Raw genomic sequence first — 55,900 nt, 5'->3', positions numbered from 1 at the left:
CACTGACATCGCCAATGAGCTCGTGCCACCAGACATCGCGCCCCTCTGTCCAGTCCACATTACCCTCTGTCACACGGCACACAATGCTGTGCTCTAATGAAGGACAGGCACCGTCAGACAAGGCTTTGTCGACATTCGCTTTAAGTCCAATGGTGCTGCCGCCGCGACGGCCTTCATCAGCGGTAATAATGGCTTTTGCCTGACAATCGTTGATACGGTCGGCAATGGCGTTTGGCGAGAAGCCACCAAAAATAACCGAATGAACCGCACCAATACGCGCACAAGCTAACATAGCGTATGCCGCTTCCGGCACCATCGGCATATAAATAGCAACCCGGTCACCTTTACCAATACCTAATTTTTTCAGGCCATTAGCAAAACGAGATACCTCTTTATGTAACTCGCGGTAGGTGATGTGTTTGTCTACACTAGGGTCGTCGCCTTCCCAGATAATCGCTGTTTTATCCGCTTTATCGGCAAGGTGGCGGTCGACACAGTTATAACAAGCGTTTAAAGTGCCGTCCTCGTACCATTTGATGCTGACTTTACCCGGCTCAAACGTTGTATTTTTGACTTTGTTATAGGGTGTGAACCAAGTAATGCGCTTTCCGTGTTCACTCCAAAAGCCTTCGGGATCATCAATGGACTGCTGGTACAGTTTTTTATAACCGTCATTGTCGATTTTAGCTTTTGATTTTATGTGGTCTGGAACTGGATACAGTTGCGACATTACCTCTTCCTCCTTATTCGCAAGATGGTAACTGTTGTACGTTTTACGCGCGTTAAACACTATTAGACCATAGTCTAGATTGATAAAAATTGACCAATTAACGACACTTAACGGCAATATTTCTTAGTTATTATCAAATAATAACGACGTAAGGCTTCTCTATAATTAATAACAAACTTGGCTGACATGGGAGAACACACGATGGCCTCAAGTAAAACAAACAAGTTTAAGTATACAGCGGCAGCAGCGGCTGTACTTGGTGTGGCAAGCTTTGGTGCGCAGGCTCAAGAAACGGATTTTGATTTTGGCGGTTACGTTAAACTGGACATGTTAGTGTCTGATTATGCCGATGGCCAAGCACCATCAAGTGCCAATATTGGTCGCCAGCAATACATTCCAAGTATTACTCCCGTTGGTGGAGAGGGTGATGACTTAACGACCGACTTTCATGCTCGTCAATCACGCTTCTTCTTTACAACCAATACAGAGTTAGATAACGGTGAAACACTGACTGGTCATATTGAAATGGACTTTCAGTTAACACCAGACGGTGACGAACGTATTTCTAACTCTTACAACCCACGCTTGCGTCAGGCATTTTTGAAGTACGGTAACTGGACTTTCGGGCAAACCTGGTCAAACTTCCAGGACTTAAACATTCTGGCAGAATCGGTCGACTTTATCGGTATTACTGACGGCATTATCTTTAACCGTCAGGCACAAATTCGTTATACCTCTGGTGGCTTTAGCGCTTCCATTGAAAACCCTGAAACCACAGTGACTCCCGCTGGCGGCGGTCGCATCGTTTCCAGTGATGGATTTATGCCAGACGTCACCTTCAAATACACGGGTAAGTCTGACAACTTAACCTGGCAGGCTTCTGCATTGTTGCGCCAGCTGACTTATGACGTGACGCAAACCGGTGATGACGAAACGACTTTTGGTTACGGTGTGAGCTTTGGTGCTAAATACACCTTTGGTATGGACGACATTCGTGCATCCATTACAACCGGCTCGGGTTTAGGTCGCTACTTAGGTCTTAACACCTGGAACGGCGCCTATATCGATGCTAACGGCGAATTAGAAGCCATTGACTCAACCGGTATCTCATTTGCGTACCGTCATTTCTGGACTGAGAAACTGCGTTCAAACGTTGTTTATTCACGAGGCTGGGCTGACAACGATGAAGCATTACTGGCTCTTGCTGGTGACATGACTGAATACACTCAGCGTCTGGCGTTTAACCTTATGTATTCACCGGCTTCCAACCTAACCTTTGGTGCCGAAATTTCACAAGCCAATCGTGAAACCGAAGCCAATGTTGACGGCGACTTGAACCGTCTACAACTGATGGCGATGTACAAGTTTTAAACGATATTCCCAACCAAAAACGCCGGTAGCCACAATGGGTACCGGCGTTTTTTCTGTTTGGACACGCTCTAATCAGAGTCGCGCTTACTTCACAATCTCAATAAGCCGCTTACCAATATCCGTATTGTTCATATACCCACGGAAATCTTCAGAGTAAGGTCCTTTAGCAAAAACCGGGACGTCTACTGCGGTGTGGCCACTGCCCGTCCAGCCCGTACCGGTAATATCACCAGTAATATACACCAAAGCATCGTGCAGTGCGTCTTCACGCTCTTCACCTTCCTGCTCAGATGCAAGCGCCAGCTCGTCGATATAGTCCTGAGTCAGCTCGAAGTTCACTTTGTCAGCCACATACTCGGGCCATTTCTCCGCGTCCATGTTCAACAGTTCACTACGCATTGTCGCAATGGAGCTTTCAATGGCCATGACTCTATCTGAATACCATGCGTACTCGCCGTCACGTCCAAGGGTTAACCCTCCAGTCGAGTGGTCAGCGGTCATCACCAGCAACGTATTGGGGTTGTCTTGCATAAAATCAGCGACAACCGTTAGTGCTTTATTGAGCGAGTCCATCTCATGCACAGCACAGGCAATATCGTTAGCATGACCACACCAGTCAATTTGGCTGCCTTCAATCATCAGCGCGAACGGCTTGTCGTCACCTGACAATAAACGCAACGCATTGCTGGTCATTTGAGCCAACGAGCCTTTGCCTTCATCAATTGCATGCGGCAGACCTTTTGGTGCGAACAAGCCCATGACCGGCGCCTGCTCCACTTGATCTAACATTTGCATGTCCTGAACCACCTTCAGGCCATGTTGCTCGAGCAGTTCGACCCAGTTCTTGTCGTCGCGAATAAAATACTGCTGACCGCCGCCGAGCACGACGTCATAAGACGCTTCGTCTTCTATGTACTGTTGCGCCATTAAGTCAGCAATTTGATTGTATTCATAGCGCGAGGGATGATGAGAGAAAAATGACGCCGGTGTCGCATGGTTAATTTGTGAGGTCGACACAGAGCCTGTCATATAACCACTATTTTTAGCGTATTCCATGACCGTTTTTAAGGACGTTTTATCGTTATCCACGCCGATAGCACCATTATACGACTTTTCGCCTGTCGCTAATGCCGTAGCGCCCGCAGCCGAATCGGTTACCCAGGTATCGTCTTCAGGATAGGTCGTTGCGGCTCCGGTGAGATAGTGATCAAACTGCGTTTCTGCAATCTCTTTGGTGTCTAAGTCTGACATGGCATAGCGGTAAGCACTGATAAACTCGAAGCCCATGCCGTCGCCAATCACATAAATAATATTGGGCTTCTGCTCTTCGGCTACTGCGCCTGATGCACTCATTGCAAGCCCGATAGCTGCGGCCGTTAGTGTTTTTTTCATACAACAACTCCGTCTGGTTCTGTAACGTTCTTTGTATGGCCTGATTATATCAAGCACTCAATGTCAGTGATATGACAACGAACCGCAATTTAACTGCGCCTCGCCGTAAATGAACTGTCGGCCAGGCGCACATCCACTTGTTCGCCGCTGGCAACGTCATCGGCCCGGCGCACCACCGTGCCATTGTCTTTACGAACAATGGCATACCCCCGTTCCAGCGTATTCAGTGGACTCACCAAATTCAGTGCCTGCATCAACTGCCCCTGCCGAGCCGTTTTGTCTTTCAGTAAACGCGTCATGGCTTGCGGCAAACGCTGTTGAAGCGTTGTCAATTGCTGTTGGTGCTGTGCCAACCGTTTTTCCGGGTGTACGGCTTTTAAACGCCCGCTTAGGTGCGTGTGCTGCTGACGCTGACGCATCAGCTGCTGAGTCAATGCCCGACTCGCACGTGCCTGCAATTCGTCTGCCAGTTGAGACTGTTGTTGCAACAATCGTTGGGGATGTTGCTGTTGCAATCGGGTTTGCAGAAATTGCCACTGCTGCTTAAGCCGCTGGACATGCCTGAGCTGAGCCTGTTGCAACCGCTGCATCAGGGTTTGCGCCCGCTGCAACTGTTGTTGCTGATCTTGTGTGACCAACTCTGCTGCGGCAGATGGTGTTGGCGCACGGACATCGGCCACAAAGTCCGCTATGGTAAAGTCAATTTCGTGACCCACCGCACTGATAATGGGCATTGGTGCAGTTGCAAGCAGTCGCGCAAAGCCTTCATCATTAAAACACCAAAGATCTTCAAGAGAGCCACCACCTCGCGATACCAACAGCACATCGACTTCATTCCGTTCAAAAGCTGTTTGAGCCATAGACTGCAGCTGACCAACGGCTGCTTCTCCCTGAACTGACGTGGGGTAAATAATCACTTCGACGCTCGGGTCTCGCCGCTTCATCACCGCTAATATGTCTTTTATTGCCGCTCCGGTTGGGGAGGTCAGCACCCCAACTTTGCGAATGTGTTCAGGTAACGGTCGTTTGCGGTCTGACGCAAACAGTCCTTCAGCACCGAGTTTTGCTTTCAACTGCTCGTAGCGCTGTTGTAATAAGCCCTGTCCGGCGTCTTCCAGATACTCGACAATAAGCTGATAGTCACCCCGAGGCTCATACAGGGTCACTTTTGCTTTCACTAAAACTTGAGAGCCATTTTGTGGGCGCATAGTCGCCCGCTGATTAGCCCCGCGAAACATGGCACAACGCACTTGTGAGCGCTCATCTTTCAGCGTGAAATACCAGTGCCCTGAACCCGGCGCCGCAAAATTTGAAATTTCGCCTACCAGGCTTATTTGGCGAAAACCCTGCTCAAGTAATTGTCGAATCTCACCATTTAACTGACTGACCGAGTAAACCATCGACATATTTGACCTCCATTCAATGCGCTGATACTAGCACAGAATGCAAAATAATAATTTTGCATTTAGACGTCTAAATGTCTTGACGGCTTTATATCTGTTTATTATTGTCGCTGTATTGTTGTTTTAAATTAACGGAGGCCGCTATGGTTCTTCCTATTGCTCGTTCATTTCATGCTCAAACGCCTTATGGTCGTTTAAAAGGCTACCGTTATGGCTTTCCAGACACTCCGGCAATTGTTGTGCAAGGTGGAATCAGCGCGACCGGTAAGCTTTGGACGCCTTCCGGCGACGGCTGGTGGCAACCCCTGCATCGGTTGTTCGCAGACACCGACGATTACCAATTTATTAGCTTTGACTACTTTGGTGGATTAGGCGGGTCGGATTGCCCGGATACTCCGTTGTCTGTAAAAGAGCACAGCAACGCCATTCATCATGCGATGCAATCCGTATTACCCGATGACTCACTGCATGGCTGGATTGGCGGCTCATTTGGCGGTGTTTTAGGCCTCCAGTACGCACTGGATAACCCAGAGTCGCTTGAGCGGCTAAGCGTTATTGGCGCGGCTCATAAACCGTCGGTGCACTCATCGTTATTGCGTTATTTCCAACAAGCGCTCATACAACGCTGCAATGACGCTCAGTTGGGTGTGGTTCTAGCCAGAGCGCTTGCCATGCTTAGCTATCGCAGCGCTGAAGAGTTTGAATCGCGCTTTAGTAGCAATGATGACGCTTTCGAATACTTGCTTTACAAGGGCGAGCAACTGCTCAAAGAAAACGGTAACAGCTCGCGTAGTTTGTTCACTCATCTCACACCCGTGTTGAACGAATACAGCATTAACCCGGAGCCTATCGACACGCCGGTGCATTTAGTTGACTTCACCAGTGACGCCATTGCGCCACCAAGCTTAGTGGCTGAACTGGAAGCCTTGCTACCTAGCTGTACGTCACGTGTGTCGGTTGAAAGTGAATACGGTCACGACGGATTTATTAAAAACGTGCCTGAGTACGGCACCTCGTTAAAACACTTTTTATTTGAAACGCATTTGGAGACCACATGAAAGACGAGACGTTATCCATCCATCATGGCTACGACACCGACCCCACCACCAAGTCGGTCGCCACACCCATTTATCAAACGGCATCTTACGAGTTCGATAGCGCGCAGCACGGGGCTGATCTCTTCGACTTGGCGGTAGAAGGCAATATCTATTCACGCATTATGAACCCGACTAATGATGTGCTCGAAAAGCGGGTTGCCGCGCTTGAAGGTGGTGTTGCCGGGTTGGCGGTCGCGTCAGGCATGGCGGCCATTGAGTACACCCTAATTACTTTGGCAAGTCAGGGCGACAACATTGTTACTACCCCGCAGCTTTATGGAGGCACCTATACATTGTTTCGCCATATGTTGCCGTCGCTGGGTATCGAAGTACGCTTTGCCGCATCAGACAATGCGAAGGACATTGACGCACTCATTGATGAGCGAACCAAAGCGGTGTATTGCGAAAGTATTGGTAACCCCGCGGGTAACATTGCCGACTTAGAAGCCTTTGCACGGATAGCGCATGGTCATGGCGTCCCCCTGGTTGTCGATAACACTGTCGCCACGCCGATTCTATGCAAGCCCATTGAACACGGCGCTGACATTGTCACCCACTCTCTGACGAAATACATTGGTGGGCATGGTAATTCCATCGGTGGGCTTATTGTTGACTCCGGGCGCTTTGACTGGCTGGCTCACAAAGAACGGTTTCCTCAATTCAGTCACCCCGAGCCGGCTTATCACGGTGTGATTTATACTGACGCCTTTGGGCCGGCTGCGTTTATCGCGCGAGTCAGAACCGTCGCTTTGCGCAACACCGGTGCCTGTTTGTCGCCCTTTAATGCCTTTTTATTGTTACAGGGGTTGGAAACTCTGGCTTTGCGTATTGAGCGACACTGCGAAAACGCAAAGGCAGTGGCCGACTACCTGCTGCAACATCCGAATGTCGACTGGGTTAACTATGCGGGTCTGGCTCAGCACCCACATTATGAACTTGCCAATAAATACATCTCCGGAGGGCTGCCAGCTTCATTGTTGACCTTTGGTATAAAAGGGGGCTACGAGGCCGGAGTTCAGTTTTACGACAAGCTTGGCTTGTTTAAACGGTTAGTGAATATTGGTGACGCTAAGTCTCTGGCCTGTCATCCGGCATCGACTACTCACCGACAGCTATCGGAACAAGAGCAAGCGGCGGTTGGTGTAAAACCCGAAGCCATTCGCTTTTGTATCGGCATTGAACACATTAGCGATATTATTGTTGACATAGAACAAGCGTTAACGATTTAGCCTACAGAAACAAGAAAAGCCACCGGACGGTGGCTTTTTAAAGCGAATAAAACAACGCGTGCTCTTATGCGTCGTCTTTTTTCAAATGCACATCCATTTGTGGGAATGGAATACCAATGCCTTCCTCGTCTAAGCGATCTTTAATGCGCTCCAGTAAGTCCCAGCGGGTTGGCCAGTAGTCTTCGTTTTTGACCCACGGACGCACGTTAAAGTCGACGGAAGAGTTACCCAGATTTGTCACCGTCACCACTGGCTCTGGGTCTTTCAGCACTCGCTCGTCATTGGTAATAACGTCCATTAATACTTGCTTGGTTTTCTGCAAGTTGGCGCTATAGCTCACTCCAATAACCAAATCGATACGGCGCAACTCTTCACGGTTATAGTTAGTAATGGGGCCGCCAATAATCTCCGAATTCGGTACGAAGACAATTTTACGATCCGGTGTTTTTAAAATGGTTTGGAAAATATTAATTTGCTCGACCGTACCGGATACGCCACCGGCATCAACATACTCGCCAGCACGGAAGGGACGAAACATAATGAGCAATACACCCGACGCAATATTTGATAGCGAGCCCTGCAGCGCAAGACCGATAGCCAAACCTGCCGCACCTAGAATCGCAATAAAGGACGTGGTTTCAACACCGACGTGTGACAGTGCCATCATAATAGCGGCAATGAAAATAACCGCTTTTACAATTGCACTCACAAAGCTGATAACCGCGCCATCTACTTCACGCTTTTTCATGCCACGCGACATCACTCGTGTCACGCCATTCGCGACTAATTTACCAATAATTAAAATGGCAATCGCGATAATGAACTTAATCGAAAACTCGATAAGCATATCCTGATTGTCATTTATCCACTGAACAATACTGTCCATAACACGTCCTTATTTAACAAAAGCTGAATGAGTATTTTTTAAAAGTAACGTTTATTGCGGCGCCTCGCAAATAACTTCACAGGCGGAACGAATAACGTCCCTGCGCATCTGGCTGCCCCATATATTGAATAAGCTTTGCCAGACCTTCCGGCGTTCGCGGTGTTGGCTTTACTGTACCTGACGCTTGAATGTCCTGGCTGTTAATGGCGGCATCCACTTCCAGGCTCAAGTCGTTGTCACCTCTCATGATTAACGCAACAGAGTTATTATTATGGCACCCCAACTCTACCGGAAAGCTACCCAGCGACTGCCACTGTCCGTTGACCAGCACCTGTATATTGTCCCCGCGGGCATTGCCCACAAGATTGTCGCACCAACGAACAGGGCCCGGCGCGGTCACTACATACTCGTTCACATCAAGTTCCCAGCGACCTTTTGTTTGCAGTGGTAGCTTTGTTTGGGCCATTTCAAGTAGCGCGGCTAAACTGCCACTCGCCTTGACATTCTGCGCCCCAACACGGGTCGAGCTAGCTAATAAACGTCCCTGCAGCGAAAATGGATTATTCTGTTTTGGTACATCCACATCAACAACCAGCTCCCCCAGGAAAATGGATGACACCTGCCAGTCCCAACGCAAATCATTAATGACATTACCGTCTACAACCACTTGCCCGGCCTGTCCCTGCCATAAGCTTCCGGACACTTGTGACAACTGGATGTTATTAGGCAGTGGTAGCCAATAAACAACGCGCGCGGGCAATAGCACCAGCATAGTGACTAAATACACCAAAATTAACCAAGGCAACCAGCGCTTTAATTTCATGAGAAGTCTTTCACCAATAGTTTTCTTAAACGGACGTTACCGGGCTGCTCCAAACGCGCAATATCAGCGCCAGTTAGCTGCAAACCAAAGTCACTTTCCAGTGCATTCATAAACTGAAGTAACTGGTTAAATTGTACGGTATCAACAGTCACCAAATACTCTTCCCCCTGAGGCTGAATGCGCGCCAGCTCAATATCATATTGCGCCGCTGCCTGATTAATACGTTGGCTTAACGACCCCTTCACTGTCGAGTTGGTTGACGCTTTACCCTCCAGGCTTTTATAACGAGCGATAGCCTGCTGTACCCATTGATACTGATTCTGCTGCGCAGCCAACTGACTCTCGGCCTGAGCAACCGCTTGCGCACTCGGTAACCAAATAACGAAATACAAAAACGCCGCACCCACAACAATCCCCAAAGCGCTGAGCAGACGCTGTTCACGGCTGTTAAATTGCTGCCAGCGGTTATAAGCAAGCTGTCGGTAAGGTTCAAAAGTTGCTTTAAATTTGTCCATAACGTTACCCCTGAAGCTCAATGGTCAATGCGCCCGACACCTGGTCTCCGCGATTATTCATAGAGCCAGCTTCTATTGCCACGCCGCTATTTTGAGCCGCTCGCTGAAAGGCTTCTAACTGTGAAAAGCTGTCCGCCGTTGCTTGTAGCCTTAACTCATTATTCTGAAAACGCAGCAACTCAAGCTTAACCGACGGCTCGGCCTGAAATGCAGGCTGCAAGCTGTCGAGAGCGGCTAAAACGGAACGGCCTGAGTCTCCAGCGCCGCCAGCTCTATCAATTTTTTGCTGCAACTGTGCTCTTAAATTGACAATACGGGTCTCGTTTGGAAAAGCATCACGGTACAGCTGCTCAGACTTTGCCTGTAACGAAGCGCGCTGCTGCTCCAGTTGCCAGTATTTGATGCCGTTTAGCGCAACAGCCAATACAAATAATACGCTGGCAGCTACTGCTAGCGGCTTCCAGGGCAGGCTCGACGACTGCCGTTGCCTCTTAGCCCGAAAAGCGCCTTGCCGAAGGTTGATCTCGGCGTTGCTTTGCAGCGCTGCCACCGCAATTGTCATGGGAACTTCGATATCGGCCGACTCTAATACGGTCGGAGGCTGGGGCCAATCGAGCGGCCCATAGTGAACAATTTTTTCCGGCGAGTCATACTCACTGCTTAGAATAGGCGCAAGTTCAGAAAACGCCGCTTGTTCCACGGCGAAACCTTGCCAGGTCGACGTTCTGACCAACACGCTGTGACCAAGCTCAATAGCGTGCCATTCGTTATCGTGGGTCGGCAGTAGAAAAATATCAGGCAACCAACGGTTAGACTCAATCCCTGACTCTGTCAGTACCCCCAACCACTGCTGCATATGCGCTTTCTCTACAACGGCTACCGGTAAGGTCGAGGCTTTTGTCTCAGGCCAGGCAAAATGCAACGTGTCTATGTCTGCCGCGAGCTCCTCTTCTAAAGCATAAGGGATGACTTTATCCAAATGCTTTTTACTGCCCGCTGGTAGGGTCACCTGGGTTAAGAAAACGTCTTGACCCGGAATAGCAATGATCACCTCACTGCGGGCCGCTTTATCGGCTAACTGTGACAGCTCAGCGGTTGATTCCAGCTCGCCGCTTGCAATAAGTTCCTGCTGTTGTGAATGCCACAACAACCAGGGAATGCTTTCCGATGTTCCAAAAGCAGGCAGTCGTATTATTAGCGTTTCCTGCATTTTCTATTCTCCCATTGCACGATATAACGTCGTCACTTCGCCGTTACTCACGTGCAGTACTGAACGGGCTTTCATTTCAACGTCGCCCCATTGTATGTATGCGGTTAACTGAAAGTATTCACTTTCAACGTCAAGTTCTGACAGTTCAGCGTTAAGCTCGGCTTTAACCGTACTTATCGCTTCAAGCTCATTCACCTCGTCGTTAGACTCATAACCCGCTTCCGGCCGATTTGCTAAGAACGACTGTGCGTCCTGAAACGACATTTTTCCTTCGGTAAGAGCCGTCAATAAAACCGCCTGTTCTTCCTTAAGTGTATTCACATTAATCGCTAAAGCGGTTTCATGCGGAATAGCGCAGACATAAGGCCTCAACTTCCTGACAATTTCCTGACTGTACCCTCTTACCATGCGCAGTTCACTAATATCCAACAGTAAGCTGTTTGCCGCTAAATACGGCTTTGGCAACCCTTGATAGTCAGGATCTTCCGCTCCGTTAGAGCCTGACAGTTGAGTATCTTCGTCAAGCCAGTCAACCAAGCTGTCGGTTAAACTTTCTGCCTGGTATTCGTCAAGCTCTACGCTTTGTAATAACGCTTTGTACTGACGTTTGCGTCGCTCCAGCGTGCCTGGGTCTTCGTCGTCTGTCACCAAACTGTTGACATTAAAACAACTGGATAAGTCTCTCACACGAGCGGCAATCTGCCCACCTTCCACGGGAAACGGGCCCGTCCGACTGGCCCAGCCTTGCTGGTTATTCGCCACGCCGTCGTTCTCATTGAGCTCGCGTTTTAGTGCCTCTTTTAGAACGTCTTCGGCACTTAACCACATCCAATAGCTTTGTTCCGCCTGCTGCAAATTACCCATTCGGGTTATTTGCATTTGCAGTTTGCTACCGAGGTTCACCGCAATGACCGACACCAGAGCAATCACCAACATGACCGTTATAAGCGCAGCACCGTTATTACGAGACACTTTAGTCCGCATTCGACTCTCCCGCACTTTGTCGTCCAGCCGAACCCTCACCAGCAACCAGGAATACCCGTTTAATTTCGCCGTACTTCTCAGTTTGCAGCGTCACTTCAATGGCTTTGGGTAAGTCCCCTTCGGTACGCCACTCCGCATTCCAACCTTGCTCGAAGCCTCTATTACCGTCACTCTGGCCTGCGCCCCTGTAAAAGCGGAACGACAAATCAGTCACGTCGTCCAATAACGTCTGTATTGTCGGCTCGTTACTCCTGTCATTCACAAACGAATAACTGACTCGCTGTAACTGACCGTTCATAACTCGATAAATAACCGGCTGCAATTCAGCACGCGGCAGGACGTCCCCCGGGTTATCAAAACCACTGCGCACAAAAGCAAGCACACCAGGTTCTGAATCGAAATAACCCACATCATTGCTTACATACTGATGCGTCACTTCGGTATCGTTAGGTCGAGTCGGTTTCGCTACTATTTGCCGAATGTCCTGCTGCATTAGCAATTGGCTGAATTGCAGTTGCTCCAGCGCTTCACGGCGCTCGCTCGACTGCTGTTCGGTACTCACCATTTGGCTAAGCACTTGATAGCTGGCTATACCTATCACCGCGAAAATGGCCATGGTGACTAACACTTCAACCAAAGTGAAGCCGGATTGCTGCTTAGGGTTAACGCCCATTTCCACCACCTTTGCCAGCGGAATCAGGTTTTCGCAAATAGCGCGTTAGTCGGTAATGTTCTCGCCCATTTTCAGATTTTGACACCGTCACTGTTACAGCGACCACGTTAGGTGTCACCGTTTCGACCACCTGTTGCTGCCAATGCCATGTCGTTCCGGCTTGCTTTGCGGTGCCTTTTTTATTGTCCTTTACCGGCCACGCCTGGGTCAGAGACAGTTCTGCGATTCGGTTTGACGCCACATACTGGGCAAAGGTTTTGCTCTGTAAGTCACTTAAGATGGTTAAATGACTGCTCGCCGCCTGTAGCGCTGCCAAAGCAGCCAACCCGAAAATTGACAGTGCAACCATGACTTCAATAAGGGTAAAACCTTTTTCCCTCATTGCTCAGGCGCCTCTTTTAACACCGTCAGTTGCCAGCTATTCTCGGTTTTTACCCAACGTTCTGCACTCATATCATTCGCATTTTCAATTTTTAAACTGAAAGCCGTCATTTCACCACTCGGTAAAATAAGCACGTCAGGTTGTGTTTCTTCAGAGTCATCGTCTTGCTCGGCTTCATCGCCGCTACCAAAGACACCTTCATTAAGTTCTTCGTTTTGTGCCAGCTCGGCCATGTCCTGGCTAAGCAACTGCCAACTTATCGGCCATTCAGTCTGCTGAGGTTTCAGTCCTCGCGCACTAAACGTCTGCCAACTTTCATCCTGCCATACCAGGAACTCGTAGCCATTGTCATTAAAGGCGATAGCAAGAGGCTGCTGTCGCACCATGGCATACTCACGAGCGTATTGAAGTTGTTGCTGCAGCGTAATTGCTGAATCTTGAGCAGAGTTTTGCTGACGATTACTGCCCGGTAACGTCAACATTACTGAGCTGGCAATAAGACCAAGAATGGCCATGACCAGCATCAGTTCAATCAGTGTGAATCCTTGTTGCTGCGGCCTATTGGTCACGATCGTTGTTGCCAATCATCCAACTACCGAAGTCGTCTTCAGTACCCGGTTGACCATCTGGACCCGCTGAGAAAATGTCAATATCGTCGTACTGCCCGGGATTCAACAGTAAATAGTCGTTACCATAAGGGTCTTGGGGCAAACGACGAATGTACCCACCCGTGCGGTAGCTGCGCGGCTGTGGATCCAGGTTTGGTTCATTAACAAGCGCCTCTAACCCCTGCTCAGTGGTCGGGAACATACCGTTATCCAGATGATACTGAGCCAGGGCATTTTCCAACGCCACAATATCAGCAATGACTTTTTGCTGGTTCGCTTTTTCCTGATTACCCAGCACGTTAGGTAAAACCATGGTCGCCAAAATACCAATAATGGCGATAACCACCATAACTTCAACGAGTGAAAAGCCGGATTGATTACGTCTCATAACTAAAGTCCTACACTATTATTTAACTGCAATATGGGCTGAATTATCGACAATACAATAAAGAAGACGATGCCCGCCATGGTGACAATCAGCACAGGCTCAAACACCTTTAAGCTGACGGTTACTAAGTTTTCAAATTCTTTGTCCTGGTTGTCGGCACAACGCTTTAGCATCTGCTCAAGCTCACCTGACTTTTCACCCGCCGCTATCATGTGCAGCATCATGGGTGGGAACAAGCCTGTTTCCTGAAGCGCCGCTCTCAATGACGAGCCTTCTCTGACTCGGTCAGCGGCTTCGTCGACAGCTTCTCTTATGGCTAAATTACCAATAACCGAAGAGGTAATGCGTAAGCCATCCAGTAATGGCACCGCCGATGAGGTTAAAATGCTTAGCGTTCTGGCAAAGCGTGCCGTACTGACTCCTCGTATGACTTTCCCCAACATGGGAAGTTTCAGCAAACGATAGTGATATTTTAAACGATTCGTGTCTTTTCTTAGCCACTGACCGAACAGTAATAATACAACCACCAACCCCACTACGAGCCAAAGTCCCCAGTTTTGCAAAAACTCACTAATAGCTATCATCGCCAGCGTTGTCGGAGGCAGCTCTTGTCCCATCGTCGCAAAGTTTTCGACAATTTGAGGTACTATTGATACCAACAGGAAAACAACGATACCGATAGCCACCAGAGTCAGCATCAGCGGATAAATAAGCGCCTGCGTCAACTGACTTTTCATGTGTTGCCGTTGTTCTGTGTAATCGGCTAGCTCTTCAAGTACTTGGTCTAAGTGGCCTGACTTTTCGCCGGCAGCAACCATTGCCGTGTACAGTGAGTCAAACACACCGGGAAATTCCGCCATTGCTTCAGCAAGACCATAACCTTCAACCACTTTACTTCGCACAGACATCACCAGCTTTTTCATGCGTGGCTTCTCGGTTTGATCAGCAACAGCCAGTAAAGCCTGTTCAATGGGGAGTGCTGAACCAACTAAGGTCGACAGTTGACGTGTAATAAGGGCAAGATCCTGCGCCTTCACCTTGCGCAGTGTAAAGCCCCAGCGGTTTTGTGCACTTTGTTTCTTTTCTTTTTCGGCAGCCGCTGCAATCGCAACAGGCATCAACCCTTGTTCACGGAGCATTTGCCGAACCTGACGCTCGGTATCGGCTTCAAGCACGCCCTTTTTCTTACGCCCATTATTGGCTATTGCCTGATACTCAAATGCTGCCACGTATTACTCCTCGCGAGTGACTCGCAAGACTTCCTCTAATGTCGTCTTGCCTTCCAGCACTTTTTGCAAACCATCCTGCCGTATACTGGGGGTGGACTGACGAATGTATTTTTCAATTGCCTGTTCACCATGCCCGTTATGCACCAATTCGCGCACATGGTCATCTATCTGAAGCAGCTCGTGAATACCGGTACGCCCTCTATAGCCGGTATGGTTACATTCATCGCAACTGCCCGCCCGGTAAACAATCTCATCCGAGTCGTCACTCAGCCCTAATATCTGACGCTCTTCAGCATCCGGCGTATGCGGCTGACGGCAGCTACTGCACAAGGTGCGAACTAAGCGCTGAGACAGTACCGCCAATAAACTTGAAGATAGCAGGAATGGTTCAACCCCCATATCTTCCAGGCGAGTAATAGCCCCAGCCGCTGTGTTGGTATGAAGCGTGGATAATACTAAATGCCCGGTAAGCGACGCCTGTACCGCTATTTGGGCGGTCTCTACGTCTCGAATCTCACCCACCATCACCACGTCAGGATCCTGACGGAGAATGGCTCGTAAACCACGCGCAAACGTCATATCAACTCGTGGATTTACCTGCGTTTGGCCAATGCCGTCAATGGCGTATTCAATGGGGTCTTCCACCGTCAGAATATTGCGATCTTTCGAGTTAATCTCGCTCAGTCCGGCATACAAGGTCGTACTTTTACCCGAGCCGGTGGGCCCCGTCACAAGAATAATGCCATGCGGCTTATGAATCAGCTGCTGGAATATATTGCGGTTGGTCTGTGTCATTCCCAGCTGCATTAAGTTCAGTCGGGCATTATTTTTATCAAGCAAGCGCAGAACGACTCGCTCACCGTGGTTCGACGGCATGGTCGATACCCGCACGTCGACCGCCCGACCGGCTATCAGCAAAGAGATACGGCCATCCTGAGGCACCCGTTTCTCTGCAATATCCAGTTGCGCCATGACCTTAATGCGCGAGACCAGCAGCGACGAGAGCTTTCGATTCGGCCGTAATACTTCACGCAAGACGCCATCAATACGGAAGCGAATCAGCAACGACTTTTCGAACGTCTCTATATGAATATCCGATGCGCCTTCTTTTATCGCCTCACTTAACATGGCGTTAATGAGTTTGATAATAGGTGCATCGTCTTCACTTTCTAATAGATCTTCGGTTTGCGGTAATTCGTCCGCGAGTGAGAACAAGTCAGACTCATTCCCAATGTCTTCCATTAGCTGTTTCGCTTCCGACGAATCACGCTGATACGCTTGCGTCAACAGCGCTTCAAAGTCGTTGGCAGGGTGTTCTTGCAAGGTAAATGGTTGACCCAGTTTGCGTCGCACTTCCCTAAGCGCTTGTGCAGAGACGCCAGCTCGGCAATGCACAACCATAGGTTCGCCCGACTCCACCACAACGCCGAAGCGTTTGGCAAAACCAAAAGGCAGCCGTGTTGTCGCAATAGCACTCGCGTCAGTCATTCTCTGTCTCTGGCTGTTTGGTATCCATGTACTCCTCAAAGCCCGGCGGCAGCGTCAGTTCGCTGTCCCACTCATTCATTACCGGAGACTCTTCCATTGGCATTAAGGAAATACCGCGCGAACGTTCATCCAACTGCAGTGCCCGCATGTAATTATACTTGGTCGAGCTGATTTCGCGCATGCGCTTGCCGTCGCGAACTATCGTGGGGCGAATAAATACCATTAAGTTGCGCTTTTGCTTAGACGTTGAGGTCGAGCTAAACAGTCGCCCTAACACAGGAATGTCGCCCAGCAGCGGTATCTTGGACACCGACTCTTGGACGTCTTCATCAATCAGCCCACCCAACACAATGGTTTCACCATCGTCTGCCATGACAGTGGTTTTCATTTCGCGCTTATTAATAATAACGTCCACAGAGGTTGCGCCACTTAAGCTGGATACTTCCTGCTCAATGGTCATTTGCACGGCGTCGCCTTCGTTAATTTGCGGTGTGACTTTTAACTTTATACCCACTTCCGTTCTATCGACCGTCTGGAATGGATTGTCATTGTTATCACCCGTGGTTGAACCGGTAATGGTGGGAACTTCCTGCCCCACTAAGAAGCTGGCTTCTTCGTTATCAACCGTCACAATACTTGGCGTTGCCAAAATATTGGAATTGGTGTCTTGAGTTACGGCTTGCACGACGGCAGCCCAGTCATTTTGAATGGTGCCAAACATCATACCGTTGACCGAGCCTAGCAAGTTGGCTAGTAAAGAGATGTCGCCGGGTTCGTCGGGTTCAGTGGTTGTCACCTCGACACCGCCATCAGTAATTCGAGTCGTTGTCGTACCCGGTCTTTCTCGCGCCTGATAAGCACCTGCAGCCAGACTACCAATAGGCACCTGATTGCCGGTATTGTACTGAACCATGCCGCCATCTTCACTTATCCACTGCACGCCAAAGTCGACGTTATCGCCTTCCATAATTTCGACAATAATCGCTTCAACTTGCACCTGCGCACGGCGAATATCCAGATCATGAATAACCTTCTCTAACGAGGCCATCATGTCTTGCTGCGCGGTTATCACAACCGAGTTCGTCGGCTCATGCGGACTAATGCTGACAGAGTCGTTATTATTGCGTCGGCGAGTTGTGTTGGTATTTGACGTTTGTTGTTCGCTTTCTGCCTGTATTGAGCGACTCACGTCGTTTAAAACCTCGACCACTTCCGGCGCTTTTGCGTATTTCAGATAGAAAACCCGGGTATTCCCTTCCGACTTTAAGTCCTGGTCAAGCTGTTTAATCAGCTTAACGACACGCGCTCTGGCCCGCGGCTCACCGCTGACAATCACCGAATTACTGCGCTCATCAGCAACAATTTTCGGAATGAGTAACGGTGGCGTACCGTCATTGTTACTCTTTTCATAAAGCGACTGAGCAATACGTACTATTTCACTGGCCGATGCGTACTCAAGGTGAATCATGTCAACGTCCTGGTCACCTGCACGGTCCACTCGCTCAATAATCTCAACCAAGCGCTGCACCGTCTCGGAACGGCCCGTCATCATAATGACATTAGAGGGGTCATAACTGACCACCATGCCACCACCACTTTGATCATTCAGCTGACGCAGTAGCGGCGCTAGCTCACGCACAGACACATTTTCAACCGGCACAACGCGTGTAACCATGGCATCGCCAGAGCCTCGACTGTCGGCATCCATGACCGGTAACGACGATGTTTTCGCATCGCGGTCGCGAATGACTTTAAGTACCCCTGACTCCATTTCAACCACGGCAAAGCCATAGACTTCCAATACATTCAGGAAAAACTGATAGTACTGCTCTTCGTTCATGACATCGTAACTGCGCACATCAATTTTTCCGCGCACATTCGGGTCAATAATGATGGTTTTGCCAAGGTTACGACCAACCACCTGAATAAACTCGTTGATGTCGGTATTTTTAAAGCTGGCTGCGTACTCTTCCGCCGTTAATGGCGTACTCATGACCGTTACTGCCAACCCCAGGGCTCCGAGCCAATTTCTTAAGCCTCTTTTTGCCACTGACATATTAATTTTCCTGTTGTTCCGGTAGCTCAAACGACAGCTCCATCCGTTCACCATCGCGCTCTATTTCAATTGATACTTGTGTTTGATTGGCCAACTCTTCGCTGGCTAACATGGCTTGTTCCATATCGGTTAAATCGTAGCCATTGATAGCGACCGCCAGGTCGCCATTTTGAAACCCTGCCTGCTTAAAAAGTTCAGGATTTTTAGCCGACTTCAAGCGATAACCGATTAGCGAACCACCTTCCATTGCCGGCGAGATACTGACGTACTCCATAATGGACGACGGATCACTCGCTATCGTGCTAAGCTGAGTTTCAACAAATTCGGTGCGGCTACTCTCGGCAGGCTCATCTGTGTTTTTTTGTTCTGCCGCAGCCCCATCCACCGTGAGCGATAATGCGGGACGATCCTCACCAACATCTTCCATTACTAGCGTTTCAAGTCGTCCGTTGTTATCCAGAATGACTCTGTCTGCGTAAATTTCTTCGACCGTTACACGAGAGCTGCCGATACTTTCGCCGATAATATAAGTTCGCTGCTGGCTGCCTTGCTGAATAATGGCCGCAGAGCGCTCAGGGTTAGAGCTTGCCGATACCCCGATAAGACGCACATTCAGTGTCGTTTTCGGCGCATTGCGCGAGTTTCTCGGACCTTGTACTTCTGACTGACCAAAAAGATTCAGTGCCTGAATACGGTTAATATCGATGGTATTGCCGGACTGTGACGTCGAGTTAAACTTCGGTACCGTCGGCTGCAGGTTCCGAGGTTCACTGGGTGACAGCAACGACCAGGTGAACTCGGCAAGCAGCACCGCAACGCAGAACCACAGAAAAGCGGTTAACGCGAGCATGAGTCTGCGCCAATGGGCTGAATTCGTAAAATACTGTTTAAGTCTGGCAGTCACTTTATTCTTATTCTTGTTACACTGACAAAAGAGATTCATGCATTCTAGCGCAGCGAACATGAGTCAACAATCGCTTAACACAAACTTTATAACGAAATGATTGCGGTTTTATGACAAAGAAGCAAAAGAGTACATCGCCTGACACGGGTGTTCGTCTGGATAAATGGCTTTGGGCGGCGCGCTTTTACAAAACCCGCGCTTTAGCCAGAGAGATGGTTCAATCGGGTAAAGTCCACTATGACGGACAACGCAGCAAGCCATCTAAAGTGGTTCAGGTGGGTGCTATTATTACATTGCGTCAAGGCTTCGATAGCAAAGAGGTTGAGGTGCTTGAGTTAAGTGAGCAACGCCGCGGCGCTCCGGAAGCTCAGCTTCTGTATCGTGAAACAGAAAAAAGCATCGCAAAACGCGAAGAAAACGCAGAAGCAAGAAAGCTTAATGCATTGTATAATCCACACCCTGACGGACGTCCTGACAAAAAGCAGCGGCGTCAGCTAATTCGTTTTAAAAAGGAGTGACCATGGAGTACCCAACGGACCAATTATCGCGTTATACCTTTAACGAGCATGATGTTCGCGGCGAGCTGGTTCAGCTGACCAGCAGCTACCAAACCTTAATCCGTGGTCATAACTACCCGGCGGCCGTACAGGAAGTGTTAGGCCACATGATGGCTGCGGTTTCTCTACTGACCGCAACATTGAAATTTGAGGGGCATATTGCGGTTCAGTTGCAAGGCGACGGTCCCCTCAACTTCGTTGCCGTTAACGGTAACCATAAACAAGAGCTTCGCGGTATTGCCCGTTTAAGAGCAGAGCTGGAAGGCACGGACTTACGTTCAATGATTGGCAAAGGTCAATTAATTATCACATTGACGCCGGACACAGGCGAGCGTTATCAGGGTGTCGTTAGTGGCGACGCCGACTCTATTGCTGAAATGTTGGAAAATTACTTTGAGCAGTCCGAGCAATTACATACCAAGGTATGGCTTCATGCTGACGGCGAGCACGCAGCGGGCATGTTATTGCAGCGATTGCCGTCGTCAGGTCAGGATTTAACAGGGTTTGAACACTTAGCAACCCTGACTGACACCATCACCGCTCAAGAGCTTTACACCGTGCCGGCTGAAGAGCTGCTGCACCGTTTGTACCATGAAGAAACCGTGCACTTGTACCCGGCTCAGCCCGTCAGCTTTGTGTGTGGCTGTTCTCGCGACAAGACTCTGGATGCATTAGCGTCGGTTAAGCCTGAAGAGCTAAAAGAGATATTGGACAGAGACGGCGAAATTGTCATGACTTGTGACTATTGCCTAACCGAATATGTTTTTAAGCCGTCTGATTTTAACTGAGTGACGCTTAGCAACAAAAAAGCCCGATATTTGTTGATATCGGGCTTTTTTCATTACTTCTTCTTTTTCAAAAACTTCATTAACCGCTTTCGCTTGCGTTGCTGCGACAAGGTCAGCTGGTTTTTCTTGCCGGCAAACGGGTTTTTCGGTTCTTTAAATTCAATCTTTATCGGCGTTCCCATAATGCCTAATGCTTTTCTAAAGTAGTTCATTAGGTAACGCTTATATGAGCCAGGTAAGTCAGTCACCTGGTTACCATGAATAACAATTCTCGGCGGATTATAGCCGCCTGCATGCGCATACTTCAGTTTAACCCGGCGCCCACTAACCAACGGCGGTTGATGCTCATCTTGCGCCATTTCCATTATTTTGGTCAGTTTAGACGTGCCGATACGCTGTGTTGCACTAGCATAAGCTTCTTCAACCGACTCAAATAAATGACCAACACCGGTTCCATGCAAAGCAGAAATGAAATGCAAGCGGGCAAAGTCAACAAAACCTAAGCGACGATCGAGCTCACGCTTAATTTCTTCTTTATGGTCACTTTCCAGGCCGTCCCACTTATTCACGGCAATCACAATGGAACGCCCTGCATTCAGCGCGAAACCGATAAGGTTCAAATCCTGATCGGTAATGGTTTCTCGTGCGTCAATAACGACAAGAACAACATTGGCATCTTCAATGGCTTGTAAAGTCTTCACCACTGAAAACTTCTCAATGGCTTCGCCAATACGACCTCGACGACGAACCCCGGCAGTATCAATTAAGATGTACTCGCGCTCGTCACGCTGCATAGGGATGTAAACAGAATCCCTCGTGGTGCCCGGCATGTCATACACAACGACACGTTCTTCGCCGAGAATGCGGTTAGTGAGTGTTGATTTACCCACATTAGGTCGGCCGACAATGGCCAGCTTCAACGGCAAATCTTCATAATCTATCTCGTCATGTTCGAGATCTTCAGAGTCCTCTTTGGTCGACGCAATAACATCGGGGTAGTCATCAGCCAGCGGCTTAAAGCAGGTTGTCAGCAATTGCTCAACGCCTCGCCCATGAGCAGCAGCAATACCGTATAGCTCACCTAGGGAAAGAGAGTAGAAGTCTGCCATTGCGGAAGTGGCATCAATGCCATCAATTTTATTACAGACTAAATAAACTTTTTTGTCTTGTTTGCGCAGATGGGTCGCTATGGCTTGATCACCAACTGTGACACCGTCACGCGCATCCACCATAAACAAAACGACATCAGCCTCTTCGACAGCCAGCAGTGACTGCTTAGCCATCTCTTCATCGATACCCTCTTCATCGCCATGGATACCGCCGGTATCGACAACTATGAATTGATAGCCGTCGTAGTTTGCTTGTCCGTATTTTCTGTCTCGGGTTAACCCGGGAAAGTCCGCTACCAACGCATCGCGAGTGCGTGTTAACCGATTAAACAAGGTGGATTTCCCAACATTTGGGCGCCCCACGAGCGCAACAACTGGTAGCATTATTTATTCATTTCCTGAGTTTATATCAATAGCGATAATGTCGCCGTCACGAGTTTGCACGTAAGCAACGTTGTCACTAATAGCGGGAGCAACGTAAACGCCATCGCCGCCAACATGATAACGTCCTTTAATTTCGCCTGAGTCATCGTCGAGCCAATGCAAATAACCTTCAAAGTCACCGACAAGTATGTGACCGCGATGTCTCGCCGGCGCGGATAGTTCACGGCCAAACAAGCGAGTATTGCTCCAACGTTCAATACCACCGTTTTGGTCTAACGCATAAACATGGCTATTTACATCGGTTAAGAAAATTCGACTTGCCGTTACCAGCATATTTTCGAAGGATTTATAGTCACGTTTCCAGCGAACTTCACCGCTCATCAATTCAAGTGCGACCAATTCACCGTTATAAGCAACCATATACAAAGTGGTTCCTTGTGACGCCGGTGCCGCATCAACGTCGGCTAAGCGCTCAAGCTCAGTACCACCGCTGGCTTCGCCAATCGTCTGCGTCCACGCTTGTTGGCCGCTGTCAGAAATCAGTACCATGCCGTTGCCGTTGCTGTCACCGACAATGACACCGCCGCTGATAATAGCGGGCGCTGAAGCACCACGAACCGACAGCATAGGTGTTTGATATTCATATTCCCACTGCTGCTCACCGGTCGATGCATCAAGGCTAATCACCTTGCCACCGCCCGTATGAACGACGACTCGGCCTTCGCCGACAGCCGGATCCGACATGACCTCGTTACCCACCTCGGTGTGCCAAATCAAGTCACCGGTCTGCGCATCTAGCGCAATAACATCGCCATTCTCGGTGCCAAGAAACACACTGTCATACTGGGCAACTAAGCCGCCAGAAATTCGTGCCGGGAACGGGCTGGCAAAAAGACCATCGAACCAACCTTCATCACGTGCCTCGTCAAAAGTAATAAGGTTACGTAAATCAGTCTGCCAAACCTTTTTACCGTTGGTTTTGTCCATAGCTCGCACTATGCCAACTCGGTCAGCCGCATAGACATTGCCATACTCAACCACCGGGCTTAAACGAGAAAAGTACTCGCCGATGCCATCACCGATAGACTCACTCCAAAGTACTCGCGGCGACACCTCTTCGTTAATTGGTTGAAGGGTTGCGAATTTAGGCTCTTCGTCGTCTGAGCTTGAACAGCCCACGGCGATTAACGCTGCCGACACTAGCGCGACACTTTTTACCAGAGATTTAATAGACTGCATTATGATTTAGCCAGACTGTTGAGTTTCATTTGCAGCGCAGGAGTCAAAGACTCATCCGCTTCCAACGCGCGTTGATACGCTGCCCGTGCGTCTTCGTTTTGGCCTTTATCAGCCAAAATATCACCTTCAATTTCAGCGGCAAAACCTTGATAGGCATCCGGGTAGGTACCACGGACTAATTCAAGCGCTGCATCCGTTTGCTCCTGAGCAACAAGTACACGAGCAAGGCGAATACTCGCCAGCGCTTTAAGGTTATTGTCCTCTGCGTTATCGACCACTAACTGCAGCGACGTTACCGCTGTTGCCAGGTCGTTTTCATCGACCGCTTCTTTGGCTAATTGCAACGCGACCAAGTGCGCATATGTGTTTTCGGTATTCTCTGAAACAAAGTTTTGTGCTTCTACAAGCGCATTATCACTGCCTTCCGACAGTGCTGCAGTTAACTGCTCGTACTTTGATGAAGCCAACTGTTGCTGTTCCATTGTGTGTTGGTCGTAAAAGCGCCAGCCATAAAACAGACCGAAACCGATAACCGCACCGGCGACGATACCCTTACCGTGCTCTTTCCAAAACTCTTTAATTCGTTCGACTTGTTGTTCTTCTGTATTGTCCACCAGACTACCCTCTTGTCAGTGGCTGCAAACGTTCTATCAGCGCTTGCCAGCTCAAAGTTTCTTGCTGCTCGTCAGTACGTAATGGCTTAACCGTTACTTGCTGTTGAGCGATTTCATCTGCGCCGATAATCAGAGCAACTTCAGCCCCGGATTTATCCGCTTTTTTCATTTGTTTCTTCATCGCACCGCCACCACAGTGCGAAACCAATCTTAAATCCGGTAATTCATTTCTCAGCTGTTCGGCAATGCGTGGCGCATTAAGTTCCGCATCTTCACCCAGAGGCATTAAGTAAGCATCTACCGTGCGTCGTGGTGTCAGCTTATCTTGTTCTTGAAGCAACAACACCAACCGTTCCATGCCCATAGCAAATCCAACGGCCGGTGTCGCTTTGCCACCAAGCTGCTCTACCAAGCCATCATAACGGCCACCTGCACATACGGTGCCCTGCGCACCCAGCGCTGTTGTGACCCATTCAAATACAGTTCGGTTGTAGTAATCAAGTCCACGAACTAAACGTTCATTTAATGTGTACTTCACACCAGCGTTCTCTAATCGAGATGTCAGCTGCCGGAAATGCTCACGAGACTCGTCGTCCCAATAATCCGATAACTTTGGTGCGTTCTCGAGAAGTTTTTGCGTGTTCGCGTCTTTACTATCAAGTATGCGTAGCGGGTTTGTCTCCAAACGTCGCTGGCTGTCTTCGTCCAGTTCGCTGACGTATTCGCTCAAATAGCTCTTTAATGCGTCTCGGTAATTTGCACGCGCTTCATTGGAGCCAAGAGAGTTCAGCTGCAACTCAACCTGATCCGCGATACCAAAGGCTTGCCATAAACGCGCAGATAATAAAATCACTTCTGCGTCAGCGTCGGCGCTATCAATACCAAAGGTTTCGATACCAAATTGATGAAACTGACGATAGCGCCCTTTCTGGGGACGCTCGTAACGAAACATCGGTCCCATGTACCACAGCCGCTGAATTTGGTTATACAACAAACCATGCTGGTTACCGGCACGAACGCAACTTGCTGTACCTTCAGGACGCAGAGTGACGCTTTCTCCGTTTCTGTCGTCAAACGTATACATTTCTTTTTCAACGATATCAGTCACTTCACCGATAGAGCGTTTGAATAGCTGAGTGCTTTCCAGCACCGGCATACGAATTTCACTGTAGCCATAACTGGCTGCGACTTTACGGATAATGGACTCAACTTGCTGCCAGGCTGGACTTTGATCAGGCAACAAGTCGTTCATGCCACGAATTGCTTGTATTGTATTCGCCACGGAACCTTCTCGTTTGGTAATCGCTACAAAAATAAGCGGCTATTATAAGGATTTTCGGGGTGCGGGTAAAATTAACCGTTAATTTCTTTTACGTCGATTTTATTAGCTTCTGCCGCCTTCACTTGCGCTCTAATTTGCGCTTCAAGCTCATCCACCAAATTTGAGTTATCTAAACGCTGTTTTTGACGTTGTCCATCGATGTACAAGCCACTTTTATTTTTAGCGCCAGCCAAACCGACCTTTGACACTAATGCTTCACCCGGACCATTTACGACACAACCAATAACGGACACATCCAACGGCGTGGTAATGTCTTCCAGGCGTTGCTCGAGCTGGTTGACCGTATCAATCACATCGAATTCCTGACGTGAACAACTCGGACAGGCAATAAAGTTGATTCCCCGCGAGCGAATCCGCAGAGATTTGAGAATATCGAATCCGACTTTAATTTCTTCGACCGGGTCTGCTGCTAACGACACCCGTAGAGTGTCACCAATACCTTCGGCAAGTAGCATCCCTAAGCCAACAGCCGACTTCACCGAGCCACTTCGCTTACCACCCGCTTCAGTAATTCCCAGATGCAGAGGCTGATCAATTTTCTTGGCCAACAGTCGGTAGGAGTCGACCGCTAAGAAAACGTCAGACGCTTTGACGCTGACTTTAAAATCGTGAAAATCGAGTCGGTCAAGAATATCGACGTGTCGCATTGCTGATTCAACCAGTGCTTCGGCCGTCGGCTCGCCATACTTTTCTTGTATGTCCTTTTCCAGAGAGCCGCCATTCACACCAATTCGAATAGGGATATTTTTATCACGGGCCGCATCAACTACGGCGCGAATCCGGTCTTCCTTGCCGATATTCCCCGGGTTAATTCGTAAGCAGTCAGCGCCGTATTCAGCAACCTTAAGTGCGATACGGTAGTCAAAATGAATATCGGTAACGAGCGGAACAGAACTACGTTGCTTTATCTCTTTAAAGGCTTCCGCAGCGTCCATCGTAGGCACAGATACCCGAACGATATCAGCGCCTGCCTTGGCCAGCGCATCGATTTGAGCAACCGTCGCATTAACATCTGTTGTTTCCGTATTGGTCATAGATTGCACGGCAATCGGCGCACCATCACCAATAGGTACATTACCTACATATATACGGCGTGACGGACGGCGCTTAATTGGACTTTCGTGCATCATATTACTTACTTAACCTCTACGACTATTTAGGTTTTAATGTACTTGTCTTTACTCAGACATTGGCACCGTAAAGCGTGCCACTCGTTCACGGCGGAACTGACTCATATCAACGTCTTCACCATCGAAGGTAATGGTTGCTGCTTCCGGCTTACACATGGTTATTGAAAACGGAGGTTCGCCCGGCACCGCCATAGTATACCCCGCGGCCTTCACACCGACAGCTTGTGTTTCGCCTTCTGCATCGTCCACTTTAACCCAGCACTCTTGGTTAAACTCGAAGATTAAGCGGCTCGCAACGGCTTCTTCTACCACTGGTTCCTCTTGAGCTGTCGACGCTTCTTCCTCGTCGGCCACAGCCGATTCCGTTTGCGGGTCAACATTCGTACCTTCTTCAGCAGGCTGTTCTGTCCGAGTGTCCGCAGCGTCTGTGTTTGTTTCAGTTTGAGCTTCAACTTCTGGCTCTGAAGACTCCGGCGCTGCCTCTGTATTATTCTCAGAGCCCAGCTCATTGGTTGATATATTAGTGTCAGACGATGACACCTCTGATTCCAGTACCGCTTCTTCAGTATTCGGTTCGATATCCGGTTGTCGCGGTTCGGAACTGATTTCTATAGCACCAACATCACCCGTCTCTTCAACTTGACTATCAACGGTGGATGACTGAGCTGGTTCTTCAGAGCTCATTCCTGAGTCCTGCCACCACCAAATCACCAGACCCACTACGATAATAATAACCGCGTACGTAATGAGCATTAGACGATTGTCACTTTCCTGGTGCTTTTTACGTCGCGAGAAGCTTTGCATTTGCGTACTTTGAACTTCTTGGTAGCCTTTTGCTTTATAGGCTTCAAAAAGCATTTTCTCGTCAACATCTAATAGCTTTGCATAAGCACGCAAATAACCTTTAATAAAGGTCGGAGTCGAAAACGTTTCGTAGTCGTCCGCTTCGAGTAATTCTATGATTTGTTTTCGCAAACGCAGCTCATCAGCAACTTCTCGCTGACTTAACCCTTTAGCTTCACGCGCTTGTCGCAGAATATCACCGGGTCCCTGAACTGGCTGTTGTTGTGATTCTTGCGCCGCGTCAGAGTCCGCTGGATTGTTCTCTTTATTTGGTTCGTTTTCAGCAGTCATGATTGTTAGGGTGTTCCCTGTTAAGGCTGACTTGCGTAGTGGCCTTTGTTCTTTTCACACTGAGCCCTGTTCTGTTGGCTCTTTGTATGAAAGGGATACTGAGTATCAAGTCTTACTTTATCGAAATACCCGAGCGCTTTTTCCCATTCTCCAGCCATACACAATGCAACCGCATAGTTGTTATACAATGCACCGCTCATAGGTTGCCATGATAATGCCTGTTGGTAAAGTGACAAAGCAGAATCTGTCTCATTTGCTGCCAAATGCCATTGCGCCATGGCAATGACAGCATTTAAAGAGTGAGGACTATCTTCCAGCGCTGCTTGCAAATGCGGTTTAGCCAACGCTAACTTACCTTGAGTTAGGTAAGCAACGCCAAGCTGTAACCGAACGTCTTTACTTACAGGCAATGGGTCATTGGAACTGGCGGTACAACCCATCAACGCCAGTGCTATCAATAGCAAAGCGGCTCGCATTATCACACTCCTTGTGGTTGCGATTCATTGGTTTTACGAAGTCTTTACAGCAATCCCTTCACCGCCACGCTGCATTTGTTGGCGCTTAAGAATACGCTTGGTTCGGTCAATAACATCCCCAACCAGCTGGCCGCAGGCTGCGTCGATATCATCCCCGCGGGTTTTACGAACCATCACCGTAAAACCGTATTCCATCAGCACTTTAGCAAAGCGATCAATACGCGAGTTACTTGAACGCCCATAGTCTGACCCAGGGAACGGATTAAATGGAATTAAGTTTATTTTACTCGGGGTATCTTTTAGTGTTTTTGCCAGCTCATGCGCTTGGTCAGTCGAGTCATTCACATGATCTAACATGACGTACTCAACCGTAACTTTATGCTGAGCTTTGGACTGTTCAACATAACGCCGGCTAGACGCCAGAAATTCTTCAATATCGTATTTTTTATTGATGGGTACTATTTCATTACGCAACTCGTCATTTGGCGCGTGCAGAGAAATAGCCAACATCACATCAATGCGTTCGCGCAGTTTCTCAAGCGCAGGAACCACACCCGATGTACTTAACGTTACGCGACGCTTTGACAGGCCAAAACCAAAGTCATCCAGCATTAACTCCATTGCCGGAACCACATTGTTTAAGTTCAGCAGAGGCTCGCCCATGCCCATCATGACTACGTTAGTCACCGGTTTAATACCCGTTTTACCGTAAGCACCTAATAGCTGGTTTACTCGCCATACCTGGCCAATAATTTCCGCCACTGTCAGGTTACGGTTAAAGCCTTGCGCGCCTGTTGAGCAGAAAGTGCACTCAAGTGCACAGCCGACCTGAGAGGACACACATAGGGTTGCGCGATCGCGCTCCGGAATCCAGACCGTTTCCACGTCCTGGCCGTCAAACAACGTCATTGCAAACTTGATAGTGCCGTCTGATGACTGCTGTTGTTCACGAATTTCCGGTGCGCGTATTTCCGCAACTTGCTTGAGCTTTTCACGCAATTTCTTGTTGAGGTTCGACATATCGTCGAAGTCGTCAACACAAAAATGATACAACCATTTCATAACCTGATCGGCACGAAATGGCTTCTCTCCCATCTCGCGGAAGAACTCTCTCATTCCTTCGCGATTCAGGTCGAGTAAATTCACTTTTTTATCAATTGCGTTGGTCATAAAGCTCCGTTCTTAGCGTGTACGTGGGCAGATTTCTTCGTCGCTGAAGAAGTAAGCGATTTCGCGCGCAGCTGTTTCAGTTGCGTCTGAACCGTGTACCGCATTTTCGTCGATAGTTTCAGCATAGTCGGCACGCAGAGTTCCTGCCAGTGCTTCTGCTGGGTTCGTTGCACCCATGATTTCACGGTTTTTCAGTACCGCATTTTCGCCTTCAAGTACTTGAACAACGATAGGACCTGAAGTCATGAACTCAACCAATGCACCAAAGAAAGGACGCTCTTTGTGTTCAGCGTAGAAGCCTTCTGCTTGTTCTTTGCTTAAGTGCATCATTTTTGATGCAACGATACGCAGACCAGCAGACTCAAAACGGTTGTAGATAGCGCCGATAAGGTTTTTAGCAACCGCATCAGGCTTGATGATTGATAAAGTGCGCTCTAAAGCCATGTGTATTCACTCCAATAAAGATAGGAAAAATGAGTCGCGCGGATTATACGTGAGAATACGCTCGAGATCGAATCCAGAATGATTGTTTTTTCGTTCATTCTGATTTAGCATGGCAAAACAAATTAGCCATATAGACGTCTATTTAAACTTAAGTAGACACATGAGGAGTAAATCATGGCAACGAACAAAACAGAGCAAGCAACACTCGGCGGCGGGTGCTTTTGGTGTGTGGAGTCGGCATTCTTACAAGTCAAAGGCATCGAATCGGTCAAGTCGGGGTACACGGGCGGTCACGTCGAAAACCCAACCTATGAGCAAGTTTGTACGGGTGACACCGGTCATGCTGAAGTCGCACAACTCACCTATGATCCTGAACAGATCTCTTACCGCCAAATCTTAGAAATCTTTTTTACGCTGCATGATCCGACGCAGGTGAATCGTCAAGGTAACGACGTTGGCACTCAATACCGTACCTCTATTTTTTACCATAACGATGCGCAAAAGCATGAAGCCGAAAGCATTATTAAAGAATTAGAAAACGACGGCGCCTTTGCCGACCCAATCGTCACCGAAGTGACTGAGCTGGAAACCTTTTACCCGGCTGAGGACTACCACGAGAACTATTATGCCAGAAACCCGGAAAACCCCTATTGTCAGGCGGTGATTTCACCGAAACTCGCAAAATTCCGTAAAACGTTTTCAGGGTTATTAAAAGACTAAGTGCTTGGCGCAGCGCTATTACTAGCGTTGCGCCAACGTTTTATAGGTCTTCAAAATATGCTCAACCGCATGTTCGATATCGGCTGCGGTTGTGCCTCGACCAAAACTAAACCTCAGTGAAGCATGCGCCAATTCATCACTGACACCAATGGCTCTTAGCACATAAGAGGGCTCTACACTGGCAGAGGTGCACGCCGAGCCAGAGGACACCGCCAAGTCTTTTAGCGACATGAGCAACAGCTCACCTTCAACATGAGCAAATTGCACATTCACAATATGAGGCACGCGCTGAGTGTCGCTGCCGTTAAGCTGAATGCCCTCTTCCGCCAGTAACGGCGACAGAAACTGCTGACGCATACTGTCAAAGCGCTCAATGTCGGCACTGAGTTTTTCTGCAGCTAACTCTGCCGCCACACCCATACCAACAATTTGGTGTGTTGCCAGTGTTCCTGAGCGCATTCCACGCTCATGACCGCCACCATGCATTTGAGCCGCAATGCGAACTCGCGGTTGACGACGCACGTACAATGCGCCGATGCCTTTCGGACCATACATTTTGTGGGCAGAAATTGACATTAAATCGATAGGTACGCTTGCCACGTCTATCGTTAATTTACCGGCGGCCTGTGCCGCATCAACATGAAACAAGGTGCCATTCTCACGGCAGATAGTGCCAATAGTTTTGATATCCTGAATAACACCAATTTCGTTATTGACCCACATAACACTGGCCAAAATGGTGTCTTCTCGCAGAGCTGAGCGAAGCTCATCCATGTCAATAAGGCCGTCTTCGCCTACGTCTAAGTAAGTGACTTCAAAGCCTTCCTTTTCAAGCTGTGCACAGGGGTCAAGCACGGCTTTGTGTTCGGTTTTGACGGTAATAATGTGCTTGCCTTTATCGGCGTGGTAGTGCGCAACACCTTTTAACGCGAGATTGTCTGACTCGGTCGCCCCCGAGGTGAAAACAATTTCGCGGGCATCGGCATTAATTAAGTCGGCAACTTGGTGCCTTGCAATATCAACTAACTCTTCAGCTTGCCAACCGTATTTATGAGAACGTGACGCCGGGTTTCCAAATACCCCGTCCATGGTTAAGCAGGTTGCCATTTTTTCTGCCGCTTCAGGCGCTACTGGTGTGGTTGCAGCATAATCCATGTAGATGGGTTGTTTAGGCACGAAAGTCCTCCTGAAAAGTGCCGTTACAGTTGGCAGTTAACTTTTATATCTTCGTCCGATGCATGGCGTAAGTGCTGACGTTGCATAACATCACCCACATCAGAGTTCTTCATCAACTCGGCTAGCGTAATGCCATCCAAAAAGTCAGAAATTCGATCGCTCAAACCTTCCCACAATGAGTGCGTCAAACAGCGCTCACCACCTTGGCAGTTAGCTTTACCCTGGCACCGCGTTGCATCAATTGACTCATCGACGGCATGAATCACTGAGCCTACCGAAATATCAGCGGGCTCACGTCCTAGTCGGTAACCACCACCAGGTCCCCGCACACTGTCGACTAATCCATGCTTGCGCAAACGAGCAAACAACTGCTCTAAATAGGACAAGGAAATGCCCTGACGCTCTGAGATGTCAGCCAATGGGATGGGACCTTTTGCTGAAAACAAAGCCACATCAAGCATTGCGGTTACCGCGTATCGGCCTTTTGATGTCAGACGCATAGCAATTTCCTCGGGAAGTGTTATTCGTAAGTTGAAATTCTACATTCCCGACTATTTTAGTCAAGTATTGTCGACCGATTTATCCACAGACGCGAGCATTCCTCGCAAAATATTGATCTCGCTCTCTTCCGGACGCGCCCGATTATAAAGACGTCGCAATTTCGTCATCACCTGCCCCGGATGCTTAGGATTAATAAAGCCCGTATTTGTCAGTGTGGCTTCTAAATGGTCATAAAAACGCTCTAAATCATCCACTCGCGGGTACTCAGGAATGTCGGCTTCGACTTTCTCCTCCGCCTCAAGCCATTGCATGCGCACTTCGTAACAGACTGACTGAACGGCCATTGCTAAGTTCAGTGAACCATATTCCGGGTTGGTCGGAATATGCAAGTGAAAGTGACTTTGCTGAAGCTCTTCGTTCGTTAATCCACTACTCTCACGACCAAACACCAACGCAACCTTATGCTGAGTAGACTCTTGCAATACTTTTGCGGCTGACTCTCGAGGGCCAAGTAAAGGCCAGTCCAGAGTGCGGTTTCGCGCACTTGTCGCGACCACCAGTCCACAATCTGAAATCGCATCGTGCAAGTTATCAACAATGGTCGCGTTCGCCAGAATATCCGTTGCCCCCGCAGCGAGTGCCGATGCATGACTGTCTGGTTCCTGTACCGGGTCAACCAAGGCTAAGTCAGAGAGCCCCATCGTTTTCATAGCGCGGGCGACTGAGCCAATATTTCCAGTATGAGAAGTGTTCACCAACACAATGCGTATATTGTCGAGCATGAGTATTTCCTTTGCTTTGCGCGTTAACGTCTCGGCCTATTCTGCGAGGTTATCGAAAAGTTTGGCATGATACCCCAACACTGGTATGATCCGCGACCGAAAATTGTTCTTTTACAGCACAGGTAATTGGTATGCATCCGATGTTAAATATTGCGGTGCGCGCAGCGCGTGCGGCCGGCAAAATTTTAGTTAAAAATTTCGATCAGGGTAACCCTGTAGAAGCCGAATCTAAAGGCTTAAACGACTGGGTCACCGACATGGATAAAGCCGCTGAACAGGCTATTATCAACACAATTAAGAAGTCTTACCCCGATCACGGTATTATTGCAGAGGAAAGCGGTACCCAGGCTGGAACAGAAAATGATTTCCAATGGGTTATCGATCCACTAGACGGCACCACCAATTACATGCGCGGTATCCCCCATTTCTGTATTTCTATTGCATTGCTTCACAAAGGTTCTGTGCAGCAAGCTGTCGTGTATGATCCCATTCGAGAAGAGCTCTTCACTGCCTCACGCGGTGCAGGCGCACAGTTGAATGGTCGCCGTTTGCGTATTTCTCCGAAAGTTGAGTTGAAAGGCGCCATTTTATCAACGGGCTTCCCGTTCAAAATGAAAAGTCGGTTACCTGAATACCTGGAAATGTTTAATAAGTTATTTGAGCATTGTGCCGATGTGCGCAGAGCTGGTGCAGCAGCACTGGACTTAGCCTACGTTGCAGCCGGACGCCACGACGCATTCTGGGAAATGGGCTTAAAGCCCTGGGACATACTCGCCGGCGAATTATTGGTTCGCGAAGCCGGAGGTATTGTTAGTGACTTCCAGGGCGGCCATAACTATGTACAGTCAGGCAACATTGCCGCGGGTGCCCCTAAAGCCCTCAAGCAAATGCTCGCAAAAATTCGCTAAAGCAAAAACGCCGCTTGAAATGAATCAAGCGGCGTTTCTTTTTAGAGTTCGATTTCTTCTAAGTCGAGGTCTAGCGAGTAGTCCATTTCGGAGAGTTCTTCCCGCAGCCGATACTTTTCTTTCAGCTGCTCTATTTCACGCCATTTACGTTTTGCGGCGCGACCTTTGCCAGATTTGTCATTTACCTTTTGCAGTTCTTCTGAATGATCCATGGTAAGACCTCCTGCTTTTTATACGACTTTATTCTTATGGTTTTTGCGATGGTGTTAGCGCACTTGTTAACAAAAACACCACAACTCATAAGTACCACACACTTTGATACTTTAAAAGCTTTTTGTTGCAGATTTGTTAACTAATAATGGCAAAACTGTGAAGAATCAGGTGATAAGATCTATTTGCGGATAGTTGGTTTTAAAGAACTCTCGCACCGAATCTAGCTGTTGGATGGGAAAGACATAATGGTGGCTAATTTGATAGTTAAAAGGAAAGCTCAGAATAGCCGAGCTTTTATTGTACTCACCAACCGCTACGCGCTTTAACTTAGTTGAAGGTACCTGCTCAAGGCCGACCCGAAGCTTATCACCTTGAGCATCGAGCAGTGCCATAATATTTTTCACCTCACTTCTGTTATGAGACCGAGAAAAGGCATCAGGAGTGATATAGAACGCAAACAAAACCATTAACGCGCCATACAGCTGCCCCCAAAGCCTTAGATCGAAATAAAAAAGAGTCACATACGGAGCGAAAATCAAAACAAACTGAAGCCACTTGGGTAAATCACGAAGGTAATTCGCGAGGTTATCTTTCAATTTGCCGGCTTCAACGAATTTCATGACGTTTTATCCTGCTTATTTTTATACATTCTTTCATCGGCTATTTTTAATAGGCTCGGTATTCCATTATTCGTTTCAGAGCTTAAAGAAAAACCGATGCTTAAAGAAGGAGCGATAGAGCCTGTTTCGGTCTGGATCGCTTTAGACTCTACATACTGTTTTATCTGATTTAGCTTTTGCTCAGCAACGTTATTATTATCAACCCGATTGAGTATCACCAGAAACTCGTCCCCACCTAAGCGGGCAACAATATCAGACGCTCGCGTTGATTCTTCAAGCGACTCAGCAACAAGCCTCAGCATGTCGTCACCGACTTCATGGCCAAGAACATCGTTAATTGATTTGAACCGGTTTAAATCAATTGCCAATATACAAAACTGTGCACTATCTCGTTGCTTACTAAGAAGCTTTTCCAAGTAGCTGAAAACAAAGCGCCTGTTAAAAAGGCCCGTCAATGGATCTTGATTAGCCAGCTTCCTCTCTGCTCTATAGTACCGCCATAATAAGTAAACTCCGCCGTAAAGTATGGCGTAGAGTGCGACTATGCCCCAGTAACTAGCCGTCAATGCTAACTTCTGCCTATCGGTCAGCGTCGTGTCGAAGTTCGCCGCAATCCACCACTCACCATTAGGAACAACAATTTTTCCTTGGTAATCTGCATTATTAAAAGAGCTTACATCTCCTTCAAATACCTCACCCTGTTGCCCAAGACCATTGACTCCCCGAAGAGCGATTTTCGCATTGCTCATGTTCGATAACCCAGAAGCTTTCATCAGCTTCTCGTAGTCAATAACAACGCTTATTGAGCCCCAGTAATTTTCGCTTCGTGGGTAATCGTCAAATATCGGTAGTCGGGCAATAATTGCCGTCCCGCCCTGCACTAGCTCCAATGGCCCTGCAAGATAAACGTCTTTTGATAGTCTCGCAGCTAGTACGGTTTCGTACTGCGAAGGAACCGTTCGAAAGTCCAGGCCAATCGCCTTCTCATTTCCCTCTGTTGGAAAGTTCTTAGCGATAATGTCGTCTGGAGCAACCCCTATATTTCTTACATTCTCGGACTTTTCCAGCATTCTGCCGGCTATGGCGTGAAAATTTTTATAAGCTATTTCAGGGTCAATACTAAATACGGTCGCTAAGCTGTCTGATAGAAAGACATCTCTAAATAATGAAGCTTCCAAAGTGGACTTGGCGAGCAGCAGTTCTTCTAAAGCTTCGTCATTGGCGCTTTGCTGCAGCCTGTCCGCCGCAAGGCTAGTCACCCAGCTCGACAAAAACACGACTGGAATAAGTCCAATAACAAATAAAACCAGCGCCACTAACGGGCTTTTTTTCTTAACCACATACTCACCAATTAATCGCTTGTTGCAGAAAAGCTTCCAGCTAAAACGCCACCATCTATCGTGAGTTCTGATGCGTTAATGTAGTTTGCCTCGTCTGAAGCTAACATCACGCACAGCAGCGCCACTTCCTTAACATCCCCAAACCGTCGCATCGGGCAGGCATCAACAATTTTCTTAAAGTTAACTTCACGCTGTGGTCCTGAGCCCAGCATAGGATCCCAAATAGGTGTCATAATGGCGGCAGGATGGACGGAGTTACATCGAATCGGCAGCCCTTCCTGAGCACAATAAAGCGCTACCGTTTTCGTGTGATTCCGAATTGCAGCTTTCGAAGAGGCATAGGCAGCCGCTCCGGGAATGCCTACCAGGCCCGAACGCGACGACATATTAATGATACTTCCTGCACTTTGGGTTTTACGCATAAATTGAATGGCATGTTTACACCCCAGAAACGTACCATCCAAATTAACCGCATGCACTTTGCGCCAGGCTTCCAATGATGCTTTTTCTGGGTTATGTACTTCGTTACCTGACTCCAAACCAGTAACACCGGCATTATTGACCAAGCCGTTTAAACGACCCAGCTTGTCTTCAATCCAGCCAAATAGATCCAGCCACTGCTGTTCATCTGACACATCCAGGGGATGAGAGAACGCGTTCTCGCCTAGCTCTTCAGCTATTGCCTCAATGTCGCTTTTCAGCGTATCCGTTAAAATAACGGTCGCGCCCTGGGCATGGAATTCCCGAGCGATACCTTCACCGATACCTCTCGCAGCTCCTGTAATTAATATGACTTTATCCTTTAAACGGTTCATAACACTCATCCCCTTACACGAGCTTACCCATTGAACACTACTGTTTATAACACTGGATTAACATAAGCGAAATAGCAACTAGCAAGAACGTCGCTTAAGACTGACCAATTGTTGAATAACCTTTTCCGTGTTCTTCGGTGACCGCTTCGGCTGATAGCTAAGAATATATTCAACCAGCCCTTTGCGCTGGAAAACGGGTACACTGGATTGTGAAGACAATTTAATCCGTGCGTTACGGTGCGAGAAAAAAACAGCCCCCTCTATCCAGGTGGATGCGCGATTTTTCTTCAAGTGTTCAGCTAAAACATGAACCTGTTTTTTTAACTGCTTTATTGGGTTGCGGACTTTGGTTTTATAACGGCCACCCTTACGCCCTATTTTATGAGCTGTCCAATTAGCTGCCTGCTCATCTCCCGTCACTTTTGAGTTGTTGTTTTTCACTTCTATTACGAATACACCGTTAGGACCCACCACAATCAAATCCAGCTCAGTAAAGCCGCGTTTGGTTCGTGGGTTAGGTACATCAATTTGGTTAAACAAAATATAGCTATCGGGGAGTTTTTCTAAAAGCTTCAGTGTTTTTAATTCGCCCTTTGCACCTGAACGCTTAGTGGATGCTGCACCTAAAATACTGAACAGATAAATTAACCCAACAATCCACCAGAATTTTGGCAAGTTATATATTAAAAAGCCCGCAATAGGTGCGCCAATAATAGCGATCCAAATGCGGGCTTTATTCACTTCCTGAGAAAGACGATTTTTGGTTATGTACTGCGTGTCGGCCATGACAAATTGACTGCTTGTCCTTATTAACGATGATCTTATTAAACCATCAAAGCCGCCAATCGTCAGCTACTGCTTTTGCCGTATCGCCTCAATCAATTCGTCTTTACTCATTTGGCTGCGATTATCAATATCAAGCTGCTGGGCTCTGTTATAAAGTTCTTCCTTGGTACGTTCTTCCAGCCGAGTGTTGGGGTTACCAGTACCTTGAGTGGTGGTGTTATCGGTAACCCCTTCCTCTCGCCGCTGCTTATTCACAGTACGGCTGGCAATTTCCTCGGCTTCGTCTTCACTCTTGCCGTCATCCAGCTGCGTCTGCTTGATATGCTGATACATGCGCTCGTCTTTATCACGCCAAACGTCAGGCATAAGCACTTATCTCCTTAGCGAGAGTCCTTGCCACGCTGCTCAGGGGCAATTTGCTTGTCTTTCTGAGAGTGCGTGTCATGCGTTGAGTTTGGCCGACGATGATCTTCGCGGCTCTGGTTCTCTTTGTCCTGCTGTGACTGTAGCTTGCGCTTTTCTTCCTCAGTCAGGTTTTCATCGTGTTCACTCACTTTCGATTTCATTGGACCAGTCATACAAACTCCTTAACCGTCAAAAGGTATCGATGTATTTTGTGACCTTCATAATTAAGTGTAGTAAAGATAGGCCTAAATAAAAGATCGCCCGCTGATCTTTACTCCCCATTAATAAAAACAGTAGCTAGAGCATGCTTCTCAGCACCTTGTCCTTACGAATAAAGTGATGATGTAGTGCAGCTGCAACATGCAAAGCAACCAGTGCCATAAGGGCTATTGCTAACCAGCCGTGCAGCTCCCGGAATACGGCATAGTTCTCAATATCGACATTCAGCGCAGCCGGTAAGCGGAACCAGCCAAATGCGTCAATGGGTCGCCCGGCAAAGTACTGCATTAAATAGCCGGAAATAGGCATGGCAAATAACAGCAAATAGAGCAGCCAGTGAGAGGCTTTCGCTATGTGTTTTTGCAAGCTTGATAAGTCACTTGGTAACGCCGGAATTTGATGAAAAAGCCGATTAACCAAGCGCGCTATCACCAGCACTGCCGCCACAATACCAAAGGCTTTGTGTACGGTTAAAATGCTTAACTGCCACGGTTCTAGTGAGCGAATCATCAATAGCCCCGCCGCCAGCATCGACATAACCAACGCCGCCATCCCCCAATGAAATAAACGCATTGATACCGAAAATTTGTATGTGTTACTCATTGCCCGGCTCCTCCAGCTCACCCATTAACACTTCTTTTGCTCTGCGACGGTAAGACTCTGCATAAGCGGCGGATCGAGCTCTCAGTATCGGATCCCGGGTTGCTTCAATGCCGGTCGGCAGCACCAGTGGATCATAATTGATACTGTGGCATTCGCCGTTTAGCTGCGGTGTTACATCACTAATGACAATTTGTCCGGCACTCAATTGCTTTCGACTGGCTGGCCATGCCGTAGTCGGGTCAGTTTCGTCATCCGCTTCACTCGCCAAGGTAAACATCCAATCAAAAACAACATCCCCTTTCGCTACCCGGTTAGTGATTTCTCTATGCAATGCATCGCTGCCTTTCAGGTTTTCCGGGGAAACCGAAACCGTCGGTTGCATAGCCCAGCGTACAGCTTGCTTGTCACCGTTTGAATTCACTAAATAAAACGCATTAATGCTGTTATAGCTTTCTGCAGCAAAGCTTCCACTGGGTTGATACTGGGCTTTCCAACTCAGAAACTCTCCACTCTCTGGATGCTGGGCAAAAAACGTTTGTATTGCTTCAGGTCCCGCCTGAATGGCCTGAATTTGCTGATAAAACGTATGCGGGTCTTTAACTGCCATAACCGGCGGTGTATTCATTGCGATGCGCCACTGCTGGGTTGGGCTCATCGCAAAGCTTAAAGCGAAGCTGCGTACAGGTGCTTTTAAGTCGGGTGCGGTTGGGTTGTTACCCGCTACCGAAAACCGTCCAACAAAAGGCGTTACCCCTTGCTCAAATAGAGAAGCTACGGAGTAATCAGCTAACTGCCCATTAGAACGAAACTCCCCTGTCACACAAAGGCCCTTAGCGTGAGCTCTTCGGAACCCCTCGTGAGCAGTTTCCCCCTGCTGCAAGTTCACAAACTGCTGCGCAGTGACTTCAGGGGGCTTTTCGGCCGCCATGCTGAAAAATGGCGCCAGCAATAACACCAACGATATTTTTTTCATATTGAAAGTACTCTGCTTATCAACTATCTTGAATTCAAGATATACGATAGTAGAGCATATTAGGTTCACTGGCGATGCAAAATTTAGAGCGAATAAAACAACAATGGGCAAAAGAAATACCCGATCTCGACACCTCGACTATGGCCCTCATTGGTCGTCTACAGGTTTTGCATAAACACATGACCTCAGCAATGAGTGAGACCTTTCGTCAGTTTGGTCTGACCGATGCAGGCTTTGATGTTATTGCAACATTAAGACGTTCGGGGGCACCTTATCGGTTAACACCAAACCAATTGCTGGAGCAAATGCTGATAACCTCGGGGAGTATGACCAGCCGGCTGACTCACTTACAAAAAAAGGGGTTGGTAGAACGTGAACAGGATGACAAAGACGGCCGCGTGCATTGGGTTAAACTTACCGATGCGGGTCTGACATTGAGCGATAAAGTCATTTACGAACACGTAAACACGCAAAAGCAGTTGCTCAGCGTTTTGTCCGCGCAGCAAAGGCAGCAACTCACTGAACAGTTGCGCGAGGTTTTAGTGCGTTACGGCTTGGAATAAACTTAAGCAAGGCAAATTAATCAATTGAACACTGCGCGCAGCGCTCTTTACCCGTTAATAGCTTGGATATACGGTTGCGGTTACGTGCAAAAAATAAATACGTTTTGTCAGCGAACCACCGAATAACCGGCCAGCGCAGAGGGGCAATCACCCAGCCCTTACCCACTAACGACCAGGCAGCATAGGTTACATCCAGACCGTAGATCATGTCACCGGAACGGGTCTGCCCATGTAAATACTGATTAGCCTTAGCAACATCAACAGCAGGGTACCGTTGGTTAAAGTCCGGCTCATTAATATTCTCAAACTTGATTTGTCGTTTCTCATCAAGCTTCCTTAAATGCCGCATTTCCTTAACGCACAATGGGCATCCGCCGTCGAAGAAAATAATAAGTTTCGAACTGTGCTCTGACATTAGGATCACCTTTTGCAAACTCCACTTTCTTATACGCCGTTTTCGCACATTTGACTCATAACATAATGCGAAAATCAGTTTGCTTAGCTCATAATACGACATTGCTACGCTGCCAACTTTAGTAAGCAATGCTAGTCTCTGTATGACACTTGGCGCAAACGCGCTGCAACTCAATCAAAAATAAGAGGCAAGGATGCCAACACTCTCTAAAATTCGTTTTATTTACTTAGCGGCACTTTTTATCGCTGCCTTTTGTAGCTTCCCCGCAGCCGCGTTGCAGACAGCAACGCAAACCCAACTCGCAAAAGTGTATGAAGAAAACACGAACATTCCTATTAGCGACTACTTAGTCAGCGAAAAGTATGACGGTATACGAGCTATTTGGACAGGTTCCAAACTACTGACTCGACAAGGGAACCCAATATCAGCTCCTGAGTGGTTTACTGCACCGCTACCCGCCGTTTGGCTTGACGGTGAACTGTGGACAAAACGTCAGAACTTTGAAGCGCTAAGCTCTATTGTGCGCACCCAAACACCAAAAGATAACCGCTGGCAGCAAGTGAAGTATATGGTTTTTGATATGCCTTACGCACAGCTACCTTTTGAACAACGATACAAAAACTACTCAAAGTTAATTGAGCAAATAAACGCTGATCATATTAAGCCGGTTAAGCAGCAGCGGTTTCATTCCAACCATGAGTTAAGCGAGCACCTGCAAGCGCTGGTCGAGCAAGGCGCAGAAGGCCTGATGCTGCACTTAGCTACAGCGCTTCATCAGTCCGGCAGAAGTGACGCTTTGTTGAAGTTAAAACCCTATTTCGATGAAGAGGCCGAGGTTATCGCGCATTTACCGGGAAAAGGTAAATACACCGACATGCTCGGTGCGCTGCGTGTGCGCAATCAGCAAGGCATTGAATTTTCTATTGGCACCGGATTCACCGACGCCGAACGCACCAATCCTCCGCCTGTCGGCAGTATCATTACCTACAAGTACCACGGCTACACCAATAATAACGTGCCACGCTTTGCCAGTTTTTTACGAGTTAGAGAGGAGCTCGAAGATGAATAACTTCCCAAGCAGGATGTCCATGCGTAATATATCGAAGCTAGAAAAGTTGATACCCGATACGTTACAGGGTACGATTTAATCGTGATCCGAAACTTCAAGCACAAAGGTTTGGCTAAGTTTTTCAGGTTCGGTAGCACCGCAGGGATTCAGGCCAGCCACGCAAAGAGGCTTCGGCTTATTCTCGGTAGGTTGAATGCGGCATCTGGCACAAAAGATATGGATTTGCCAGGTCTTCGACTTCATGAGCTCTCCGGTAACCGCTCTGGAATTTGGTCAGTGACAGTCAGTGGAAACTGGCGCGTGACCTTCCGATTTGAGGATGGAGATGCAGAGATAGTAAATTATGAAGATTATCACTGAGGTATTCGTATGCTAATGCACAATCCCCCCCACCCTGGCGAAGTTTTACGAGAGCTTTGTCTCGAGCCTCTTGGCTTATCTGTAACCGCTGCAGCGGAAGCTTTGGGCGTAAGCCGGAAAACGTTAAGTGCTGTTCTGAACGGCAAGGCTGGTATTAGCCCTGAAATGGCTATCAGACTATCAATCGCATTTAATACTTCAGCGGAAAGCTGGCTAAACCAGCAGTCCCAGTATGAACTCTGGCATGCCGAGCAACATCGTAAAGAACTCAAGGTTAAGAAGCTCGTTGCCGCATAAAATACTAAGCGAGGCATATGATGAATTCAACCAAAATTAATTACATTGAACTACCGGCGCGGAGTCTTGAAGCTACCAAGCGCTTTTTTCAACAGGCCTTTGGCTGGGACTTTGTAGACTATGGCCCAGAATACTCTGCTATTCAAAATGCGGGGCTCGATGGTGGGTTTTACCAATCTGACTTGGTTGCACAAACGTCAACGGGAAGCGCATTGGTGGTTTTATACAGCAAAGACCTTGAACAAAGTTTAAAAAGCGTTGAAGACGCAGGCGGTAAAATCATTAAGCCGATATTTGATTTTCCCGGTGGTCGACGCTTTCAATTTACTTGCCCTAGCGGCAACGAATACGCGGTGTGGTCGGAGTAAAGACAACGCTGGCCGTTGAGGTTAAGTCCAGCCATACCTAAATAGGACCTAACCAAGGCTCACGAAAAGTCTTTCAGCTTCAGATGGCTGCTAATGAAATCTGCCAGCGTTTTGGGTACGTCATGCGCTTTAGCTAACTCCCGCCACTGAGACACCGCGTTTATCACATCATCAATAATCGCATCTATTTCTTTGCGCTCTACCTTTGGTAACTGAACGTCTGCAAGCGCACAAAAGTCCTCGCGGGTATGGCCGCTGCGCTTGCCATTTAACGACATCCAATGCTGCTCTACCCAGGGGTTTCCGGGCTTAAAGCTAAAGGCAACATCGTAAGCCGGGCTCAATCGCCACTGTGTGCCTTTTAGCATAAAACCAAAGTTCTTTGAGTGGTCATCGTGGTTGGTGGCTACGTGGTTAAACACCATACGACGAAATAAGTCGATAGCGTCCGCCCGTGGCAACCTTAGCTGGCGGGCAACCTGAAACAGCTCTTCATAAGAAAACGCACCAATGTCGTGGTAGTTCACGTGCTTAATAGCGGTCAGCGTTTGAATGTGCTTTTTCTCGTTGCCGACTCTGTCGAAGCGCTTGGTCACAAAATGGCGTCGGTCGCCTTCATCCAGCAGGTGGCATGGCATCATATGAATGCCCGCTTGGGTGGCCATTAAGTAATACACATACTCCATGGCACCGTAACCTAACGGGTCACCGAAGGTTTGCTGAGACGGGTCGCGCTCTTTTACGCCGTCAAACTTCAGCAGGTAATGCTCAAACCCTTCGGGCACAAGCCCCTGTCCTGAACGAACCTGACTGAAGTCTTTATTAAACGCCAGTACCGCTTTTGGCCTTGCACCACCGGCACTGGTGCCTACCGCTAATAAGGCCTGCATCATCTCTTTGTCTGCCGCGTCGTCAAAGTGCGTGCGTTGGCGAAAACCAGTCCGAGCATCGAGCACGTCCTGCGCTAATTTCATTAAGCTCTCAAGCTCAATGTCTTTGTTTTTGGCGTTGGTTTGATTCTTACGCGCAGGGTGATACTCAAGCGCCCCCATGCCCCGCTCGCCGGTGTACTGAAGCCTTTCAAGCGGGCTCAGAGGCTCTGTGCGATCGGGCTGTTGCGCAACCCACTGGTTCAGTACCGCATTACCAAAGTCATCGGGCAAAGAGTCCGCGAGCATGCCCGGCAGGCCTCTGAAGGTATCCCAATTTAACCCAGGGAAGGAGTAAATTCGTCCCTTCTCGGCGGGCATGGTTAAAGGCGCCAGCGGAATGTTTTTTTCGACAAATTCAGATAAGTACTCGAACCGCGCCGCCGTGTCGCCTTTGTTATAACTTAAGGCACCGACGGACTCACCTTTGTAGCGAACTTCAATGGTATTAATCACCAGTCCAGCTCCTCATTGTCCGCAGGTTTCAAACGCGTTTTACCGCTCGCTCGTTTCTTCTGTTTGGTGCTGCTTTTGAGTAGTTGCACAGGCGAAACGCCCTCGTCCGGGAATGCGGCCAATAAATTATCGATATGCCCTAACGCCTGAAGAATTGCGACATAAGTTGGTAAGGTGCTTTTACCACCCTCGGCGGATTTAACCGCATTAAGGGAGACATTCGCTAAGGTCGCTAAGTCCTCCTGAGTTAAATCCTGGTTCAGCCGATACTGCCTGACTCGCTGACCAATGATGATTGGAATACGTTCAGAATTCATATAACGGACCTTAAATAAGCTTTAAACTAATAAATAGAGTGTAGCAGACTATTTAAGGTACGCAATCAAATTTATATAAAAGCCCTTATATGGGTTATTAAATGTTTAATTCAAAATAAAATACTTTAAAAGGGCTATAAAATTTTAAATAGGGTTGTTAATAACACTTGATTTGAGTATGAATTGATAGTCCGCTTCGTGCCAGAAGCGGACGTAGATTGTTTTAAGGTTAGTTCAATAACTTAGAGAAGTTCTACAGCTAATTACTTGCCCTAATACCTATCAAGCCTAATCAGTTTCGATTTACTAAAAAATGTTTTCAAATTAATATTGTAATGCAAATCATTCTTATTTATGATCGCCGCAGAATTTTAACAGGGGATCACAAATGAAACTATCAAAATGCTATCTCGCACTTGCGTTAGCGGGTCTCACTTCGGCTCCAGCTCTAGCACAACAAGACGAGCAGAGCGCTGACAACGAGAGTCGAACCTCAGAGCAAATGGAGCGCATTAATGTAAAAGGTCGTGCGCAAACGTTATATCGCCAGAATGAGAGCAGTGTCGCAACTCGAACGAATACGCCAATCGAAGAAATACCGCAAAGTGTCCAGGTATTAACCGAAGAGTTGATTAATGATCAAGCCGCACGTCAAATCACCGACTTGTACCGCAGTATCAGTGGCGTGAATTCATTCAGTTACTCGGGTGTTACCTTCCGCGGCTTCCGGCAAGACGAAATCCTTTATGATGGTGTTCGAGGTGATCCATTCAACGGCTTTTCGGTCCCTCAGCTATTCAATATCGAACAAATTCAGGTCTTAAAAGGCCCAAGCGGGGCAATGTTCGGTAGCGGTCAACCGGGCGGCATTATTAACTATGTAACTAAAAAGCCAACCGCGACATCTGAGCGTTCTATAGAGTTAGCGTTAGGCAATTACGATTATCGGCGTGGCTCTGTTGAGCTAAGTGGGCCTTTAACCGAAGATGCGAGCCAGCGTTATCGAGCTGCTTACTATTACGATAACGAACAACCTTTTCGTTATAACACGGAACAAACGAATAATGTCCTAGACTTAGGCTACGCGTTTGATTTTGGAAGTAGCAGTGAAGTTATTTTGCAGCTGACTGATTACCAACAAGACTATCAAGGAGCTCGCCTTCGCGGGGTGCCTGTTGATGATAATGGCAACTTCGTAACTGAGCGCGAATGGAACCATAACGAAGCTACCGATTTTCAAGATTTAAAAGCCACGGTTTACCAAGCTCGCGTTAACCACGACTTCTCTCTCAATTGGCGAGGCGATTTGACCGTTCGTCACTACGACAACACCGAGATCCAAAACTATCACGAGCCTCGTGGTTTAGTGGATGAAAATTTTGCGCCCGTTAGTAATCCCGCTGATGCCGTTTACACTGCGCGCCAGTTCCGTAACCAATATCGTGAGAACGAAGCAACAAGCGTTACCGCCAACCTTATCGGTGAACTTGAGATTGCCAATCTTGAGCATACTCTCCTTATGGGCGCAGAAACGTACACAGCCGAAAACTTATTCATTGGCTCATACGCCAATCCGGGTGAGGTACCGTTTTTAGAAATTAATGACCCACAATATGGCTTGACCTCTGGTCCGTACTCTACCGACTTGAGCTCAGCTACACCTAGAGAATCTGCAAGTCAGCGTGACGGCTTTTACCTGCAGGACCAAATTAAGTTTAACGAAAAAGCTAACCTATTAGTCGGCTTGCGTTACGACCAATTTGAGGATGAGTCAGGTGCTACCACATTTGATGACGGTGACTTGACGTATCGTGTAGGTGGTACTTACGAATTTACTGAATGGGTTCGCGCATACGCGCTTTATGGAACCGGCTTTTTACCTCAATCAGCAGGAAGTCAGGACCCGGCAGTGGGTGGACCTTTTGAGCCTGAACAGTCAGATATCGCTGAGATTGGCGCGCGTTGGTCATTGATGGATGACGCCGTTCGCGTTAACACAGCAGTGTATGAAATCAACCGTGAGAACATCCTTCAGGCGACCGACAGGGTAAGCGACGACGGGCGCACGATTTTGGGCAATGTGGGTAAAGTACGCAGCCGTGGGTTCGAAATCGATGTGTTAGGTGACCTTACTGACAACTGGGTATTGAACACCAACTATGCCTACAACGATGCTCGCGTAGCAGAAACATCACCCAATGGCAGTATTAGAAACTCAGTGGGTGACCGGTTTGTCAACGCGCCACTTCATCAGTTAGGTGTTTGGACTCGTTATGATTTGCCTATGTTGAACTCTGCCATCAGTGGCGGATTAGACTATGTCAGTGAGCAAATCAGTTTCTCGGGCCAACGTGTTAAACCATACACTGTGTTTGATATCAGCTGGCAAACTGAGTTTGATCAATGGCTACTTCAGGTCAATGTGAAAAACTTATTCGATAAGGAATACGCATCGAGTGGCTTCTTGAGCAGAACCGGCCACTTCCCGGGCGAACCACGTCGTGTCTACGCTAGTATCAAATATCGTTTTTAATCGAGTAAAAACATGACTAATCGTCAATGGTTTACACTCCATTCATGGGCCGGCTTTGCCTTTGCCGGCCTATTATTTTTGGTCTGTTTTACAGGCGTGCTAGCGACGCTCAGCTACGAAATCCAATATTTGAGTGACGATAAGTACCGGGCACTTGAAATTCGGGAAGGACCCGTAGCGTGGTCTGAGCTCGAGTCCAATCTGGCTGTTGCCTATCCAGAGAGTCACATTCTCGGTGGTAATGTACACCAACAACCCTATCTTGCCGGTGAAGTGAGGTTGATGACCCCTGACGGCTTTCAGTTTGTTTTCTTCGATCCTGGGTCCGGCACGCTCCTAGGTGAAGGCGGCTGGGGGCAATTATCGCGCTATTTACGCGATATTCATATGTACTTATCCATCGGTGGTGTTGGCAAGTACATTGTGACCCTAACCAGTATCCTTCTGCTTATCTCCCTCGTGTCGAGTTTTTATGTCTATCGAAAATGGTGGCGGGGCTTTTTAACGAATCCGGGTCAACTCACCTGGAAGAAACGAACTGACTGGTCATCGTGGCACAAATGGATGGGACTATGGGCGTGGTGGTTAATAGCGGTAATGGCAGTGACTGGCCTTTGGTATTTGGCTGAGCAAGTTATGTTCGATACCAATGTCGCGCACTACCCCTCTGCCCCCCAAATTAGCCATACTCAAACAGAGAAAGAACGGTCAGCACGTTCGTTAACAGAGCTCGTAAAAGCTGCTCAATCTGCTCGTCCTGACATGGACATTACCGGTTTTTACTACCCTCATCGGCACAACCAAGTTATGTCATTTGTGGGGCAGAATGACTCTGTTCTAGTCCGCGACCGTGCAAATCGGGTGTACCTAGATCCTATAACTGCTGAAGTCGTTAGCACTCAGTACGCCAGCGACCTGGATGTGATTGCCCGAATTGCAGACACGGCCGATCCTCTGCATTTTGGTAACTTCGCCAGTGGTAACGTATCAGGTCTAACCGTCAAGATAATTTACGCGGTATTTGGATTAATGTTGACCGGACTGGTGCTTGGTGGGATGCGAATGCATTACCTAAGAACACAGAAGAGAGACCCAAATACTGCTAAGTGGCTGGGTATTACAGGGAGTTTCTCGATTGCTCTTAGCATCGCCGCTCTTATCTACACAACTATGGTTTTTGATGAATATGGAAATACATCAACCTCGCTGTCGCCTCGTCTCGGCGATTTAAAACAAGAACAACAGCGTTAAGTTTTACCTTTCCGCTCCCTGGAACGGTATGTTGCCCCAGCAATTATGTGTTGGGGCTTTTTTATAGTACTTCAACATCTACTTGGTATTAGCTCTTAAGAGGATTTTCAGGAATAGTAAAAACTTCAATGTCTGCTCCTCGCTCAAAGCATCCTGTGGTCTACCCTATTACTACGGAAGTTTAACCTGCCAATACATTTACCTATACTGATTAAAGAGATGCGCTCTCATATAAGGAAATAAAAGACAGTGGAGAGAATAGTTAGGTTTTTAGACTTAGTGCAATATAATGGCGATGAGCCAGATTATCAGTTCGCTCAAGACCTCATTAATGGGTTATTGTTTTTTAAAGCCCCCAACCAGCTTAATGATCCCTTTGAAGTTTCCCCAGTCTTGGATGGGAGAGGTCTTGATAAAGCACGGACAAACCAACTAATAGGTGTTGTTCGAGGCATGTTAAGCCTATCCTATGGCATAACTCCAGCAGAAGCAGAACGAGAATTGCTAAAACGAATCTCTAAAATGGGTATTGAAAAGTATGCTCAGGTTCATAGAGAACAGCTAAAAACATTATACTTCGATTTAATGCGGCAGAATATGGAATCCAGCGGAGTATGCTGTTTCGTTCAGCCAAATGGCTCTTCTGAAGGTTTAGCCCATGAAAAGCTGATGTGGAGCTTGTATACGAATAAAGCGTCGGGCGTAAGGTTAGAGTTCGATAAAAATGCTTTAATCGAGAGTATCGACACTTCAAACCTGGAGTCTAGCCGAAAAGAACTTGCCCGTGTCAGCCGATCAATTTCCTACCAAAAAACACGACCTAAAATTGATGTTTGGCGTTTCTTCTTGGCTTTATCGAAATCGAGCAGTGAGAAAGAACGTGAAAGAATAATGCTACAAAAAATATTCAAGCCGTATTTATTCACAAAATCTGAAGCTTGGAGAATGGAAAACGAGTTCAGAATTTCTATAGAAGGAGCTTCAAATAAGCTTTTGCCTTTTGACACACTGAGCCTTAAAGCAATTTCTCTAGGCCCAAGATGTGAGGAAAAAGTAAGAACTACACTTATAGAGTCTTTTATAGACAGTATTCCAATTTATGATGTACGAGCGTCGGATAGCTCTTATGCATTGGTTAGTAAGCGCATTTAAACTCAGCGTTTTAGGTACCTATTGAGCTAGAAACCGTCGGTCCGCTAAGAGCGAATTGCGGACTAGTCAATAAGCTGTTTATCTCAGATCTAAGCTTCTAACTTATTTGACTCAGACCAAAGTCTAACCTGCTCAAGAATACTCAGTGCGCTGGCTCCAAACTCGGTTAGCTGATATGTAACAGCTATTGGGCGTTCATTTAGGACAGTACGGATCACCATGCCTTTTCCCTCAAGCTCTTTTAGTCGTTGGTCAATCATCTTTTTGCTCGCGCCTCCCAGCATCCTGGCAAGATCATTAAACCTAACAGGCTCGTCTTTTAAATGGTAAAGAATAGAGCCAGTCCACTTACCACCAATTAACCGCATGCCTTTCTCGATAGCACAAGGTTCTAAACAAGGCTTTATCACGGTTTTTTTGCCTTTACTGTCTGTTTGTACTGAGCTTTCCATTCGTTGTACGGCCTCCTTAAGGTAGGTTACTAAAAGTATACTAGTTGATTTTAGTTTTCTAGACAATATTATATTCAAAATCATTTACAACTTAACAGTGCTTTTAGGAGCAACTCATGGGCAATGTTTTAATTATTAACGCACATCAATACTATCCGTTTGCTGAAGGAAACTTTAATCAAGCGCTGATCAGCATCGCGGAAAAACACCTTAAAGCTAAAGGCTACACGGTAAAAACAGTCAAACCATCAGAGGGATATGACGTTGACGAGGCGTTAGAGAACCATAACTGGGCAGATTTCGTTTTGCTGCAGTCGCCTGTTAACTGGATGGGTGTACCATGGTCGTTTAAAAAATATATGGACGATGTGTATACCGCCGGCATGGGTGGCGCTATGTGTAATGGTGATGGTCGGAGCGAGGACGCTCCAAAGAAGAATTATGGTCGAGGAGGCACGCTTACAGGAACCAAGTACATGCTATCTTTAACAGCAAATGCGCCAGCTGAGAGTTTCAATGACCCTACGGAATTTTTTGAGGGAAAAGGCGTAGATGATTTGATGTTTCCGATGCATATGAATTTTAAGTTTTTTGACATGACGCCCATGCCAACATTTATGGCGTATGACGTGATGAAGAATGCAGAACCAGAAAAGTACTTTAAACGTTTCGAAGAACACCTAGATAAAAACTTTTAAGGAGATTTTAGCATGTCCTTTTACACTCAAAAAATTCATCCCGGCGCTGCGTTTCCATCACTCAAGCTAGCAACATTGAGTGGAGATACTGTTGATATTGGTAAACCTGCCGCGGAATATGACTGGCGGCTTGTTGTTGTCTATCGGGGAGAGCACTGTCCAATGTGCACCAAGTACCTCAACGAACTTCCATGCTTTATTGACAAGCTAAATGACATCGGCGTCGACGTAATTGCCGTATCGGGAGACAGCAAAGCTCAACTTGAGATGCACATGGAGAGTTTAGATATTAATTTTCCTGTCGCTTACGGGCTTTCAATTGAACAAATGAAGGCGTTGGGGACTTATATCTCCGACCCACGCTCACCCGAAGAGACCGATCATGCATTTTCGGAGCCAGCACTTTTTGTAATAAATGGCGATAACCAAGTACAGGTTGTCGATATATCTAATAATCCATTTGTTCGGCCGGAATTAGCCACGTTAGTTAAGGGGCTCGCCTGGATAAAAGATCCAAGTAATAGCTACCCCATTCGCGGTATGCACAACGAGGCTGAATAAATGAAACTCATAATAGCTGTAATAAGTTTAGTCAGTTTAATGTCGTACCCTGCTTCGGCAAACGATGGACTACCGGCTCATATCGCTTCCCCTGAGCAATATTCGGTGCTGTTGGATAATGACAGCGTGCTCGTCCTAAAAATGGATCTAGATGCTGGAGAGAGTGATGAATGGCACTTTCATCGCGCCGAAACAGTATATTTTGAGAAAGGAGGCGAGCTTAAGATCACAACGAGCACGGGCGAAATGAAGTTAACAGTACCCGATGGTCATGTTATGTGGCACGAGCCGTGGCAGCATCAAGTCTCAAATATTGGAAATACTCAAATAACAGCAATCATAGTTGAGCAAAAAACACATGAATAATTGATGAGTTCTCCTATGCCACGAATAAATTCAACGTCCGCTGTTGGCACAGGGCTGCCGTAGCAGCCCACTAACAGTTAGACCTCAATTGACTCAGAAATATCAAGCGCGTCATCCACTTCAATTCCGAGGTAGCGTACAGTGCTTTCCAACTTTTTGTGGCCTAATAAAAGTTGGATAACTCTGAGGTTCTTAGTTTTCTTATAGATAAGATATGGCTTGGTCCTTCGCATTGAATGAGTGCTGTACAGCGAACTGTCCAATCCTAGTTTCTCGATCCAGCCATGAAATATCCGGTTGTACTGGCGGGTCGAGATATGTTCTGCATCAGTAACTCTCGATCTAAATAAATAATCTGATTCTGATAGATTCGCTTGCCTGATCCAAGCGGATAGCGAATCTCTAGTTCCTTGAGTTATCTCGAACTGTACTGGACAACCTGTCTTCTGCTGCACAACATGAGTCCTGGTAAGCAGCGAACGGCCACACGAAACATCCGATACTTTCAGTTTTACTAAATCACAACCCCTAAGCTTGCTATCTAACCCTAGATTGAAAAGAGCCAAATCTCTTGCTTTCCCTTCAAGTTCAAGGCGTATGCGAATGCCCCAGATATGGGATATCTGGAGTGGCTTTTTCTGTCCTATAATTCGATTTTTATTCCACGGATATGCTTGTTGAACTGCCATGATTAATCTCCAGTTAGTACTGAGACTTAAGTATGGCCTTTAAAAAGAGTAAAAAGCCCGCTAAAAAGCGGGCTCCATATTCACCTCGGTGAGACATCCCACCTGACGTGGAACGTCAGGCTACATCACAAAGCTTACCGATACTCTTCAATGCTCGGGCATGAGCACATCAGGTTACGGTCACCAAATACGTCGTCAATACGGTTAACGGTTGGCCAGAACTTGTCGTAACCAACGGCTTCAACCGGGTAGGTTGCTGTTTGACGGTCGTATGGGCGGTCCCATTCGGCGTCGGTAATGTCGGCCAATGTATGCGGTGCATTCACCAGTGGGTTGTTATCTTTCGGCCAGTCGCCAGATGCTACTTTATCGGCTTCGGCTTTAATGCTCACCAGCGCTTCAATAAAGCGATCCAGCTCGGCTTTAGACTCAGACTCGGTTGGCTCAACCATAATGGTACCCGCTACTGGGAAGCTCATGGTTGGTGAGTGGAAACCGTAGTCCTGCAGGCGCTTAGCCACGTCAATTTCGGCAATACCGGCGGCGTCTTTCATTGGACGCAAGTCGATAATGCACTCGTGCGCGACACGGTTGTTGCGGCCACGATACAGAATTTTGAAGTGCTTACTCAGCTTCTCAGCAACATAGTTGGCGTTCAAAATAGCGGTTTCTGACGCTTCACGTAAGCCGCGTCCGCCCATCATGGCAATGTACATCCATGAAATGGTCAGAATGCTGGCACTACCAAACTGCGCAGCAGATACCGCGCCGTTGCCTGCTTTAGGACCGTCGATATTAATCACCGAGTGGTTCGGCAGGAACTCAGCTAAGTGCTGCTTCACACCAATAGGCCCCATACCCGGGCCACCGCCACCGTGTGGAATACAGAAGGTTTTGTGCAAGTTCAGGTGCGATACGTCCGAGCCAATGTAACCCGGTGAGGTTACGCCAACCTGTGCGTTCATGTTGGCACCGTCCATGTAAACCTGACCGCCGTAGCTGTGAACCAGATCACAAATGTCTTTAATGCCTTCTTCGTAAACACCGTGCGTTGACGGGTAAGTCACCATAATGCACGACAGGTTATCGCCCGCTTCTTCGGCCTTGGCTTTTAAGTCGTCCATGTCCACGTTGCCGTGTTTGTCACAGTCGACCACCACCACTTTCATGTTAATCATTTGCGCAGAAGCTGGGTTAGTCCCGTGCGCAGAGCTTGGAATTAAGCAGATATTGCGGTGCCCTTCATTGCGGCTCTCATGGTACTTCTGAATAGCCAGCAAGCCAGCGTATTCGCCTTGTGCACCCGAGTTCGGCTGCATCGACATGGCGTCGTAACCAGTAATGTCCAATAGCCATTCAGACAATGTGCCGACCAACTCCTGGTAGCCTTGTGCCTGTTCTACCGGGCAGAACGGATGCAACTGACCAAACTCAGGCCAGGTGACCGGAATCATTTCAGCAGTCGCATTCAGTTTCATGGTGCAAGAGCCCAATGAAATCATGGAGTGATTCAGGGCTAAATCTTTGTTTTCAAGCTTTTTAATGTAACGCAGCATTTCGGTTTCTGAGTGATACTCGTTGAATACCGGGTGCTGTAAGTAGTCTGACTGACGTACCAACGCCGCAGGAATCGACTCGACATCTCCGCCCGCAACACGGCTGTCCAGTACGTCAATGTCCAGACCATGATTCTCACCAAACAACACGTTAAACAGCGTTTCAACGTCGTCACGCGTTTTCGCTTCATCTAAGCTAACGCCAAATACGCCTTCGCCGTCAACGCGCAGGTTAATACCCGCTGCTTTTGAGCGCGCTAACACGTCGGTTGCGTTGTCTTTCATTTCAAAGGTTAAGGTGTCAAACCAGTGGCTGTTCACCAGCTTCACGCCTTTGTCCTGCATACCTAACGCGACAATGTCAGTCAGACGGTGAATGCGGTTAGCAATACGGCGCAAGCCTTGTGGACCGTGATACACAGCGTAGAAAGACGCCATGTTTGCCAGCAGCACCTGCGCGGTACAAATGTTTGAGTTGGCTTTTTCGCGGCGTATGTGTTGCTCACGCGTCTGCATGGCCATACGCAACGCAGGACGTCCACGAGAGTCTTTAGAAACACCAATGATACGGCCAGGCAGTGAACGCTTAAATTTGTCACGAGTAGCAAAGAATGCCGCGTGAGGACCACCGTAGCCCATCGGTACACCAAAGCGTTGTGCGTTACCAAACACCATATCAGCGCCCATTTCACCCGGAGACTTCAGCATTAACAGGCTCATTAAGTCAGAAGCAACGGCGACAATGGCCTTTTTCTCCTGCAACTCACCAATTAACTGTTCAATGTTGTGCAACTGGCCTTGCTTGTCCGGGTATTGCAGTAACGCACCGAATACATCATGGTCGGATGCTTCACGTGCAGGACCAACAATAGTGTCAAAGCCATAGTACTCGGCTCGGGTTTTCACCACGTCGATGGTCTGTGGGTAAACATTGTCGGCAATAAAGAAGGCGTTAGACTTCTTGTTTTTAGACACGCGCTTGGCCATCGCCATGGCTTCCGCTGCTGCTGTTGCTTCATCAAGCAAAGACGCGCTGGCTAAATCCAGGCCGGTTAAGTCCATGGTCATTTGCTGGAAGTTCAGCAGCGCTTCTAAGCGACCTTGCGCAATTTCTGGTTGATACGGCGTGTACGCGGTGTACCAACCCGGGTTTTCCAACACGTTACGTAAAATAACGTTCGGTACGACCGTATCGTAATAACCCATACCAATGTACGAGGTGAAAATTTCGTTTTTCTGAGCAATGGTTTTCAGACGAGCTAACGCCTCACGTTCCGTTTGCGGCTCACCAACTTGCAAGAACGGTTCGCGCAATATTGCGCCAGGCACCGTGTCTTTGGTTAAAGCTTCTAAAGAATCCACACCCAGCTCTGCCAACATGGCTTTTTGCTCTTCAGCACTTGGGCCAATGTGGCGACCGATGAACTCATCGTGGTGTTCTAATTGCGTCAGGGTAGTACTGCTCATTTAACTCAGCCTCGTACATTTATCGATAGTAAGAAACAACGAACCCCGGTTAATTTCCGGGGCTCAGGACGCTTAGTCATTGGTACAAAGTCCAATGGCTTAGTCTTCGTCTATTGAAGCCTCGTATGCGTTCGCGTCCAATAAATTTTCAAGTTCACTGCTGTCATCCGCTTTAATACGGAATAACCAGCCGTCGCCATAAGGGTCGTTATTAACCGTTTCTGGCGCGTCTTCCAAGTCTTCGTTGACTGCAACAATTTCGCCTGTCATTGGTGCGTAAATGTCTGATGCCGCTTTTACGGATTCAGCAACAGCAATGTCGTCGCCTGTTTCAACTTTGTCACCAACGTCTGGTAACTCAACGAAAACCATGTCTCCTAACAGCTCTTGCGCGTGCTCAGAGATACCAACGGTAAAGGTGCCATCACCTTCGTCGCGCACCCACTCGTGAGTTGACGCGTATTTCAGATCGGCTGGAATATTGCTCATAATGACTTCCTGTAGTTCAAAATCGTTTATTGTGATGAAACAGAATTATAAAACAGATTGACCGTTTCGCACGAAGCCCGGTTTGACGACCTTCAC

General features: G+C 47.8%; 63 protein-coding genes (2 of these 63 running past the window's edge). 18 read left to right on the top strand and 45 right to left on the bottom strand.

The features are described from left to right. Positions 1-730, bottom strand: partial view of an acetate--CoA ligase gene (gene acs, locus CEW91_RS02995; protein ID WP_088767614.1) — the beginning only. The gene continues 1,211 nt to the left of window position 1, outside the view; the window shows 730 of its 1,941 coding nt (coding positions 1-730); the start codon lies at positions 728-730; its stop codon lies beyond the left edge, outside the window. 201 nt (positions 731-931) lie between these two features. Here acs and CEW91_RS02990 point away from each other — a divergent pair, with 201 nt between their 5' ends. Next, on the top strand, positions 932-2,101 hold the full coding sequence (locus CEW91_RS02990) for a DcaP family trimeric outer membrane transporter (RefSeq protein ID WP_088767613.1): 1,170 nt from the start codon (positions 932-934) through the stop codon (positions 2,099-2,101). A gap of 84 nt (positions 2,102-2,185) precedes the next feature. Here CEW91_RS02990 and CEW91_RS02985 read toward each other — a convergent pair whose 3' ends face one another. Then, the gene (locus CEW91_RS02985; protein ID WP_088767612.1) at positions 2,186-3,493 is read right to left on the bottom strand and encodes an alkaline phosphatase; all 1,308 of its coding nucleotides are present in this window, start codon (positions 3,491-3,493) and stop codon (positions 2,186-2,188) included. Between the two features lie 89 nt (positions 3,494-3,582). After that, positions 3,583-4,893, bottom strand: coding sequence for an exodeoxyribonuclease VII large subunit (xseA, locus tag CEW91_RS02980; RefSeq protein ID WP_088769340.1), 1,311 nt, complete (start codon positions 4,891-4,893; stop codon positions 3,583-3,585). A gap of 146 nt (positions 4,894-5,039) precedes the next feature. On the opposite strand from xseA, the gene CEW91_RS02975 reads away from it, so the two are divergent. Together CEW91_RS02975 and CEW91_RS02970 are read left to right on the top strand one after the other, a co-directional pair. Continuing rightward, positions 5,040-5,954, top strand: coding sequence for an alpha/beta fold hydrolase (locus tag CEW91_RS02975; RefSeq protein ID WP_088767611.1), 915 nt, complete (start codon positions 5,040-5,042; stop codon positions 5,952-5,954). Further along, positions 5,951-7,222 (top strand): O-acetylhomoserine aminocarboxypropyltransferase/cysteine synthase family protein, encoded by a 1,272-nt coding sequence (locus CEW91_RS02970; protein ID WP_088767610.1) that lies wholly within the window; start codon positions 5,951-5,953, stop codon positions 7,220-7,222. Before CEW91_RS02975 ends, CEW91_RS02970 begins: the two co-directional genes overlap by 4 nt. Before the next feature lie 64 nt (positions 7,223-7,286). Here the strand turns inward: CEW91_RS02970 and CEW91_RS02965 are convergent, their stop codons facing one another. From CEW91_RS02965 to gspC, 13 genes are all read right to left on the bottom strand, one after another. After that, positions 7,287-8,108, bottom strand: a complete 822-nt coding sequence (locus CEW91_RS02965) for a mechanosensitive ion channel domain-containing protein (protein WP_088767609.1) — start codon at positions 8,106-8,108, stop codon at positions 7,287-7,289. Positions 8,109-8,184: 76 nt separating this feature from the next. Further along, complete coding sequence (locus CEW91_RS02960) at positions 8,185-8,931, bottom strand: type II secretion system protein N (protein WP_088767608.1); 747 nt, start codon at positions 8,929-8,931, stop codon at positions 8,185-8,187. Beyond that, positions 8,928-9,446, bottom strand: coding sequence for a type II secretion system protein GspM (gspM, locus tag CEW91_RS02955; protein ID WP_088767607.1), 519 nt, complete (start codon positions 9,444-9,446; stop codon positions 8,928-8,930). The genes CEW91_RS02960 and gspM overlap by 4 nt, the downstream gene beginning before the upstream one ends. Before the next feature lie 4 nt (positions 9,447-9,450). Beyond that, on the bottom strand, positions 9,451-10,656 hold the full coding sequence (gspL, locus tag CEW91_RS02950; protein ID WP_088767606.1) for a type II secretion system protein GspL: 1,206 nt from the start codon (positions 10,654-10,656) through the stop codon (positions 9,451-9,453). Positions 10,657-10,659: 3 nt separating this feature from the next. Beyond that, positions 10,660-11,640: a type II secretion system minor pseudopilin GspK gene (gene gspK / locus CEW91_RS02945; RefSeq protein WP_088767605.1), complete on the bottom strand. Its 981-nt coding sequence runs from the start codon at positions 11,638-11,640 to the stop codon at positions 10,660-10,662. Then, entirely contained in the window at positions 11,630-12,313 is a 684-nt protein-coding gene (gspJ, locus tag CEW91_RS02940; protein WP_088767604.1) for a type II secretion system minor pseudopilin GspJ, read from the bottom strand. The genes gspK and gspJ overlap by 11 nt, the downstream gene beginning before the upstream one ends. Then, positions 12,303-12,695, bottom strand: coding sequence for a type II secretion system minor pseudopilin GspI (gene gspI, locus CEW91_RS02935; protein ID WP_088767603.1), 393 nt, complete (start codon positions 12,693-12,695; stop codon positions 12,303-12,305). Before gspI ends, gspJ begins: the two co-directional genes overlap by 11 nt. Next, entirely contained in the window at positions 12,692-13,279 is a 588-nt protein-coding gene (gspH, locus tag CEW91_RS02930; RefSeq protein ID WP_232507015.1) for a type II secretion system minor pseudopilin GspH, read from the bottom strand. Before gspH ends, gspI begins: the two co-directional genes overlap by 4 nt. Next, a complete protein-coding gene (gspG, locus tag CEW91_RS02925) occupies positions 13,254-13,691 on the bottom strand; it encodes a type II secretion system major pseudopilin GspG (protein ID WP_088767601.1) in 438 nt (145 codons plus the stop codon). Before gspG ends, gspH begins: the two co-directional genes overlap by 26 nt. Positions 13,692-13,693: 2 nt before the next feature. Then, positions 13,694-14,920, bottom strand: coding sequence for a type II secretion system inner membrane protein GspF (gene gspF / locus CEW91_RS02920; protein ID WP_088767600.1), 1,227 nt, complete (start codon positions 14,918-14,920; stop codon positions 13,694-13,696). A gap of 3 nt (positions 14,921-14,923) precedes the next feature. Further along, positions 14,924-16,408, bottom strand: a complete 1,485-nt coding sequence (gene gspE / locus CEW91_RS02915; protein ID WP_088767599.1) for a type II secretion system ATPase GspE — start codon at positions 16,406-16,408, stop codon at positions 14,924-14,926. Continuing rightward, entirely contained in the window at positions 16,401-18,464 is a 2,064-nt protein-coding gene (gspD, locus tag CEW91_RS02910; RefSeq protein ID WP_088767598.1) for a type II secretion system secretin GspD, read from the bottom strand. Before gspD ends, gspE begins: the two co-directional genes overlap by 8 nt. A gap of 1 nt (position 18,465) precedes the next feature. Next, a complete protein-coding gene (gene gspC / locus CEW91_RS02905) occupies positions 18,466-19,314 on the bottom strand; it encodes a type II secretion system protein GspC (protein WP_232507014.1) in 849 nt (282 codons plus the stop codon). A 164-nt stretch (positions 19,315-19,478) separates the two neighbouring features. Between gspC and hslR the strand changes: the two genes are divergently transcribed. After that, positions 19,479-19,886: a ribosome-associated heat shock protein Hsp15 gene (gene hslR / locus CEW91_RS02900; RefSeq protein ID WP_088767597.1), complete on the top strand. Its 408-nt coding sequence runs from the start codon at positions 19,479-19,481 to the stop codon at positions 19,884-19,886. Positions 19,887-19,888: 2 nt separating this feature from the next. Next, positions 19,889-20,713 carry an Hsp33 family molecular chaperone HslO gene (gene hslO, locus CEW91_RS02895; protein WP_088767596.1) on the top strand — a complete coding sequence of 275 codons (825 nt, stop codon included), beginning with the start codon at positions 19,889-19,891 and terminating at the stop codon, positions 20,711-20,713. A 53-nt stretch (positions 20,714-20,766) separates the two neighbouring features. On the opposite strand, the gene der is transcribed toward hslO, so the two are convergent. From der to ndk, 9 genes are all read right to left on the bottom strand, one after another. After that, positions 20,767-22,206 (bottom strand): ribosome biogenesis GTPase Der, encoded by a 1,440-nt coding sequence (gene der / locus CEW91_RS02890; protein ID WP_088767595.1) that lies wholly within the window; start codon positions 22,204-22,206, stop codon positions 20,767-20,769. 3 nt (positions 22,207-22,209) lie between these two features. Next, the gene (gene bamB / locus CEW91_RS02885) at positions 22,210-23,445 is read right to left on the bottom strand and encodes an outer membrane protein assembly factor BamB (RefSeq protein ID WP_088767594.1); all 1,236 of its coding nucleotides are present in this window, start codon (positions 23,443-23,445) and stop codon (positions 22,210-22,212) included. Next, complete coding sequence (locus CEW91_RS02880; protein WP_088767593.1) at positions 23,445-24,059, bottom strand: YfgM family protein; 615 nt, start codon at positions 24,057-24,059, stop codon at positions 23,445-23,447. Before CEW91_RS02880 ends, bamB begins: the two co-directional genes overlap by 1 nt. Positions 24,060-24,063: 4 nt before the next feature. Further along, complete coding sequence (gene hisS / locus CEW91_RS02875) at positions 24,064-25,341, bottom strand: histidine--tRNA ligase (protein WP_088767592.1); 1,278 nt, start codon at positions 25,339-25,341, stop codon at positions 24,064-24,066. 71 nt (positions 25,342-25,412) lie between these two features. Then, a complete protein-coding gene (ispG, locus tag CEW91_RS02870; RefSeq protein ID WP_088767591.1) occupies positions 25,413-26,531 on the bottom strand; it encodes a flavodoxin-dependent (E)-4-hydroxy-3-methylbut-2-enyl-diphosphate synthase in 1,119 nt (372 codons plus the stop codon). A 48-nt stretch (positions 26,532-26,579) separates the two neighbouring features. Then, positions 26,580-27,665 carry a RodZ domain-containing protein gene (locus CEW91_RS02865; RefSeq protein ID WP_088767590.1) on the bottom strand — a complete coding sequence of 362 codons (1,086 nt, stop codon included), beginning with the start codon at positions 27,663-27,665 and terminating at the stop codon, positions 26,580-26,582. A gap of 20 nt (positions 27,666-27,685) precedes the next feature. Next, positions 27,686-28,141 carry a tetratricopeptide repeat protein gene (locus tag CEW91_RS02860; RefSeq protein WP_088767589.1) on the bottom strand — a complete coding sequence of 152 codons (456 nt, stop codon included), beginning with the start codon at positions 28,139-28,141 and terminating at the stop codon, positions 27,686-27,688. A gap of 33 nt (positions 28,142-28,174) precedes the next feature. After that, entirely contained in the window at positions 28,175-29,311 is a 1,137-nt protein-coding gene (locus tag CEW91_RS02855; RefSeq protein WP_088767588.1) for a bifunctional tRNA (adenosine(37)-C2)-methyltransferase TrmG/ribosomal RNA large subunit methyltransferase RlmN, read from the bottom strand. Positions 29,312-29,323: 12 nt separating this feature from the next. Further along, the gene (gene ndk, locus CEW91_RS02850; protein WP_053953948.1) at positions 29,324-29,755 is read right to left on the bottom strand and encodes a nucleoside-diphosphate kinase; all 432 of its coding nucleotides are present in this window, start codon (positions 29,753-29,755) and stop codon (positions 29,324-29,326) included. 174 nt (positions 29,756-29,929) lie between these two features. On the opposite strand from ndk, the gene msrA reads away from it, so the two are divergent. After that, a complete protein-coding gene (msrA, locus tag CEW91_RS02845) occupies positions 29,930-30,475 on the top strand; it encodes a peptide-methionine (S)-S-oxide reductase MsrA (protein WP_088767587.1) in 546 nt (181 codons plus the stop codon). A 21-nt stretch (positions 30,476-30,496) separates the two neighbouring features. On the opposite strand, the gene CEW91_RS02840 is transcribed toward msrA, so the two are convergent. From CEW91_RS02840 to trmJ, 3 genes are read right to left on the bottom strand one after another with little or no spacing between them, the layout of a single operon-like run. Next, positions 30,497-31,630, bottom strand: a complete 1,134-nt coding sequence (locus tag CEW91_RS02840; RefSeq protein WP_198400897.1) for an IscS subfamily cysteine desulfurase — start codon at positions 31,628-31,630, stop codon at positions 30,497-30,499. Positions 31,631-31,674: 44 nt separating this feature from the next. Beyond that, entirely contained in the window at positions 31,675-32,151 is a 477-nt protein-coding gene (gene iscR / locus CEW91_RS02835; protein WP_088767585.1) for a Fe-S cluster assembly transcriptional regulator IscR, read from the bottom strand. A 60-nt stretch (positions 32,152-32,211) separates the two neighbouring features. Beyond that, positions 32,212-32,934, bottom strand: a complete 723-nt coding sequence (gene trmJ / locus CEW91_RS02830; protein WP_088767584.1) for a tRNA (cytosine(32)/uridine(32)-2'-O)-methyltransferase TrmJ — start codon at positions 32,932-32,934, stop codon at positions 32,212-32,214. 131 nt (positions 32,935-33,065) lie between these two features. Here trmJ and suhB point away from each other — a divergent pair, with 131 nt between their 5' ends. After that, positions 33,066-33,842 (top strand): inositol-1-monophosphatase, encoded by a 777-nt coding sequence (gene suhB / locus CEW91_RS02825; protein WP_088767583.1) that lies wholly within the window; start codon positions 33,066-33,068, stop codon positions 33,840-33,842. A 41-nt stretch (positions 33,843-33,883) separates the two neighbouring features. On the opposite strand, the gene CEW91_RS02820 is transcribed toward suhB, so the two are convergent. The 9 genes from CEW91_RS02820 to CEW91_RS02780 all read right to left on the bottom strand — a co-directional run bounded on the left by CEW91_RS02820 (position 33,884) and on the right by CEW91_RS02780 (position 39,816). Next, the gene (locus tag CEW91_RS02820; RefSeq protein WP_088767582.1) at positions 33,884-34,054 is read right to left on the bottom strand and encodes a DUF3545 family protein; all 171 of its coding nucleotides are present in this window, start codon (positions 34,052-34,054) and stop codon (positions 33,884-33,886) included. A 165-nt stretch (positions 34,055-34,219) separates the two neighbouring features. Next, on the bottom strand, positions 34,220-34,675 hold the full coding sequence (locus CEW91_RS02815) for a hypothetical protein (RefSeq protein ID WP_088767581.1): 456 nt from the start codon (positions 34,673-34,675) through the stop codon (positions 34,220-34,222). Then, on the bottom strand, positions 34,672-36,015 hold the full coding sequence (locus CEW91_RS02810; RefSeq protein WP_088767580.1) for a diguanylate cyclase: 1,344 nt from the start codon (positions 36,013-36,015) through the stop codon (positions 34,672-34,674). The genes CEW91_RS02815 and CEW91_RS02810 overlap by 4 nt, the downstream gene beginning before the upstream one ends. An 11-nt stretch (positions 36,016-36,026) precedes the next feature. After that, on the bottom strand, positions 36,027-36,830 hold the full coding sequence (locus CEW91_RS02805) for an SDR family oxidoreductase (protein WP_088767579.1): 804 nt from the start codon (positions 36,828-36,830) through the stop codon (positions 36,027-36,029). A gap of 78 nt (positions 36,831-36,908) precedes the next feature. After that, complete coding sequence (locus CEW91_RS02800; RefSeq protein ID WP_088767578.1) at positions 36,909-37,616, bottom strand: nuclease-related domain-containing protein; 708 nt, start codon at positions 37,614-37,616, stop codon at positions 36,909-36,911. 66 nt (positions 37,617-37,682) lie between these two features. Continuing rightward, positions 37,683-37,982 carry a Rho termination factor N-terminal domain-containing protein gene (locus tag CEW91_RS02795; protein ID WP_088767577.1) on the bottom strand — a complete coding sequence of 100 codons (300 nt, stop codon included), beginning with the start codon at positions 37,980-37,982 and terminating at the stop codon, positions 37,683-37,685. Positions 37,983-37,996: 14 nt separating this feature from the next. Next, complete coding sequence (locus tag CEW91_RS02790) at positions 37,997-38,194, bottom strand: hypothetical protein (protein WP_088767576.1); 198 nt, start codon at positions 38,192-38,194, stop codon at positions 37,997-37,999. A 124-nt stretch (positions 38,195-38,318) separates the two neighbouring features. Continuing rightward, entirely contained in the window at positions 38,319-38,843 is a 525-nt protein-coding gene (locus CEW91_RS02785) for a cytochrome b (RefSeq protein WP_088767575.1), read from the bottom strand. Next, on the bottom strand, positions 38,836-39,816 hold the full coding sequence (locus tag CEW91_RS02780) for a catalase family peroxidase (RefSeq protein WP_088767574.1): 981 nt from the start codon (positions 39,814-39,816) through the stop codon (positions 38,836-38,838). Before CEW91_RS02780 ends, CEW91_RS02785 begins: the two co-directional genes overlap by 8 nt. Before the next feature lie 74 nt (positions 39,817-39,890). Here CEW91_RS02780 and CEW91_RS02775 point away from each other — a divergent pair, with 74 nt between their 5' ends. Further along, positions 39,891-40,379, top strand: a complete 489-nt coding sequence (locus CEW91_RS02775; protein WP_088767573.1) for a MarR family winged helix-turn-helix transcriptional regulator — start codon at positions 39,891-39,893, stop codon at positions 40,377-40,379. A 16-nt stretch (positions 40,380-40,395) separates the two neighbouring features. On the opposite strand, the gene CEW91_RS02770 is transcribed toward CEW91_RS02775, so the two are convergent. Further along, entirely contained in the window at positions 40,396-40,794 is a 399-nt protein-coding gene (locus CEW91_RS02770; protein WP_088767572.1) for a thiol-disulfide oxidoreductase DCC family protein, read from the bottom strand. 193 nt (positions 40,795-40,987) lie between these two features. Here CEW91_RS02770 and CEW91_RS02765 point away from each other — a divergent pair, with 193 nt between their 5' ends. From CEW91_RS02765 to CEW91_RS02750, 4 genes are all read left to right on the top strand, one after another. Beyond that, positions 40,988-41,863 carry a DNA ligase gene (locus CEW91_RS02765; protein WP_088767571.1) on the top strand — a complete coding sequence of 292 codons (876 nt, stop codon included), beginning with the start codon at positions 40,988-40,990 and terminating at the stop codon, positions 41,861-41,863. An 81-nt stretch (positions 41,864-41,944) separates the two neighbouring features. Further along, positions 41,945-42,223, top strand: coding sequence for a type II toxin-antitoxin system RelE/ParE family toxin (locus CEW91_RS02760; RefSeq protein WP_088767570.1), 279 nt, complete (start codon positions 41,945-41,947; stop codon positions 42,221-42,223). A gap of 9 nt (positions 42,224-42,232) precedes the next feature. Beyond that, the gene (locus CEW91_RS02755; RefSeq protein ID WP_088767569.1) at positions 42,233-42,520 is read left to right on the top strand and encodes a HigA family addiction module antitoxin; all 288 of its coding nucleotides are present in this window, start codon (positions 42,233-42,235) and stop codon (positions 42,518-42,520) included. Positions 42,521-42,537: 17 nt separating this feature from the next. Further along, positions 42,538-42,888 carry a VOC family protein gene (locus tag CEW91_RS02750; RefSeq protein ID WP_198400882.1) on the top strand — a complete coding sequence of 117 codons (351 nt, stop codon included), beginning with the start codon at positions 42,538-42,540 and terminating at the stop codon, positions 42,886-42,888. 59 nt (positions 42,889-42,947) lie between these two features. On the opposite strand, the gene CEW91_RS02745 is transcribed toward CEW91_RS02750, so the two are convergent. Together CEW91_RS02745 and CEW91_RS02740 are read right to left on the bottom strand one after the other, a co-directional pair. Continuing rightward, on the bottom strand, positions 42,948-44,273 hold the full coding sequence (locus tag CEW91_RS02745) for a type II toxin-antitoxin system HipA family toxin (protein WP_088767568.1): 1,326 nt from the start codon (positions 44,271-44,273) through the stop codon (positions 42,948-42,950). Next, positions 44,270-44,590 (bottom strand): helix-turn-helix domain-containing protein, encoded by a 321-nt coding sequence (locus CEW91_RS02740; protein ID WP_088767567.1) that lies wholly within the window; start codon positions 44,588-44,590, stop codon positions 44,270-44,272. Before CEW91_RS02740 ends, CEW91_RS02745 begins: the two co-directional genes overlap by 4 nt. Before the next feature lie 388 nt (positions 44,591-44,978). Between CEW91_RS02740 and CEW91_RS02735 the strand changes: the two genes are divergently transcribed. From CEW91_RS02735 to CEW91_RS02725, 3 genes are all read left to right on the top strand, one after another. Then, positions 44,979-47,123 carry a TonB-dependent siderophore receptor gene (locus CEW91_RS02735; protein ID WP_088767566.1) on the top strand — a complete coding sequence of 715 codons (2,145 nt, stop codon included), beginning with the start codon at positions 44,979-44,981 and terminating at the stop codon, positions 47,121-47,123. 12 nt (positions 47,124-47,135) lie between these two features. After that, positions 47,136-48,374 (top strand): PepSY-associated TM helix domain-containing protein, encoded by a 1,239-nt coding sequence (locus tag CEW91_RS02730; RefSeq protein WP_088767565.1) that lies wholly within the window; start codon positions 47,136-47,138, stop codon positions 48,372-48,374. Positions 48,375-48,623: 249 nt separating this feature from the next. Continuing rightward, positions 48,624-49,526: a DUF2971 domain-containing protein gene (locus CEW91_RS02725; RefSeq protein WP_088767564.1), complete on the top strand. Its 903-nt coding sequence runs from the start codon at positions 48,624-48,626 to the stop codon at positions 49,524-49,526. A gap of 89 nt (positions 49,527-49,615) precedes the next feature. Here CEW91_RS02725 and CEW91_RS02720 read toward each other — a convergent pair whose 3' ends face one another. Next, entirely contained in the window at positions 49,616-49,978 is a 363-nt protein-coding gene (locus CEW91_RS02720; RefSeq protein ID WP_088767563.1) for a winged helix-turn-helix transcriptional regulator, read from the bottom strand. Positions 49,979-50,094: 116 nt separating this feature from the next. On the opposite strand from CEW91_RS02720, the gene CEW91_RS02715 reads away from it, so the two are divergent. Genes CEW91_RS02715 through CEW91_RS02705 form a run of 3 tightly spaced genes read left to right on the top strand, consistent with a single transcriptional unit; the run spans position 50,095 to position 51,603 of the window. Then, positions 50,095-50,676: an NAD(P)H-dependent oxidoreductase gene (locus CEW91_RS02715; RefSeq protein WP_088767562.1), complete on the top strand. Its 582-nt coding sequence runs from the start codon at positions 50,095-50,097 to the stop codon at positions 50,674-50,676. Between the two features lie 12 nt (positions 50,677-50,688). Beyond that, the gene (locus CEW91_RS02710; RefSeq protein ID WP_088767561.1) at positions 50,689-51,237 is read left to right on the top strand and encodes a redoxin domain-containing protein; all 549 of its coding nucleotides are present in this window, start codon (positions 50,689-50,691) and stop codon (positions 51,235-51,237) included. Further along, positions 51,238-51,603 (top strand): hypothetical protein, encoded by a 366-nt coding sequence (locus CEW91_RS02705; RefSeq protein ID WP_088767560.1) that lies wholly within the window; start codon positions 51,238-51,240, stop codon positions 51,601-51,603. Positions 51,604-51,680: 77 nt separating this feature from the next. Here CEW91_RS02705 and CEW91_RS02700 read toward each other — a convergent pair whose 3' ends face one another. The 4 genes from CEW91_RS02700 to gcvT all read right to left on the bottom strand — a co-directional run. Further along, a complete protein-coding gene (locus CEW91_RS02700) occupies positions 51,681-52,292 on the bottom strand; it encodes a tyrosine-type recombinase/integrase (protein WP_088767559.1) in 612 nt (203 codons plus the stop codon). 134 nt (positions 52,293-52,426) lie between these two features. Beyond that, the gene (gene gcvP / locus CEW91_RS02695) at positions 52,427-55,315 is read right to left on the bottom strand and encodes an aminomethyl-transferring glycine dehydrogenase (RefSeq protein ID WP_088767558.1); all 2,889 of its coding nucleotides are present in this window, start codon (positions 55,313-55,315) and stop codon (positions 52,427-52,429) included. A gap of 99 nt (positions 55,316-55,414) precedes the next feature. Beyond that, positions 55,415-55,804, bottom strand: coding sequence for a glycine cleavage system protein GcvH (gcvH, locus tag CEW91_RS02690; RefSeq protein ID WP_088767557.1), 390 nt, complete (start codon positions 55,802-55,804; stop codon positions 55,415-55,417). A gap of 45 nt (positions 55,805-55,849) precedes the next feature. Next, a protein-coding gene (gene gcvT / locus CEW91_RS02685; RefSeq protein WP_088767556.1) for a glycine cleavage system aminomethyltransferase GcvT crosses the window boundary here: on the bottom strand, positions 55,850-55,900 show its 3' portion. Its footprint extends 1,029 nt past the window's final position; the window shows 51 of its 1,080 coding nt (coding positions 1,030-1,080); its start codon lies beyond the right edge, outside the window; its stop codon occupies positions 55,850-55,852.

The organism is Idiomarina piscisalsi (assembly GCF_002211765.1).
Taxonomy (GTDB): domain Bacteria; phylum Pseudomonadota; class Gammaproteobacteria; order Enterobacterales; family Alteromonadaceae; genus Idiomarina; species Idiomarina piscisalsi_A.
Note: the sequence above shows the minus strand (reverse complement) of the source record. Positions and strands in the feature narration are given on the sequence as shown.

Excerpts from the sequence above, each read along its gene's own strand:
- CEW91_RS02990 (WP_088767613.1), top strand. The coding sequence starts at position 932 with ATGGCCTCAAGTAAAACAAACAAGTTTAAGTATACAGCGGCAGCAGCG.
- CEW91_RS02985 (WP_088767612.1), bottom strand. The coding sequence starts at position 3,493 with ATGAAAAAAACACTAACGGCCGCAGCTATCGGGCTTGCAATGAGTGCA.
- xseA (WP_088769340.1), bottom strand. The coding sequence starts at position 4,893 with ATGGTTTACTCGGTCAGTCAGTTAAATGGTGAGATTCGACAATTACTT.
- CEW91_RS02975 (WP_088767611.1), top strand. The coding sequence starts at position 5,040 with ATGGTTCTTCCTATTGCTCGTTCATTTCATGCTCAAACGCCTTATGGT.
- CEW91_RS02970 (WP_088767610.1), top strand. The coding sequence starts at position 5,951 with ATGAAAGACGAGACGTTATCCATCCATCATGGCTACGACACCGACCCC.
- CEW91_RS02965 (WP_088767609.1), bottom strand. The coding sequence starts at position 8,108 with ATGGACAGTATTGTTCAGTGGATAAATGACAATCAGGATATGCTTATC.
- CEW91_RS02960 (WP_088767608.1), bottom strand. The coding sequence starts at position 8,931 with ATGAAATTAAAGCGCTGGTTGCCTTGGTTAATTTTGGTGTATTTAGTC.
- gspM (WP_088767607.1), bottom strand. The coding sequence starts at position 9,446 with ATGGACAAATTTAAAGCAACTTTTGAACCTTACCGACAGCTTGCTTAT.
- gspL (WP_088767606.1), bottom strand. The coding sequence starts at position 10,656 with ATGCAGGAAACGCTAATAATACGACTGCCTGCTTTTGGAACATCGGAA.
- gspK (WP_088767605.1), bottom strand. The coding sequence starts at position 11,640 with ATGCGGACTAAAGTGTCTCGTAATAACGGTGCTGCGCTTATAACGGTC.
- gspJ (WP_088767604.1), bottom strand. The coding sequence starts at position 12,313 with ATGGGCGTTAACCCTAAGCAGCAATCCGGCTTCACTTTGGTTGAAGTG.
- gspI (WP_088767603.1), bottom strand. The coding sequence starts at position 12,695 with ATGAGGGAAAAAGGTTTTACCCTTATTGAAGTCATGGTTGCACTGTCA.
- gspG (WP_088767601.1), bottom strand. The coding sequence starts at position 13,691 with ATGAGACGTAATCAATCCGGCTTTTCACTCGTTGAAGTTATGGTGGTT.
- gspE (WP_088767599.1), bottom strand. The coding sequence starts at position 16,408 with ATGACTGACGCGAGTGCTATTGCGACAACACGGCTGCCTTTTGGTTTT.
- gspD (WP_088767598.1), bottom strand. The coding sequence starts at position 18,464 with ATGTCAGTGGCAAAAAGAGGCTTAAGAAATTGGCTCGGAGCCCTGGGG.
- gspC (WP_232507014.1), bottom strand. The coding sequence starts at position 19,314 with ATGCTCGCGTTAACCGCTTTTCTGTGGTTCTGCGTTGCGGTGCTGCTT.
- hslR (WP_088767597.1), top strand. The coding sequence starts at position 19,479 with ATGACAAAGAAGCAAAAGAGTACATCGCCTGACACGGGTGTTCGTCTG.
- hslO (WP_088767596.1), top strand. The coding sequence starts at position 19,889 with ATGGAGTACCCAACGGACCAATTATCGCGTTATACCTTTAACGAGCAT.
- der (WP_088767595.1), bottom strand. The coding sequence starts at position 22,206 with ATGCTACCAGTTGTTGCGCTCGTGGGGCGCCCAAATGTTGGGAAATCC.
- bamB (WP_088767594.1), bottom strand. The coding sequence starts at position 23,445 with ATGCAGTCTATTAAATCTCTGGTAAAAAGTGTCGCGCTAGTGTCGGCA.
- ispG (WP_088767591.1), bottom strand. The coding sequence starts at position 26,531 with ATGATGCACGAAAGTCCAATTAAGCGCCGTCCGTCACGCCGTATATAT.
- CEW91_RS02865 (WP_088767590.1), bottom strand. The coding sequence starts at position 27,665 with ATGACTGCTGAAAACGAACCAAATAAAGAGAACAATCCAGCGGACTCT.
- CEW91_RS02860 (WP_088767589.1), bottom strand. The coding sequence starts at position 28,141 with ATGCGAGCCGCTTTGCTATTGATAGCACTGGCGTTGATGGGTTGTACC.
- CEW91_RS02855 (WP_088767588.1), bottom strand. The coding sequence starts at position 29,311 with ATGACCAACGCAATTGATAAAAAAGTGAATTTACTCGACCTGAATCGC.
- ndk (WP_053953948.1), bottom strand. The coding sequence starts at position 29,755 with ATGGCTTTAGAGCGCACTTTATCAATCATCAAGCCTGATGCGGTTGCT.
- msrA (WP_088767587.1), top strand. The coding sequence starts at position 29,930 with ATGGCAACGAACAAAACAGAGCAAGCAACACTCGGCGGCGGGTGCTTT.
- CEW91_RS02840 (WP_198400897.1), bottom strand. The coding sequence starts at position 31,630 with ATGGATTATGCTGCAACCACACCAGTAGCGCCTGAAGCGGCAGAAAAA.
- iscR (WP_088767585.1), bottom strand. The coding sequence starts at position 32,151 with ATGCGTCTGACATCAAAAGGCCGATACGCGGTAACCGCAATGCTTGAT.
- trmJ (WP_088767584.1), bottom strand. The coding sequence starts at position 32,934 with ATGCTCGACAATATACGCATTGTGTTGGTGAACACTTCTCATACTGGA.
- suhB (WP_088767583.1), top strand. The coding sequence starts at position 33,066 with ATGCATCCGATGTTAAATATTGCGGTGCGCGCAGCGCGTGCGGCCGGC.
- CEW91_RS02820 (WP_088767582.1), bottom strand. The coding sequence starts at position 34,054 with ATGGATCATTCAGAAGAACTGCAAAAGGTAAATGACAAATCTGGCAAA.
- CEW91_RS02815 (WP_088767581.1), bottom strand. The coding sequence starts at position 34,675 with ATGAAATTCGTTGAAGCCGGCAAATTGAAAGATAACCTCGCGAATTAC.
- CEW91_RS02805 (WP_088767579.1), bottom strand. The coding sequence starts at position 36,830 with ATGAACCGTTTAAAGGATAAAGTCATATTAATTACAGGAGCTGCGAGA.
- CEW91_RS02800 (WP_088767578.1), bottom strand. The coding sequence starts at position 37,616 with ATGGCCGACACGCAGTACATAACCAAAAATCGTCTTTCTCAGGAAGTG.
- CEW91_RS02795 (WP_088767577.1), bottom strand. The coding sequence starts at position 37,982 with ATGCCTGACGTTTGGCGTGATAAAGACGAGCGCATGTATCAGCATATC.
- CEW91_RS02790 (WP_088767576.1), bottom strand. The coding sequence starts at position 38,194 with ATGACTGGTCCAATGAAATCGAAAGTGAGTGAACACGATGAAAACCTG.
- CEW91_RS02785 (WP_088767575.1), bottom strand. The coding sequence starts at position 38,843 with ATGAGTAACACATACAAATTTTCGGTATCAATGCGTTTATTTCATTGG.
- CEW91_RS02780 (WP_088767574.1), bottom strand. The coding sequence starts at position 39,816 with ATGAAAAAAATATCGTTGGTGTTATTGCTGGCGCCATTTTTCAGCATG.
- CEW91_RS02775 (WP_088767573.1), top strand. The coding sequence starts at position 39,891 with ATGCAAAATTTAGAGCGAATAAAACAACAATGGGCAAAAGAAATACCC.
- CEW91_RS02770 (WP_088767572.1), bottom strand. The coding sequence starts at position 40,794 with ATGTCAGAGCACAGTTCGAAACTTATTATTTTCTTCGACGGCGGATGC.
- CEW91_RS02765 (WP_088767571.1), top strand. The coding sequence starts at position 40,988 with ATGCCAACACTCTCTAAAATTCGTTTTATTTACTTAGCGGCACTTTTT.
- CEW91_RS02755 (WP_088767569.1), top strand. The coding sequence starts at position 42,233 with ATGCTAATGCACAATCCCCCCCACCCTGGCGAAGTTTTACGAGAGCTT.
- CEW91_RS02750 (WP_198400882.1), top strand. The coding sequence starts at position 42,538 with ATGATGAATTCAACCAAAATTAATTACATTGAACTACCGGCGCGGAGT.
- CEW91_RS02740 (WP_088767567.1), bottom strand. The coding sequence starts at position 44,590 with ATGAATTCTGAACGTATTCCAATCATCATTGGTCAGCGAGTCAGGCAG.
- CEW91_RS02735 (WP_088767566.1), top strand. The coding sequence starts at position 44,979 with ATGAAACTATCAAAATGCTATCTCGCACTTGCGTTAGCGGGTCTCACT.
- CEW91_RS02730 (WP_088767565.1), top strand. The coding sequence starts at position 47,136 with ATGACTAATCGTCAATGGTTTACACTCCATTCATGGGCCGGCTTTGCC.
- CEW91_RS02720 (WP_088767563.1), bottom strand. The coding sequence starts at position 49,978 with ATGGAAAGCTCAGTACAAACAGACAGTAAAGGCAAAAAAACCGTGATA.
- CEW91_RS02715 (WP_088767562.1), top strand. The coding sequence starts at position 50,095 with ATGGGCAATGTTTTAATTATTAACGCACATCAATACTATCCGTTTGCT.
- CEW91_RS02710 (WP_088767561.1), top strand. The coding sequence starts at position 50,689 with ATGTCCTTTTACACTCAAAAAATTCATCCCGGCGCTGCGTTTCCATCA.
- CEW91_RS02705 (WP_088767560.1), top strand. The coding sequence starts at position 51,238 with ATGAAACTCATAATAGCTGTAATAAGTTTAGTCAGTTTAATGTCGTAC.
- CEW91_RS02700 (WP_088767559.1), bottom strand. The coding sequence starts at position 52,292 with ATGGCAGTTCAACAAGCATATCCGTGGAATAAAAATCGAATTATAGGA.
- gcvP (WP_088767558.1), bottom strand. The coding sequence starts at position 55,315 with ATGAGCAGTACTACCCTGACGCAATTAGAACACCACGATGAGTTCATC.
- gcvH (WP_088767557.1), bottom strand. The coding sequence starts at position 55,804 with ATGAGCAATATTCCAGCCGATCTGAAATACGCGTCAACTCACGAGTGG.